This window comes from Hyphomonas beringensis (genome assembly GCF_000682755.1).
GTDB lineage: Bacteria > Pseudomonadota > Alphaproteobacteria > Caulobacterales > Hyphomonadaceae > Hyphomonas > Hyphomonas beringensis.
This window is the reverse complement of record NZ_AWFF01000026.1, coordinates 55,643-110,104: the sequence shown is the minus strand read 5'-3', so window position 1 is coordinate 110,104 and position 54,462 is coordinate 55,643. Positions and strand designations below refer to the sequence as shown.

Sequence of the window (54,462 nt, the reverse complement as noted above, 5' to 3'; positions counted from 1 at the left end):
GGGCGGAGGGTTTGGGGACTGTGCCCTCTCATCTCCCGATCATGCCGCAGATACCTGCGAAGGCAGGTATCCAGAGAGCGGTCCCAAGGCTCATGAGGATCGTGTCCATGATGGAATGCCTGCCTGCGCAGGCATCTACGGGGGGAGAGGGTGGGGCTGTATCCGCCGAAGTTTGTTCCTGCCGCCCTGGACCCCGGCCTGCGCCGGGGTGAGCGGAAGAGTGGGAAGTTTAGTTCGCAGTCATCCCGGAATTTGCGTCAGCAAATATCCGGGACCCAGTTCATGTTTCACAGCCGCGTCTGGGTCCCGGATAAACGCTTGCGCGTTTTCCGGGATGACAAAGCCAGAGATACACATGTAAGGCGCACCTATGACCCGCCACGCTGCGACACTGGGCGCGCGGAAGAGTGGGCAGCCTATGCCACATACTTCAGACCTGTTGGCTTATCCCTAACTCATCCACCGCAGTACGCGTGGTTCGATCGGGTTTGAAAACGCACGGTCTTCGGTTCGGCACTCTGTCCACTCACGTTTCAGGCGTTGGTACCATTTGGCCTGGACGTCGATGTCGTCGATCCAGAGCATGGCTTTCTGGTGGGCCATGCCTTCATTCTGAAGGTCGACCATCTCCCGGTCCTGCGACAGGAATTTACGGGCCATGGGCTTGGCAATCGGCACGGCGAGGTGCAGCAGCGGCGCGCCGGTCCACCAGGTGAACTGGGTGATCCGTGTACGTTTCGGAGCCTCTGGCGTAAGGCAGGTGAGCGTCAGCAGGCGCGCGGTATCATTGGAAATGATTTCCCAGCGATAGCCGGGCAGCTGGAACCGGATTTCGGTTTCCACCTTGCCGCCGAACACCCAGCGATAAAGCTTTGAATTCGAACTTGGCTGGTGGCGGTCAATCGCCCAGCCGCGATCCGTCGGTCCGAAGGGCTTTTCCTTCAGCTTCAGCCCGGCCGATGGCGGGCGCCACCACCATTGATTGTGCACGAACGGCACGTGCGCCGGGTCCATCAGGCCAACGACCGCATCATCCATATGCGCATTGAACACGTCATGGATGACAAAGCCCGGCTTTTCCGGCAGCGGGCCGAATTCTGGTGGCGGCACGGCGGGGGGCGCGTCGCTGCGCGGATTGTGCGCGACATAGAGATAGACCGCGCCGCTCGCCTCATGCACCGGATAGCGGCGCACTTTGACGCGGGAGGGATCATACGGGCTGTCATCGGTCAGGCTGGGCATATGCTTGCAGCCGCCATCTGTGCCGAACCGCCAGCCATGATAGGGGCATTGCAGCGTCCACTCACCCTCGGTTTCGATTTGCTGGCCGGCAGACAGCGGCACCAGGCGGTGGGGGCAGATGTCGCGCAGGGCGAACGCCTCCCCTGCCGGGGTGCGGCCGACGACGACCGGCTCACCCAGTACCATGATGCGCTGCTGCTTACCGGCTTTCAACTCATCCGACGGGGCGGCGAGATACCAGCAATCCGTCAGAAAGCCATCATCATTGATGCCGGTTTTATCTGTCGATGCGGAAGCCGCCTGTTGCGGCGCAGAGGAAGAGGAGTCAGCCATGCGCCCTGCTTACACCCGGGCCGGGCATAGGAAAACCCGGTCTGACACGTAGGCCAGACCGGGTTCCCCACTTCGATTCACCGGCCTGCCTTCCGGAGAACCGCACTCTGGTCACGCGGCTTATGCGGCCACGCGGTTGATTCCCCCTTCGGCGAGCTGGGACATTTCCCGGTCACCCGAATAGGTATTGTCGAGGCAGACCTGCAGCTTCTTCGCGTCGTCTTCCAGGCCGAGACGGCGGGCATAGGCCACAACCGTGCCGTAACCGGCGAGCGCGTAGTGCGTCATGCGCTGATATTGCGAGATGATGGACGCGTCGCGAACGTCCGAATCGGCAATATCGGCGTCGATGGCGTGGGCTTTAGCCTCTTTCACCAGGCCTTCCATGCCCTGACAGAACTCTCCCTTTGGGTCTGCCTTGTGCTGGCGAAGCAGGCCTTCGACGGCCTCGATGCCATCATCAATGCCAGTCACACCGCGCTTCAGCGCGTCTTGCAGATCATTATTATGGGCCTTTTGCTGCAGCCGTTCCGTCACCTTCTTTGATTGACGGTTAGCGCTGTAAAGGTCCTGAAGTTGGTCGATATACAGATCTTGGAGTGTCTGAATGCTCATGGGGCGTCTCCTTCTTGATTGCGTACACATTAACAATGGGGGAGACCGGCCATCGTTCCGAGAATTGCCGGATATTAATGGAAATCCGCATGAATTCGCGCTTTCGGGGCATTTCCCCGCCCTGCGCATGAAGGAGAGTGCTTCCCGCAGGCCCAAAGCGCGGCTATATCCCGCCCATGACACCACGTGACAAAATCCGGAATTTTTCCATCATCGCCCATATCGACCACGGCAAGTCGACGCTGGCGGATCGCCTGATCCAGACCTGCGGCGGCCTGACTGTCCGCGAGATGAAGGAACAGGTGCTCGACTCGATGGACATCGAGAAAGAGCGCGGCATCACCATCAAGGCACAGACCGTGCGCCTGAACTATACGGCCGCAGACGGCGAGACCTATGTGCTGAACCTGATGGATACGCCGGGGCATGTGGACTTCTCCTATGAGGTCAGCCGCTGCCTGGCGGCGTGTGAGGGCTCTCTGCTGGTGGTCGACGCCTCTCAGGGCGTGGAAGCGCAGACGCTGGCGAACGTCTATCAGGCGATCGATCAGGACCATGAAATCTTGCCCGTGCTCAACAAGGTTGACCTGCCAGCCGCAGATGTGGGCCGGGTGAAAGAACAGATCGAGGATGTCATCGGGCTGGATGCGTCCGACGCGCTGGAAATCTCCGCCAAGACCGGCCTCGGCGTGCCGGACGTGCTGGAAGCCATCGTGAAGCGCCTGCCCCCGCCCCCGACGGGCGACGCGGACAAGCCGCTGAAGGCCGCACTGGTGGATGCCTATTACGACCCGTATCTGGGCGTCGTCGTCATCGTGCGCGTGCATGATGGCGTGCTGAAGAAGAAACAAAAGGTCCGCATGATGCGCACCGGCGCGACCTATGAGGTCGACAAGGTGGGTGTGTTCGGCCCGAAACCGGTTGATGTGGACGAGCTGGGGCCCGGCGAAGTCGGCTTCCTCGTCGCCTCGATCAAGGAAGTGGCCGACACGGCGGTCGGTGATACGATCACGGAAGAAAAGCGCCAGACCGACACGCCCCTGCCCGGCTATAAGGAAGTGGTGCCGGTCGTGTTCTGCGGCCTGTTCCCGGTTGATGCGGCAGACTTTGACGATCTGCGCGCGGCCATGGGCAAGCTGCGCCTCAATGATGCGAGCTTTACGTGGGAGATGGAAACCTCTGCCGCGCTGGGCATGGGCTTTCGCTGCGGCTTCCTGGGCCTGCTGCACCTGGAAATCATTCAGGAGCGCCTCAGCCGCGAATTTGATCTGGACCTGATCGCCACCGCACCGAGCGTTGTCTATGAAATGACGATGACGGACGGTGAAGAGATCGAGCTGCACAATCCGGCAGACATGCCGGAAGTGACCAAGATCAAGGAAATCCGCGAACCGTGGATCGACGCAACCATCTACACGCCGGATGAATATCTGGGCGCCATTCTGAAGCTGTGCCAGGACCGGCGCGGCGTTCAGAAAGAGCTGTCCTATGTCGGCGGGCGCGCCATGGTGAAATACGAATTGCCGCTGAACGAAGTGGTGTTCGACTTCTACGACCGCCTGAAATCCATCAGCCGTGGCTATGCGAGCTTTGATTATGAGATCATCGGCCACCGTGCCGAGAACCTCGTGAAGCTGCAGATCCTGGTGAATGATGACCCGGTGGACGCGCTGGCCATGCTGGTGCACCGCGACCGCGCGGAAAGCCGTGGCCGCCAGATGTGCGAGCGCCTGAAGGATCTGATCCCGCGCCAGATGTTCAAGATCCCGATCCAGGCCGCCATTGGCGGCAAGGTGATCGCGCGCGAGACGCTCAGCGCCCTGAGAAAAGACGTAACGGCGAAATGCTATGGCGGTGACGCCAGCCGGAAGCGGAAACTGCTGGACAAGCAGGCCGCGGGCAAGAAGCGCATGCGCCAGTTCGGTAAGGTGGAAATCCCGCAGGAAGCCTTCGTCGCAGCCCTGCGGATGGATGGGGATTAGGGCGTAGCTTCCCGGTCCTGTTCCTATCGATCACGGTCATAGGTAATGATGGGCTCTATCGAGAACTGGGTAGAGCACTGCGTTTGCACGCCATCATCTGTGACAGTGCGCAGCGTCCTCTGCAAGGCACCACCGGTTTTGGTGACATAGGAGTTATCCTCACCCGGAGTTTTATCCAGCCCAAATCCGCGCGTTTCAAAGTACACTGTGCCGTCGACTCGCCTGATTTCGTTTTTACGGCTGCACCCCATATTTGGCCCTCTGTCTCCGGCGCCGGCCTTTACCCCCTGGGCCGCCAGCACTTTTTCTCGCAAGTCCCCTGCAGCGATCGCATCAAACGTGCCGGGGACAAGCAGATCAAAATAGGAATATGTGCAACCCCCTGTCCCGGGGCTGTGCGTGACCTGCACAAGACGTTCGTCAACTCCATCCGCATTCACATCAATATCGATGTAAGGCCCGATATAATGGTCTCCCGGATGCGCACGCGTTCCTTCTCTTCGGTCGACGTCCAGAAGGTCTTCATTCTCTCGCAGAGCCGATGCTGCCTCTTGCGACATCTTTTCTTCGCCCGTCACAATATTGGCCTCATCGCGAATGATGGAAGCACACATCCTATCTCCGCGAGCACTACGAGGGTCTGATATGTATCGTTCACGCACGCGATTATCAAAGGCGCACACCATGGAGTCCTGATCGGTAATGGACTTCAAAAACAAGCCCGTTGCCCGGGAATGTATTGTGCCCGGAGAACCATATTCAACAGCAGCCTCAACTTTTGCGAGACCGCCCTCCAGCGGCAAGAGACCTACAGGCTCATCATATTGAGGAGGTTCAGGAAAAATCTCCGGATGGCTTTCTCTGGCTGCTTGCGTGCTGCCAACAGGAAATATGAACGTGCTGTATGCATTGAAGCAGCGCTCTAACTCTGTGTGCGTCTCATCTGTGTAGCATTCCGGGTAACTGCCCATGCGCCGATACCCTTTCCCATCCTCACGTGGCATCAGTACAGACCGAACGGTCCACTTCCTTATGAACGGCGCTGCGGCGCGGCCAGACATGCCAGTCGACAGGAATTTGTGCTCCTCTGCCGCAATCTCCGCGATGCGCTCACAGAAAGTCGCAGGTAATGTCGGTGTCTCTTCTGCTGGCGCCAAACCAGCAATGCCCAAGGCGATGCCGCCTGTAATCAACCCACGCAGCATGACACCTCCATAAGCAACGAAAAATTCTACTTCATGGAGACTATCACAGTACCCTTTCATGGAAAGGGGGTAATCCGACAGTATTGCACTCTATTCGCGATCAGCCTTCAGCGGCCTTATCCAGTTCGGCAAGGTGGAAATCCCGCAGGAGGCCTTCGTGGCCGCGCTGCGGATGGATGGGGATTAAAACCCCATCCGTTCTGCCTATGGCAGTTCGCAGGTCTGGCCGACCTGTTCATAGGGGCGGTTGCACGTCCAGCCGTCGCCGCCATAATTGACATGCGCGTTTTCAGGCACCTGGACGGCAACGCATTGGTCGCCTTCCTTGGTATAGCCACGATCACAATCCCATCTATAGCCATAGGAACTGCTGGTGAGAAAGCCATTGGCAGGCACGATTATCTCGTCACAACGATCATGATTGGCGACATAGCCATGGGCGCATTCCCACCCAACGCCATATTCCGTATCCGTCAGATAGGCATTGTCCGGCACCTGAATCTTCAGGCAATCGGTCCCGTCCGAGGAATAGCCGCGATCACATGACCAGCTGGTGCCGAAGGAATCGAGATAGCCATGCTGAGGCACAGCGATCAACTGGCACTTCATCCCCTTACGGACGTACCCATAGTCACATTCCCAACCCCGGCCATAGGCCGTGTCAGTGGCATAGCCATGTTGCGGAACGACCACTTTCTCACACTCAGTTGTTGTGGCGCGATACCCCATGTCGCACGCCCAGCCAGAGCCATAGGACTTGGACGAGGAATTCGCAGGAAGCGCTTCTTCTGCGCGGGCGGGCATTGCGAACGCAATCACCATCAACGTCAGAAAGCCAAGAATGCAGGCAAGTTGCAGCGTTACCCAGCGGGGCCAGTGCGGCCTCCCCCCGGCGCGATCATGGAGAGGAAGGGTCAGCTGAGACAGCTGTCTTGAAATGCCAGTGGCCATAGGGGCTCGTCCCGTTTCGGGGCACAAGAAAGATGCCCGGCGCAGCGCAGCCCTGACGGGCCCACAATGTGCAAATATTATGTGGCAGGCAGTCTGATGCCTTCTCAGCGCTTCCAGCCGGAACAGTGCGGCCAGGAACAGAATGAGCTTCGCTTCCACTCTGATGGATTAGACGTCTGATATGGGGCGCCGCGCGGCAATTACATCGCCTTCACGAAAATAAAGCCGCGTGCAAGGTCGCGATCAGCCCTCAGCGGCCTTATCCAGTTCGGCGATTTCGGCATCCAGCTGTCTGACCGAGCGATTGTTCAGCCAGATGATGCCATAGGCAACGCCGCCCATAATGGCGAGACTGAACAGGAAGCCCGGAAGTGCCAGAAGGAAGGGCAGACCCGTATCCGGCGCAAAAGATACACCGGCCACGAACAACAGGGCCCCGGGCAGGAAGGGCAGCAGATACCAGCGCCACACATTGGCAAGGGCGGCGCGCTGGCGCACCAGTTCCCTGCGGTGATAGCGGATCAGGCTGTCGGCCGCGTCGCCCCCCTGCCCCAGGCCGGACCCGGAATAGGTGTGCAGCTTCCAACTGACATAGAGTGCACCGATGATGGTGAGGACTGCGCCCAGCTTCACCACAGGCACGGGGATCAGGATCGCCATCCAGCCGAAAATGCCGATAACCACAAGCGCGGCCAGGTATTCCGTCATGTTGCGCATACGAAGGCTGGACTGGAATTTGCGCGCACGATTGCGCAGCTCATCCGGAGAAAGGCTGAAGGGCTCCACCGGCTGGGCGGCCCAGAGTTTTTGCAGGCTGTCGCGATCAGGCATTGTCTGCCTCCTGAAAATCCTTGGTGAGGTGTGTCTTGAGACGCGAAATACGGGTGGCGATGGCGCCAGGCGTCAGGCCGGTAATCTCGGCAATCTCTGCGGCGCTGAGGTCTTCAAGATAAAGTGTCATGATCTGGCGGTCTGGCGATTTTAGCCGCCGGATCCAGGCCATGAGGCGCTCCAGAGCGTCGGCCTGTTCAAGGTCTGCCGAGAGGCTGCCCCCGTCCGGCATCTGATCAATGGCATCGAGCGTGACCGCCCCTCGGTTACGCCGCGTTTCGCGGTCCACATGGCTGGCGGCGACATTATGGGTGACGCGGTAGACCCATGTGCTGAGGCTGCACCGGCCATCGAACTGCGCAAAACTGCGCCAGATCGCAACGTGCATATCCTGAACAAGGTCTCTCTGGCGCTCGGCATTTGCCTCGGTTGCCCGCGCCAGACGCTGCATGGCCGGCCCGAAGGCATCCACCGCTTCGCGATAGAGCGTATCCTGATCCTGAGCGTGTTTCATATCCGGATAGTCCCCTGCCCGGCCTCTTTCTTACACATTCTGCGCAAAAAAATGCAGATCAAGGCGCGATCTTTCGCGTGCAGGCCGCGTCAGGCCGCCTGCGGGGAAGGCTTTCCAAACCGGGCCGGGGCGCTTACATGCCCGGCATGAGCAAGGCGCTGACCATATTGGGCATCGAGACAAGCTGCGATGAAACCGCGGCGGCCGTTCTGCGCCTGCAGGATGGGCAGGCAGAGCTGGTCTCCGATGTGATCCGCACGCAGCTGGAAGAACATGCGCCCTATCTGGGCGTGGTGCCAGAGATTGCCGCGCGGGCGCATGCGGAACTGGCGGACCTGACGGTCAAGGCGGCGATGCATGAGGCCGGGCTTTCCTATGCGGACCTGGACGGTGTGGCGGCAACCTCCGGCCCCGGCCTGATTGGCGGCGTGCTGGTCGGCATGATGACCGGCAAGGCGATCGCGCAGGCGGCCGGCAAACCCTTCGTCGCGGTGAACCATCTGGAAGGGCATGCGCTGAGCCCCCGCCTCGGCAATGACTGCCCCTTCCCTTATTTATTGCTGCTGGTTTCCGGCGGGCACTGCCAGTTTCTGGAGGTGCGCGGCCTGGGAGACTATCGCCGACTTGGCTCCACGATTGATGATGCCGTGGGCGAGGCCTTTGACAAGACCGCGAAGACGCTGGGGCTCGGCTTTCCGGGCGGTCCGGCGGTGGAGCGCCTTGCCGAAGGGGGCAATGCCGACGCATTTGACCTGCCCCGCCCCCTGCTGAACCGGCCCGGCCTGGACATGAGCTTTGCCGGCCTGAAGACCGCCGTCGCGCGCGCTGCAGAAGACGCGCCGCAAACGGAAGACCGCATGCGCGATCTCTGCGCGAGCTTTCAGAAGGCGGTGACGGATGTGCTGGCGGTGAAGGCTTCGCGCGCGCTGGAGGCGTTTGAGCCGGGCAAAGGCCAGGAGAAAAGATTCGTCGTTGCGGGCGGCGTCGCGGCCAACAAGGCCATCCGCGCGGCCCTGGAAACAGTTGCCGCCGAGGCCGGGGCGCGGCTGATTGCGCCGCCGCTGAGACATTGTACGGATAATGCCGCCATGATTGCGCTTGCGGGCGCGGAAAGACTGGCAGCGGGCCTCATCTCAGGAGAGGCCGGGGACCTTGGCGCCGGGGCGAGGCCGCGCTGGCCGCTGGATGAAGCGGCGGCGAACACCTCTCCCGTCTATGGAACGGGACGTCGGGGCGCCAAGGCCTGATAAGGCATCACGGGGCTTAAACCGTGTATTCTGCGAGCGCCACGACGGCTGCCAGCATGGCGATTGCCATGGGGAGGGCAGCGGCAAACGAGAACAGGGCCTGACGGGTTTCGGTTTTAGACAGGGTCATTTTTCAAGTCACTTTCAAGCAGGTGAACGGCAGACAGCACCGTCCATGCCCAGCATATAGCAAGCACCTGAATAAAAATCAATGAACGATTTCTATTTTATTCAGTCGTCATTTCATGTGCCGCTCCGGCACGGTCGCGCCCGTCGACAGCCCCGCCAGCAGCAAATTCATGACACCGGCCAGTTCCCGCTGCAGTTTCGGCAGGGTGAGATGGGAAAACATCTGCGGAAAACGGAATTTCATCAGGGATGCCTGGATCATCTCCGCAGTTTCTTCCTTATGCCCGATCGGGCGGAATTCGCCTGACTCTACGCCTTCTTCAAGGATCTGCACCAGATAGACCCGCTCCTGCGCGTATTGCTCATTCATGAAGAGCGGCCGCTCATCGCCCAGCGTCTGGGCCAGTTCGATCAGCTTGTCCTTTTCCTCCAGCGCCTCATAGGTGCGTGCCAGGCCAAACTCGAAAAAGCGCCGCAGCCGGTCAGCTGCGCTCGCCTTTTCACGACAAATACCTGCATAGGATTGATAGAGGTCGGCGTTGAACTTGCGGGCGATTGCCTCGGCGATGTCGAGCTTGGAAGCGAAGAAACGATAAATGTTGCCGGCGGACATATTACAGTCCTTGGCAATCTCGGACATCGTTGTCTTGGCATAGCCATAGTGCACGATGCGCTGCATGGCCGCCTCGACGATCTGCTGGCGGGTATCTGTTGTGTCACTCATTGCGCAAGCATACTCTCAGTTTCTGAAGGATCAATGATTCATTCAGTCCATTTTTTCCGTTCAGCAGATTGGATTGGATAGATCATTTGTGCCATAGCTTCGTTCGGTCTGATTTAGCCATGGAGACGATGACCTGATGCCCCTTTACTGCTTCAACTGCCGCGATGATGAAACCCATGGCGAAGCGCGCCGCACGGCCAACCGCCCCGCCCATCTGGAGTGGGCTGGCGCGCTGGGAGACCGCGTTCGCATGGCCGGCCCGCTGATGTCAGAGGATGGCCGCATGATCGGATCGCTTTGCCTGATTGAAGCCGAAAACCTGGCAGCGGCCAAAGAGCTGGGCCAACAGGACCCGTATGCCAAAGCAGGCGTGTTTGCAGATGTGCAAATCACGGAAGTGAAATGGGTGCTCGGAGCTGGAAAGCCCGCATGAGACAGCTGGTCCTCGGCAATCTGAACTATTCCAGCTGGTCGATCCGTCCCATGATGGTTGCCCGCAAGGTGGGCCTGCCCGTTGAGGAAGTGATCGTGCCGCTGGATTTCCCGGACACGTCCGCAAAGCTGAAAGAGATCAGCCCGACGGCGAAGGTGCCCCTGCTGATCTGGGATGATGTGACCGTGTGGGAGAGCCTGGCGATCACGGAGTGGATTGCCGAATGGGCCCCGGCTGGCGACGTGTGGCCGGAAGATAGCACGAAGCGCGCGATTGGCCGCGCCGTGGCCGGAGAGATGCATGCCGGTTTCCCTGCCCTGCGCAAGGCGTGCCCGATGGACATTCGCGGCCGTGAGGAAACCCCGCACATGACCGAAGCGTTGGAGTCCGATATTGCGCGCATACAGAGCATGTTCAGCAATCTTCGCGCGCAATATGGCGACGGAGGTGACTTTCTGTTCGGAAAATGGAGCGCGGCTGATGCGTTTTACCTGCCCGTGGTAACACGCTTTCGCACTTATGGGCTGGAGCTGACCGGTGCGGCGAAAGACTATTCTGACGCCGTTCTGGACGACCCGGATTTCAAGACATTGGAAAAACAGGCCGAAGCGGAACCCTGGTGGATCAAATACACAGCAGACGGACGCTCAAGCGGTTATCTCAAGACGGAAAGCTGAGCAGATCATACCCTAGATCATGCCGGAACAATGTCTGGACATGATCTGAATAGATCTCCATCGCCTCCCCCGTGAACAGCTCCGCCAATTGGGTTTTCCGGTTTTGCAGAACATTGGGCTCTGCCTCAGGGTCCACCTTTTTTGCCATGGCCTCTTTTGTGCCCGCAGCCAGAGCGGCCTCAATCGCGGCGGGGGTAAGATCAAGGCCCCATTGGCAAGATACAGCTTCAAGAATGGCGCGTGGGTTCTTCTGGGTCTGCTCATAATGGACCAGCAGGATCGAGTCGGGATGCCGCGCATAAACATCCCCCCAGCGGTTCCAAAAACGGGCGAGCCAGTAGAGGTCGCAGCGATATTTTGATCCGCCGGGATCCCCCTTCAGATAGGTGATCCAGTCAACCTGGATGTCATATTCCCATTTGGCGTAATGGCTGGCCAGAATGGACATGGGATGGCGCACCGCCAGCACATAAGGCGGCAACCCGGCCAGGCTGCGTGCCCAGCCCATGTCTGCCAGATGGTGCGGAATTGTATGACTGAATGCCAGACGCGGCAGCTCAGGATATGTGACATCATCCTTGGGCCAACCAATGTAAGGTCGAACCGCATTCTCCGAAAAATAGTACGGACACGGAATTCCATACGTTTCCGCCAGAGCGACAGCCAGCATGTATTTCAGCCAATGCGTGCCGGAATTCTTGGACGTCACCAGTATCCCGTCGAAACGACCATGGCGCAAAATGGAAAAATTTGTCCACGCCTCATTCAAGGCCTTGGCGCGATATTCGGTTGGGAGACGATTTGGCATCACGTCTGACATATTATTCCTTGATCGCCGTGGCAACTCGTCACGACACGAAATAGTCTCAGGTCTTCAGCCCTGCCCTATCTCTGAACACCTGCAGCATGGCCAGCTGCTCGCGCGTTGGGACACCCTCCGCCTCTGATACGGCAACCAGCATGGCATCCAGATCAATCACTTCCTTGGGGCCAAGTTGTGGTGCACTGACGATCAGCTGGCTCAGCTTGCGCATGGTCTGGCGAGGATCCGGCGCTGTATTGGTCACCCAGGCAGCATGGGCAGACAGCTCCTCAGCCTCAGTCAGGGTAAAGTTGAAATGCTGCATGATCTCTTCATTCAGAACGCGCGCCTGGGCCTCGGTCAGTGGCCCGCCGCGGGCCCGCGCCACTTCCATCATCATGATGGCGGCGGCCTCTCTCGGGTCACTAATCAGGCTGATGCCGTTCTGACTGGCCTTGTAGCGAAAGGCAAAGCGGCGCGGCGCATTGGCAACTGTTCGGGCGGCGTCCATCGACATCCTGGCCCCCTGGCGCGCCATATGAATGCGCCAGGACCACGCCCCGATGGCGGTCAGAATACCCAGGATGAGGATCAGGAACTGCATCCGGCATGTGTAGCGCGGCCTTGATAGCCGCGCCACATCAAAGTCAAACGCCCTTATTCTTCCGCGGGCTGCGTCTCAGCCGGTTGGGCGGCATAGGCCTGGGCCAGGATATAGGCGCGGACGGTCTCAACCTCTTCCGGGGTCAACTCGTCTGCAAATGAGACCATGCCATTGGCGGCCAGGGTTCCGTCAATGACAACGCCCTTGAAGGCATCCTGATTGCCGGTAATCGCCGACCAGCGCAGATCCGGCAGCACACCGGAGCTGACCGCCAGAGGGCCATGGCAGACCGCGCAATTGCGGGCGTAATGGATCGAGCCCTCGGCAATCATGGTTTCATCACCGAACGCCTCCCCTTTCGGCGTCTTGTCGATCATCGGGAAGTCAGGATCGGCAATCTCGGCCGTTCCACCCAGCTTGAAGGTGACGACCTTGCCGACGGTGGACGGCACAGCCTCGTCATACCCAAAGCCTGCTGCCAGCGCGAAGGCACTGCCCCAGCCGGTGGTGATGGTGACGTATTGCTCGCCATCAATCATGTATGTGCCCGGCCCGGATGCGCCGCCTGCTTTCAGATCATGGCTCCACAATTTGTCACCGGTGGCCGCATCATAGGCTGCAAACTCCCCGGTCAGCTTGCCCTGGAAGACCAGGCCGCCAGCCGTGGAGAGGACGCCGCCATTCCAGGCATTCTCATGCTCAACCGTCCAACGCGGAGCACGCGCAACCGGATCCCACGCAATGAGCCGGCCTTTCAGGGTGGCGCGCAGCATCTTGGCGACTTCCGGCGGTGCAATCGGTGGCACGCCCGCGGAGAAGTCCGCGCCGGTATTCCAGCCGACAGGATCAGACTCAAAGCGGCTATCGCGCGCATAGGCCTGCGGAATTTCCTGCGCCGGAATGTAGGCAAGGTTCAGATCCGGATCGAACGCCATCGGGTGCCAGTTATGGCCGCCCAGCGGGCCTGGCGTCTGCAAATAGGGCGTATCACCATAACGCGCGTCTGCGATTTCGACCGGCCGGCCATTCTCGTCGAGGCCGGTGGCCCAGTTTACGGGCACATAGGCATCGCCGGAAATAAACTCACCCGTCTCGGCATCAATCACATAGAAAAAGCCATTCTTCGGGGCCTGCATGGCGACGCGCCGGGTCTCCCCGTCTTCGCCAACCGGAAGATCCGCCAGAATGATGCTCTGCGTGGCGGTATAGTCCCAATTGTCGCCCGGAGTGGTCTGGAAGTGCCATTTGTATTCGCCGGTCGCGGCATCGACCGCGACAATGGAAGACAGGAACAGATTGTCCCCGCCGGACGGGTCGCGATAGGTGCGGTTCCAGGGCGAGCCATTGCCGACGCCGAAGATGATCTGATCATTCACATCATCATAGACAATGGAATCCCAGACCGTGCCGCCACCCCCATCGGTAACCCATGCGCCATCATCGCCCCAGGTGACATTGCCGACCTGTTCAAAGGCAGAGTCTGACGCTTCGCCATCCGGCTGCTTTTCAGGATTGGGGACGGTGTAAAACCGCCAGACTTGGTCGCCGGTCTCGGCATCATAGGCGGACAGATAACCGCGTACGCCGAGTTCCGCTCCGCCATTACCGATCAGAACCTTGCCATTCGCAACGCGCGGCGCGCCGGTGATGGTGTAAGGCTTGGACTGGTCGACCGTGACCGTGCTCCAGACGCGTTCACCCGTCTTGGCGTCCAGCGCTTCCAGACGGCCATCGATGACGCCGACATAGATCTTGCCATCATAGACGGCGACCCCGCGGTTCACGACATCGCAGCAGGCATTCACGCCGACAGACTTGTCCACTTCAGGATCATAGACCCATAGCTCTTCCCCCGTCTGGGCGTCCAGCGCGTAGACGATGGACCAGGCGGAGGTGACATACATGACGCCATCGACGACAATCGGTGTCGATTCCACGCCGCGATTTGTGGCGAGGTCATATGTCCACGCCACGCCGAGATCGCCGACTGTTTCCTTGCTGACCTGGGTCAGTGTAGAATGGCGCTGCTCATCATATGTGCCGCCATAGGTCAGCCACTCATCGCCGCCACTGGCATCTTTGATGCGCGCCGTGTGGACGGACGCGAAGGCCTCCGTCTCGGCTGGTGCCTCTGGTGTTTGATTTGTTTCGGTTTTTGCCTGCCCGCAGGCGGCTAGGATTGCGAGCGATGCCCCCGCAATCAAGGTAGACTGCCAAGTCCTCATGGCCGTTTCTCTCCCCGTTGATTTTCATATAGGGCGGTCTGATGCCGCCTTTACAGAAGATGCTAGAGGATGGCCGCAGATTGTCGAGACCTGTCTTTAGGTCAGCCAGAGGTGACCGCCGTATTGCCGGCATGGCGGGAGAGGTCGGCCTGCGCGTCATCAATCGCTGCTTCAATCAGCTGGCGCCAGTCTGCCTTGGTGGCCGCGGTGTCGCTGCCCGACGGGAAAGTGACCGAACGGGACGCGTTGACCGTGCCGCCTTCGAGGCGATTGCCGATGCGGGTAAAGCCTGCCAGCGCGTCGGATGCGCCGCCGCCCTGCGCGCCATAGCCTGGCACAAGGAACAGGGCCTGCGGCGCGAGGCTGCGCAGATGACGCGCCTCGTCCGGCCCGGTCGCGCCTGCCACCAGCATCAGGCTGGACCAGCCTTCCGCGCCCTTCAGCCGGTCAATCGCCGGGGCGAGCGCCTCTACAACGCGGGCATAGAGCGGCGCGCCTTCCAGATCCCTAGCCTGAAAGTCCGCAGAGCCGGGATTCGACGTGCGCGCCAGCACGACAACGCCCTTCCCTGTCTCTTCGGCCAAGTCGAGAAAAGGCTCCAGCGTATCGAGCCCCATATAGGGGTTCACGGTGACCGCATCAGAACGGAACGGTGCGTTCCGAGAAAGATAGGCCGCTGCATAGCCCTTGGCGGTGGTGCCGATGTCTCCACGCTTGGCATCCGCGATGACCAGCAAGCCAGCCTCCTGAGAAGCGTCGCAAACCCGCTGCAAAGCGCGCATGCCGTCCGGGCCGTGACGCTCAAACAGGCCAACTTGCGGCTTCACCACGGCGACGCGGCCCGCAGCCGACGCCACAATCGCTTCGCCCCAGGCGGCCAGCCCCTCTGGCGTGTCGCCACCGAAAAGATCTGGAATGCGGCCGGGGTGCGGATCGATGCCGACACAGAGCGGACCGAGAGACCGCGTGCCCTGAATCAGACGGCTGGCAAAATCGCTCATGGGCTCACCCGGCAGGCGACTTTCACAACCTGCAGGCGGCGGCGCGCATTGTCTGACATGGGACCGTAGGTCTCCTCTTCGAATATCTCTGTCGGGCCGTCTTCACGGTCCACGCTCAAACTGGTCAGGAAGGCATCAATGGAGGTGGGCGCAGCCGTATAGATGCGGCCCCGGCGCGGGCTTTCGGCCACGATCACGCCGCGCACTTCGCCCTTATTGTCAAAGACAGGGCCACCGGAAATGCCGCCCAGAGACCCGGTTAGCCCCCGCGTGCGGCCAATCTCTGCCCAGGCGAGAATGGGCTCAGCCCCTTCCCGGCGCCCGCGCGTGATCAGCTTGGAACGTGACATCAGCTTTGTCGCGACCTCTCCCGGCCGTCCCTGCGGATAGCCGACATGATAGCCATGCGCGCCAATGCGCAGCGGAGAGTCGAGATCGAATTTCACCGGGTTCGGACTGCGCCCCGTGGAAAGCAGCGCGAGGTCATGATCCGGGTCCACGACAATGCTCTCAACCGGAACATACTGGCCCGGTGCCACCAGAAGGCCGACGGAGTTGCACCCATCAACAACGTGCCGCGCCGTGATCCACTGGCCCGTCTTGTTGACGGCGAAGGCCGTGCCGATACCGTCCTTGGGTTCATTGACCTGAACCAGAACCTGTTCGTCCAACGGAGATGGCGGCGGAAGGGTTGGCCCATCGGCCTCGACCATGGCTGGCGCAGGTTCCGGCGCATCCGCTTTCGGGTCCTGCGCGAACATCGTCCAGACGAAGACCGCCAGAACCGCCACATAGATCACCCAGTCAAACGAACGCAAAGCCAGGCCCCCTTCTCAAAACCGTTGCAGGGCCGGATCCCAGAGACCGGCTGCAAGTATAAGAGCTGAGGATAATTTTGCGGCAATCAAGACAATGGCTGCGCCGGCCTCTTCCTGTTCGATTCGCTTCGGAATGTCCGTCAGGATGACGTCTACAAGGCGGTACACAATGAGTTGAATGAGCAGCGACACGATGCCCCAAATCACCAGATCAATCAGCGTGACACTGGAGGCAAGGCAGGATGCAATCGGAATGGCAAGCCCGGCAATGGCCCCTGCCAGCGCGAGCCCGGCAGCAGAATTTCCTTGTTTTACAAGGGCAAGTTCTTTCCATGGGGTGAGCAGCACATAAATCGTGCTGGCAATGACCAGCATGACGCCAGCCGCACCGGTCCACAAAAGGAAGCGCGGAAACGCCTCGACAAATGCCAGAGTTTCACCACCCATACGGAGCTCGCTCTTTCCTGTACGACATGTCAGCCCCATTTGAGCCTGACACATCCCTAGCCATAGCTTGGCGCAGCCTCAAGGAGACATCTCATGCTTAAAGGTAAAACCGCACTCGTTACCGGATCAACAAGCGGGATCGGAAAAGCGATCGCCGAGCGTCTCGCGCGAGAGGGATGTGATGTCGTTCTGAACGGCTTCGGCGACCAGGACGCCATCGAGGCCCAGCGCGCCAGCATGGAAAAAGAGCACGGCGTGAAGGTCGGCTATGCAAATGCAGACCTGACCGACCCGGACGCGATTGAAGGCATGATGGGCTATGTCATGCGCGATTTCGGCGGAGCGGACATTCTGGTCAACAATGCCGGCGTACAGCATGTTGCGCCGCTGGAAGACTTTCCGGTTTCCAAATGGGACCTGATCATCGCGCTGAACCTCAGCGCGGCGTTCCACACGATCCGCATGGCCATCGGGCCGATGAAGGAAAAGGGCTGGGGCCGGATCATCAATACCGGCAGCGCCCATGCCAAGGTCGCCTCCCCTTTCAAATCCGCCTATGTCACGGCGAAGCATGGCCTCGCTGGCCTGACCAAGGTGACGGCGCTTGAAGGCGCAGAGCATGGCGTGCGCTGTAACCTTATCTGCCCCGGGTACGTCCACACACCGCTGGTTGACGGCCAGATCGACGATACCGCCAAGGCACGGGGGATGACCCGCGATCAGGTGGTGAAGGACGTTATCCTGGACGCCCAGCCGACCAAGGAATTCGTCACGGTGGAACAGATTGCCGGCTTTGCAGCCTTCCTCTGCTCACCCGACGCAGATCAGATCAATGGCGCGGACCTGTCCATTGATGGCGGCTGGGTCGCGCAATAGCGCCTAGTCCTGCAGCACTTTTCCGAGGCACGCCGCGATGGTTTCCGGCGTGTCCTCATGGGTGAAGAAGGTTTTCAGCTGCCAGTCCTTGTCCATCAGATACAACAGGGACGTATGGTCCATCGTGTATTCTGAGGCGCTCTCTGGCTGTTCCACACGGGAATAGTCCGCCACAAATTCATCTGCGGCCTTACGAATCTGTTCCGGTGTACCCGTCAGGCCGACAAGGTTTTTCGGAAAACGCGGCGCCTTCACATAGGACGCCAGCACCTCCGGCGTATCCCGTTCGGGATCTACCGAAATCAGCAGGGTCTGCGGCGGCTCTACACCGTCCGGCAGCTGCTCATAGGCGCGCTCCACATTCACCAGGGTCATCGGGCAGACATCCGGGCAATAGGTGAAGCCGAAATAGACGAGCGAGAACTCGCCTTTGTAATCATCCTGCGTGACGGCCTTGCCGGTGTCATCCGTCAGAGAGATTGGCCCGCCGATCTCCGGATAGGCCCGGCTGAGGCAGTCCGCCGTCTCGCCGCTGGAGACAGCGACGTCGGTTGTCGCCTCTCCATTCGCCGCGTCGGGAGACGGGCTGCAAGCCGAAAGAACGGCGATAAGGGCGGAGGCGCCAAGCAGCGCTGGAATATGTCTGGTCATGGCAGCGATATGGAACGCAACGGGCGCTTGGCGCAAGCGTCACGCTGACGCATAAGGCGCAGATGGATGATTTGTCCCGCGAAGCCCAGTTCGATCTTGATGATGCGATCTTCACCCTGCCCCCGGAAGGGCTGGGATCTGCCCAGTCTGCGCTGGGCCGCACGCGCCTGCGCACCTTCATCACGCTGCGCTGGCTGGCGGTGGCGGGTCAGACGGCAGCAGTGCTGTTCGTGGCCTTTGGGCTTGGCTTCACGCTTCCGCTGGCGCTGTGCCTGGCGATCATCGCTGCCTCCGCCTGGCTGAACGTCTTCCTGTCCTTTGCCTTTCAGAGCCAGCGCCTGACGCGCGGATGGGAGGCGACACTGCAACTCTTCTTCGACACGATGCAGCTGGCCGCGCTCATTGCGGCAACGGGGGGGCTGTCGAACCCGTTCCTGTTGCTGCTGGTGGCGCCTGTTACGGTGGCGGCGCTCAGCCTCAGCCCCTTCCGGGCAACCCTGGTGGCGTTGCTGGCGCTGCTACTGGCTGCGTTGATGCCGGTGTTGCATATGCCCCTGCCCTGGGGCGTCGCGAATGCGATCTCCCTGCCGCCCCTGTTCCAGCTGGGCCAGTTCTCGGCGCTGGCCGTGGGTGTGGTCTTTTTCTCGCTGTCTGCCGCTCGGGTCAGCCAGGATGAGGCGCGCCTTGTGCGGGCGCTGGACGCTGCGAGCGTGGTGATGGCACGCGAACAGCGGCTGTCTGCGCTTGGCGCAATGTCTGCGATGACAACGCATGAACTTGGCACACCGCTGGCCACGATCCACCTGGTTGCCAAGGAATTGCAGGCTGAACTCGATCAAGATGACCCGCGCGCAGAAGACATTACCCTGATTGCCGAACAGGCAGACCGCTGTCGCAATATCCTCGCCACGATCCGCGAAGCGCGCGAGGCGACGGACATTGTCCATGCGCAGATCCCCCTGGACGCGCTGGTGACGGAGGCGGCCGCGCCGTTCAAGGGCCTCGGCGTGGATTTGAGCGTGAGGGCCGAACCCGGCGAAGGCGGCAGCGCCAAGCCGCCTGTGCTGAAGCGCAGCCCGGAAATTCTGCATGCCCTCGGCGCCTTTATCGAAAACGCCGTCAGCTTTGCCGATACGCGGGTAAATGTCGTCGCGACCTGGACCGAAGAGCAGATGACGGTCACGATCAGCGACGATGGCCCCGGTTTTGCCGCCGAAGTGCTGCCAAAACTGGGGGAACCCTATGTCTCGCAACGCGGCGAAGCCCATCTGGGTGGCGGCGATATGGGGCTCGGCTTCTTCATTGCAAAAACGCTGATCGAACGGACGGGCGGGCGTATTGCAACCCGTAACAGAACGCCCCCTAAGAAGGGCGCTGTCGTCCAGACTCTCTGGCCTCTGCGCCTTTTGCAGGTCCCTCACTTGGAATAGTAGGTGCAACAGGCCTATATGTTCGGGATTAGTTCAGGGGTTTTGGCGATGGAACGGCCAGTAAATGTAAACCTGCATGAGAGTCTCAAGGATATTGAGGATCGCTCGTGCCTTGTCATGGATGATGACGGCCCGTTCGTGCAAAGGCTTGCACGCGCACTGGCGCAGAGAGGCTTTGTGGTTTCCGCTGTCTCCAGCGTCAGCGAGGGCAAGGATATTGCCCGCATGAATCCGCCCGCCTTTGCGGTGCTGGACCTGCGCCTGGAAGATGGCAGCGGCCTGGATGTGGTGGAAGTGCTGCACAAGCACCGCTCGGATGCCCGCGCTGTGATCCTGACTGGCTATGGCGCAATCGCAACGGCTGTGGCCGCCGTGAAGGCTGGCGCCGTGGATTACCTGTCCAAGCCTGCAGATGTGGAAGACATCATCCGCGCGCTGGTCGCCTCTACGGATGAAAAGCCTGCGCCGCCGGAAAACCCGATGTCGGCTGACCGGGTCCGCTGGGAACACATTCAGCGCGTGTATGAGCTGTGTAATCACAATGTGTCTGAAACGGCCCGCCGCCTGAACATGCACCGCCGCACATTGCAGCGTATTCTGGCCAAGCGCGCGCCAAGATAGGCCCGGCAAGGCGGCCACCTCCGCAGGACCTCACCTCTGACGCATGGCTTCCATGCATCGATAAAGCGTTGCAAGCGATTCTCAGAGACTGGTAAGCGCGGCGGATGAAAACTTTCCACTGCCTCACCACACCGCTGATCCTGGCCACCATCGGCGTGCCGGCTTTCGCACAGACTGAAGACGCCCTGACCCGGCTGGACCCGGTCGTCACCACGGCGACCGCCAGCGAGACGCCGCTGAGCGACATTCCCATGTCTGTCAGCGTCATCAGCGCGGGCGACCTATCGCTGACAGATGCCTATGTCGGCGCAGAGGATGTAACCGACCTGCTGACCGGTGTGGAAGCGGCCGTGGCCAATGGCACGCAAGTGGCCTTCCAGATCCGCGGCATTGGTGCGGTGGACCATCAGGCGCTGACGCCGACAGCGGCCTCCGTCTATTCCGATGGCGTCTATCTGGCGACCAATGTGCAAACTGGCATGATGCTGTACGATCTGGAACGGATCGAAGTGCTGAAAGGCCCGCAAGGCACGCTCTATGGCCGCAATGCCTCGGGTGGCGCGATCAATTTCATTTCCGTGCGCCCCGGAGAAAACCAACGCCGCTATGTGCGCGCGGGCTATGGTAATTTCAATCGCGTCGATCTCGACGGCGCCTATGGCAACAGCTTTGACAATGGCTTCAGCTATCGCCTGGCCGGGCGGTATCTGAGCCGGGACGCTGTGCTGGACAATGTCGACGGGCCGGAAGATGCTGGCGGTGTGCGCGACGAGTTCGGCCTGCGCCTGGGCCTGAACTGGGACCGCGCGCTGGGTGGCAGCCTGCTGATCCGCACGCATTACGAAGAAGACAATGGCGTCAACGCGACCCCGCGTAATGATACGCTGAACCTGAGCGATCATGAGATCTCTTCTTCCGGGGATGGCCTGCAGGATACGGACAATGAGTTCTACGGCATCTCTGCCGAGTATGAGCGCGCGCTGGGACGCTGGACGCTGACATCCCTGACATCCTTTGAAGGCTATAATCAGGATTACGGGTTCGACTTTGATGGCGCGGCCGCCCTCTATGGAGATCCGACGCTGAGCGCGAACCTCTCCTATATCCGGGATTTCCGTCAGTATTCGCAGGAAGTGCGCCTGAAGACCGATTGGGATAAAGGCAGCACCCTGTTTGGCATTCATGCCTCTCAGGAAGATTTCAGCCAGACTTACACGATCTGGTGCGGGGAGCTGGACCCAAATACGCTGATCGGCAGCTGCGCCTATGTGGGCGCGGGCAGCCGCGCGGGCCCTGATCCCGTCTCTGACGGCACAGCCATGACGCTGGTGACGGACATTCGCCAGGAACGCACGAGCCTTGCGGCGTTCACCTATAATGAATTTGATCTGTCAGACCGCCTGACCGCCACGCTGGGCGCGCGTCTAACGCATGAAAAGATTGAGGGCATTGGCAGTGGACGGCACATTTTTGATGACGGCACGATTGGCTATAACAATGTCAATGGACTGGGCCTGGCAGCGGGCAACAACAAGATTGATGACACCCAACTGACAGGCAATCTGGCACTGTCCTATAAAATGACGGGAGGCACGGCCTATGCCTCCATCGCCAACAGCTACAAGTCTGGTGGCTTCAATGGCGAAGTGCAGAACAATGCAACCCATTTCGCCGATGACGGACTGTTTGATGCCGAAACCGTCACTGCCTATGAGATAGGCTATAAGGGCCAGCCAAGCGCAAATCTGGCCTATAGTATTGCCGCCTTCTATCAGGACTATGACGACCCGCAGGCGCGTATCTTTGTCGACTTTCAATTGCCAGATGGTGGCAGCATTACCTCCAACTCGCTGTCCAATCTTGATGCGGCGACCTCTTACGGGCTGGAGGCCGATCTGACCTGGCAGACCACAGAAGCATTCATGCTGGAAGCCGGCCTGACCCTTCTGGAGACGGAAATTGACCAGTCCTCTGACACTGGCGGAAATGCCGCGACCTTTGACGGCAATCCGCTGCCCTTTGCGCCGGATGTCTCCGCCACGCTCGGTGGGCGCTATGCCTACGCAGTGTCGCAAGGCGTCGAAGGCACGCTGTCGGCGCATCTGAAATATCGCGGCGACTATTATCTTGACCCGGAAGGTCTGGATACGCGCATGCAAGAGGGCTTCACGACACTGCAGGCGGAAGCAGGCTTCCGCTTTGTCGAGACCGGCATGACGCTGACCGTATGGGGGCGAAACCTGACTGATGAAGACTATGCCGTCTCCGGCTATGGCTTTATCGGCTACAACACGTTCCGCTCCGACCCGCGCACCTATGGCGTGCGGATCGGCTATGATTTCTAGGGCCTAGCCTTCCGGACAGCCGCCACGATCAAATCGGTAGGCCCGGAAATTCACCGGGTCTCCATTTGAGTAATTCAGCGCGTAATAGGACTCGGTCTCCGTCACGCACAGATTCATTTGCTCGGCCTGCTTGCGTAGATGCGCGACTTCTTCCGTAATCGGAGGCTCTGCCTTGCGATCCTCGAAATTGATCAGATAGACGACCGGATAGGCGGACGTGTCAGACGGCAAGTCCAGCGGTGTTTCCGGCGGATGCAAATTCTGTGTGCCAAGGGTCAGCACATAGGAGGGTTCCGCATAGCCGAGCGCCAGGATGCGCTCAGGCGCCTGCCATTTACACTCTTCTCCCGGCACGCCGCAGACATCTTCCAGCGCCAGACGTGCGGTTTCTGTCGGCTGCACCCAGACCTGACTGGGCAGCATATAGATGCGCACATGCCAACCGATCAGAACGCTGGCCAGAATGGAAAACAGCGCCGCATTGCATTCATGACGTCGGGAGAATTCGATAATGGCCACACCGCAGAGGAAAAAGCCGGACCACCAGAGCCAGAGTGGGAACTCCCGATACTGCGTCCAGGAGGCAAGCACTTCATCGGCTGACGCCGTGGTGAAGTCCCCTGCTGTCTCGGCCATGAGATAGGTCGTTACGCCCGGAAAGGATGCCGCCAGCAGAAGAATCGCGCCCAGACTGAACAGAGCAATCGAGACCCAGCGGGTCACGGGCCATTTCGCACCATCGATCAGCTTGGTCGCCGCATAGCCGCCAAGCAACCCAAAGGCGGGGTAAGCAGGCAGGATATAGTGGCTGAGCAGGGTCGGCATCAGCTCGAAGAAGGCATAGGTGAGAATTGCCCAGGCGACGATCAAACGCAAACCGCGCATCTCGTCGGTCGCGACCCCCTCTCCAATCGGCCAGCGGTCCTGCCATTTCGGCTGACCCGCCAGCCATCCGACCGTGACCAGCAGTAAAGCGGGCCAGACCGGCAGCGGCTTCAGAGTGGCAACCGTATTGACCGCTTGTGCAACCATTCCGGTGCCCGAAGGACGCGGCAGAAGCGGCAAAAGATAGCTGAGCGCGAGCAGGCCCGCGAAAAGCGCAACACAGATCAAGAAGATGTGCTGCATCCATTTCCAGCCAGCCGCACCGCCGGGCTTCAGCGTTTTCCAGGCGGCCACAAAGCCGGGCACCAGGAACAGGCTGGCCGGGAAATACCAGATCGGCAAATGCGTCAGATGGTAGAATGGCCAGCCGCCATGGCCCTCAGAGGCTCCGGTGAACTTGTCTTTGAGATCCTTGCCAACAGCGCCCTTGATATACTGGCCATCGGTCGCCGCCTGAATCCAGAGGAACCATGGCAGCACCATCGCCACAAAGATCGCAGGCCCCGGCCACCAGAGCAGGACGCGCCACCAGTCGCCGCCCTTCCCGTCTGCCGCCTTGGTCCAAACCCAGGCGCCGATCCCGGCATAGGCAGCGACCATGGGCGTCACCGGCCCCTTGATCAGGAAACTGGCTCCCATGCAGAACCAGAACAACAGCGCCATCTTCTTGGACTGATCCTTGTTCATGTAGAGCCGCGCAAGCGCGCCAATACTGAGTGTGGTCAGGAAAACCAGAACGCCATCGGTCTTGGAGATGTGCGCTTCGGAGGTCAGCAGCAGGGTCGCCCCAAAGGTCGCGGCGCCAATGAAGCTCGCCCGCCTGCCGATCAAAGGCAGCCCGGCCCAGAAACAGGCGAGTGTCGCAAAGGCCGCGCCCAGCCAGCTGGGGACACGATAAGTCCAGATCTGCTTGGCTTCCGGCCCGGTGAGGACAGCGGTTGCCCCCGCCTGCAGCCAGTGAATGCCGGCCGGCTTCTTGTTTCTCAACTCATCCTGATACTGGATGCGGATATAGTCATGCTCTTCCAGCATCTCTTTGGAGGCCTGGGCGAAACGGCTCTCATCCCGGTCCAGCGCAGGCAGGTTGAACACGCCCGGCGCGGCGGCGCCAAAGGTCAGCACGAACAGGATCACCCATGGCTTCCAGCCAGTGGAAAGTCGGTCTAGCAAAGTCATGGCAGCCATTTACCGTGTTCGGGCGCATTCGTCTTGCAATTTTGCCCGTAATTTGCATCGCAGCCGGAAATGTGTGCCGGGTCTCGCCTTGAGAGCCGACCCTTTGTATGAGCGTGCAAAACAAGCCCCCTGACATCAGGGGCATACAGTCTGAAAGGTGCCGCCCGTGGCCCAGTCACTTGAATTTTCCGTCGTTGTCCCAGTCCATAATGAGGCCGGCAATGTCGAAACCCTGATCACCGAGATCGCCAGAGCGCTGGATGGCCGGGCGTTCGAGATGGTGTTCGTGGACGATGCCTCAACGGATGATACGCGCGCAAAACTCGCTGAGCTGAAAGGGAAATTCCCCATGCTGCGCGTTCTGGGCCACCGCAAGAATGCTGGTCAGAGCCGCGCGATCCGCTCTGGTATCCTGGCAGCCCGTGCGCCCGTGATCGGCACGCTGGACGGGGATGGACAGAATGATCCGGCGGACCTGCCAGACCTTTACCGCCAGCTGACCCGCGCCGATGCGCCCGACAGTCTGAAAATGGTGATGGGCCGCCGTGCCAAGCGCAAGGACACGGCCTGGAAGCGCTTTGGCAGCCGCTTTGCCAACAATATCCGCAAGCGCATGCTGAACGATGATTGTGACGATTCCGGCTGCGGCATCAAAGCGATCAAGCGCGAGGCCTATCTCCAGCTGCCCTATTTCGATCACATGCACCGCTACATGCCGGCGCTGATGCGGGCCGAGGGCTTTGATGTGGAATATCGGGACGTGAACCACCGCGAGCGCGGCACCGGCACGTCCAACTACACCAATTTCGGACGCCTGAACGATGCGTTCTCGGATCTGCGCGGTGTGACCTGGCTGATCCGCCGCCGGCGCAATCCGGGTGGGGCAGACGAGATCTAGCCCCCCTGCCCGGCTTAGGGGGCGGCTTCAGCGATAGGCTGCAATGGCGATGGAGATTTCGCCATCCTCATCAAACACAAAGGTCTCGGCAGCCTTCTGGCCGCGATGGTTTGTGTAGAGCACGGTGATGGCATCCGATCCGGTCAGTACATCATCCAGCTCAAAGAACAGGCCACTCGCCATGGCGAGGGCCTTCTCCCAATATTTCCGCAGGTCTGGCTTGCCCGTGATGCTGTCCGCGCCAGTCTCCATGACTTGCGCAATACGCGGTGAGTGGAACACGATCCCGTCTGCATAGTGCGACAGCACCGCATCGAGATCGTGATCATTCCACGCCGCCACCCAGTCTCGGGCGAAGCTTTCAGGGTCCGGACGCGCCATGGCTACGGACCTGTCAGCCCTGACCGCTAAGGGCCAGAACGTCTTCCACCGTGCGCAAGCCCGGCTTTGGCGACGTGACCAACACGGCCATGTTGCCCGGCAAGTGCTTGTTATCCAGCATCTTGTCGTGCGCGGCCGGAATGTCTGCCCACGGGAAGACTTCCGACATGCCCGGATCAATCCGGCGGTTGATCACCAGATCGTTCGCCGCAGAGGCCTGTTTCAGGTTTGCGAAGTGGCTGCCCTGAACGCGTTTCTGGCGCATCCACAGGAAGCGCGCATCCATAGTCAGGTTGAAGCCGGTCGTGCCAGCACAGATGACCACCATGCCACCACGCTTCACGACAAAGACAGACACCGGGAAGGTCGACTCGCCGGGGTGTTCGAACACGATGTCGACATCCTTGTTGCCGGTGACTTCCCAGATGGCTTTGCCGAATTTACGGCTCTCGCGCATGTAATCCTTGAATTCCGGACCATTCACCGTGGGCAGCTGGCCCCAGCAATTGAAATCCTTGCGATTCAGCACGCCTTTGGCGCCAAGGCTGAGCACGTGATCCTTCTTGTCGTCGCTTGAGACGACACCAATCGCGTTCGCGCCGGTGACTGCGCACAGCTGGACACCGAAACTGCCGAGGCCGCCGGAGGCGCCCCAAACGAGTACATTGTCAGCAGGCTTCACGATGTGTGGGCGGTGGCCGAACAGCATGCGGTAGGCGGTGGCGAGCGTCAGCGTGTAGCAGGCGCTTTCTTCCCAGGTCAGGTGTTTCGGGCGCGGCATGCACTGGCGAGCCTGAACTCGGCAGAACTGCGCGAAGGAGCCGTCAGGCGTCTCATAACCCCAAATGCGCTGGCTGGGCGAGAACATCGGATCGCCGCCATTGCATTCCTCGTCGTCGCCATCATCCTGATTACAGTGGATGACCACTTCATCGCCCGGCTTCACGCGGGTCACCTTGCGGCCAACGGCCCAGACAATGCCTGCAGCGTCAGACCCGGCAACGTGGAAATCCTGTTTGTGAACATCGAAGACCGACACAGGCTCGCCCAAGGCAGCCCAGATGCCGTTATAGTTCACGCCTGCCGCCATCACGAGCACCAGCACTTCGTCGGAATCGATCTCCGGAACCGGAACCTGCTCCATCTGCATCGCCGTTGACGGGCGGCCATGCCGCTCGCGGCGAATTGCCCAGGCATGCATGAATTTGGGTACGTGAAACTCCGGTGGAATCTCACCTACCTCATAAATATCCTTAACTTCCCTCGCCATAGTGGGGGTGCCCTCCTCCAATTGTATTTGCCAAATTGCTGTGAGCGCACTTATCGGAGTGGCTTCACAAATTTCTCGGCTCGCGCCACCTTGGCCGCTTGGTTGTAAGCTTGCAAGATGTTTGTTGCGCTGCACAATTCTTTACAGGGAGGCATGGCAAATATGCCAATAGGCGACCAGGTGCATCTAAACGGCCGGCTCGTGCCGTTTTCCGAGGCCCATATATCTCCGCTCGACAGAGGCTTTCTGTTCGCCCACGCCGCCTATGAAGTGACCGCTGTTTACAATGGCAAATTCATTGATCTGGACGGCCATTTACTGCGACTGGCGCGCACTCTGGAAGGCATCGCCCTGCCCAATCCGCACAGCGATGCAGAGTGGGCCCGCATCCATCAGGAACTGATCGACGCAAATGGTATCCGCGAGGGGCTTGTCTACTTGCAGGTCACCGGCGGCGCCTATGAAGCCCGCGACTTTGCCGGGCCGGAAACATTCGAGCCGACCGTGTTCCTCTATGCGGATGCCAAGCCGCTGATCGGCCAGGCCGCGGAACACGGCATCGCCGCGATCTTCATGCACGATACACGCTGGGCTCGCCGCGACATGAAAACCGTCCAATTGCTGTCGCAGGCCCTCGCCTATCGCGCAGCCAAGCAGGCCGGCGCAGACACAGCCTTTCTGGTGCAGGACGGCCATGTCACTGAAGCCGCCTCAGCCAATGCCTGGATCGTCAATGACAGTGGGCGCCTGATCACGCGTAATCTTTCCACAGATATCCTGCCCGGCATTACCCGCTCGGGCGTGCTGCGCCTGATCGACAAGACCGGACTGGAAATAGAAGAGCGCGCCTTCACCCCGGACGAGGCCCTGAACGCGACCGAAGCGTTCACGACGTCTGCCGGAGCAATGATCGCGCCCGTCATCATGATGGAGGGGCAACCCGTCGGCGCGGGCAAGCCAGGGCCCGTCACCCGCAAGGTGCAGAAGGCCTATTACGAAGCGATTGGCGCAGATGTGGCCTCTGTTGCGCCCTGGGTTCTGGCCTGAAGCGAGTGCCAGATCTTCAGGCCGAGAATGACCATGGCCAGTAACAGGGTGACAGAATTGGCCAGGATCATCGGCAGGGATTGCTCCATGATGCCATAGACTAGCCACGCCGCGACGCCGGTCGTGAACATGATATACATGATCAGCGAAATGCCATTGGTTTGGCGTGTGCGGATCACAAGCAGGGCCTGCGGCAGGAAAGATAATGTTGTCAGCGCCGCAGCCGCAAGGCCGATGAATTCAGACATGTCCTGTATCTCCGGAAGTTCGGATCAGACCTAGCTGATTTGTGGTAGCGGTAAAATCCGGCAATTCAATCGCGGTCGATGACTTCGCCTTCGATGATGTCACCGTTTCCAGGCTGGCCGCGGCCGGAATTATCGTTCGCACCACTGGTACCAAACGCCGCATTCACCTGCGCCAGAGCGCCCTCCATTTCGCGCCCGGCAATGGACGCACTGACACGATTTGCGACCAGCGCAATACCTGCCACAGCAAGCAACAGGACCAGATCCGTCAGGCCCAATCCGCGCGCCAGCGACACATCCCGGAACAGGGCGAGGATACCAAGACTGAGAATGAAGACGCCCGCAAGAAGGCCTATGCGCCAGGCAAGCCCGGGCAAAAGTCCTGATAAATCAGGCCGGTCATCACTTCCCGCGAGGCGGAGGAGACGCAGTCTTTCCACCCAGCTGACACCCAGCATGCCGAGGGCCAGCACCCCGACCATCAGCGCGCTGCGCTCCAGTATGGCTGCCAGAATGACGCCCGCTGGAAAGGCCAGCAAAGAAACGAGCCGCAAGATCAGAACGGTCTTGAGGGGAGAAGAAGACTGTATCAAATTCATTTCCTGTTTCAGGTCATGTGGTTGTTCGTGCAGGCAACAACAAGCATGGAATGCTTGCCTTGTTACGTCTCACGCGGCATGTTGCGCCGCAACATAATAAGGGGAGAATTCCGTGGCAGACATGGATAAATCATATCAGCACAAGCCAGACCGGCCTTGGATTTTCCGCACCTATGCCGGGCATTCCACAGCCGAGAAATCGAACGCGCTGTATCGCGGCAATCTGGCAAAGGGCCAGACCGGCCTGTCGATCGCTTTCGATCTGCCAACCCAGACGGCCTATGACGCCGATCATGTGCTGTCGCGCGGCGAAGTCGGTAAGGTTGGCGTGCCGGTAAAACATCTCGGCGACATGCGCGCTCTGATGGCTGACCTGCCGCTGGAGGAAATGAACACCTCCATGACGATCAACGCCCCGGCGGCCTGGATGCTGGCGCTGTATGTCGCCCTGGCTGACGAACGCGGCGATGACCGCAAGAAGCTGCGCGGCACAACACAGAACGACATCGTGAAGGAATACCTCTCCCGCGGCACCTATGTCTTCCCGCCGGAGCCGAGCCTGCGCCTGATCTCTGACATGGTGAGCTGGTGCTACACGGAAGTCCCCAAATGGAATCCGATGAATGTCTGCTCCTACCATTTGCAGGAAGCCGGCGCGACACCGGAACAGGAACTCGCCTACGCCCTGGCGACCGCGATTTCCGTGCTGGATACCGTTAAAGCTGGCGGACAAGTTCCAGAATCAGACTTTGAAACTGTCTTCGGGCGGATTTCCTTCTTCGTGAACGCAGGCGTGCGTTTCGTTACGGAACTCTGCAAGATGCGTGCTTTTGTGGAACTCTGGGAGGAGATCGGCCGCGAACGCTATGGCGTGACCAGCCCCAAGGCGCTGCTGTTCCGCTATGGTGTTCAGGTGAACTCGCTGGGCCTGACCGAGCCTCAGCCGGAAAACAATGTCTATCGCATCCTGATCGAATCTCTGGCCGTGACCCTGTCCAAGAAGGCTCGCTGCCGCGCGCTACAGCTGCCTGCCTGGAACGAAGCACTCGGCCTGCCCCGGCCTTGGGACCAGCAATGGTCGCTTCGCCTGCAGCAGATCCTGGCCTATGAGACAGACCTCCTGGAATATGAAGACATCTTCGATGGCAGCCATGTCATCGAGTCCAAGACGGATGAATTGAAACAGCTGGCCCGCAAGACGCTGGCGGACATTGATGCGCGCGGCGGCGCGACACAGTCCATCGACTATATGAAGGAAAGCCTTGTCGGCGCGCATATCGACCGCATCAAGGCGATCGAGAGCGGTGACCTGACGGTTGTGGGCGTAAACCGCTACACCGAATCCGAGGTCAGCCCGCTGGCCGCTGGCGAAGGCTCGATCCAGACAGTCGACCCGGCCGAAGAGGCCGCCCAGGTGCGGGGCCTGAAAGAATGGCGCAAATCGCGCGACCAAGCGGCCGTGGATGCGGCCCTTGATGGGCTGCGACAGGCCGCCAGCGAAGGCACCAACATCATGGAGCCCTCCATCGCCTGCGCCAAAGCCGGAGTCACGACCGGCGAATGGGGCACTGTGATGCGCGAAGTGTTCGGTGAGTATCGTGCCCCGACGGGCGTCGCCACGATTGCACGCGGTGATGTCGGCGAAGACATTGATGCCGTCCGCAAGGAAGTCGACCGGGTCTCCGAGGCACTCGGACGCCGCCTGACCTATGTCGTCGGCAAGCCAGGCCTTGATGGTCACTCCAATGGCTCAGAGCAGATCGCTGCACGCGGCCGCGAAGTGGGCATGGATGTCGTCTATGAGGGCATCCGCTTCACACCGGCAGAGATTGCCGAACAGGCCAAAGAAGCCAAGGCTCATGTCGTCGGCCTGTCGGTTCTCTCGGGCAGCCACCTCGATCTCGCGCGTGAGACGCTGGCAGAGCTTCGCAAGCTGGGCCTCGGTGATGTTCCGGTCATCATTGGCGGCATCATCCCGCCGGAAGATGCCATGGCGCTGAAACAGATGGGCATTGCCCGTGTCTACACACCCAAGGACTTCAAGATCACTGAGATCATGGGGGATGTCGTGAAGATCGCGGAAAACGCCTGGCTGATGCCTGCCTGACACATTCTGCTGCGCTGTCATGATTGAATGCTAACCTGTTCGCCTCTATCGGGCGCAAACTGGCAAAAAGGCTTTGGCTCATGACGCATGCAGAACCGTTTGAACTCGGATGGGAAGAGTGGCTGTCACTGCCGGATCTCGGGCTACCCGCGATCAAGGCAAAGGTGGACACCGGCGCGCGAACCTCTGCGCTACATGCCAGCGTCATTGAGACGTTCGGCCCCCCTGATGCGCCGCAAGTCCGTTTCCTGATCCAGCCAGACCCGTCCGATCCGGGACTGGAGATCACCTGCTCTGCACCTGTCGTCGACCGGCGGGAAGTCACCAGCTCCAATGGCGATACAGAGCTGCGCTATGTGATCCAGACCGATGTACAGATGGGCGAGCGGCGCTGGCCGATCCAGCTGACGCTGACCAATCGCGAGACAATGAGCTATCGCATGCTGTTCGGACGCGGCGCGATCCAGCCAGACATGATCGTCGACGCGAACGCCTCCTTCAGGCAGCCGGAGCTGGGTTTCGGGGCCTATGCCGGCCTGCCAAAGAAGAAACCGGTCAAACGCCCCCTGCGCATTGCCCTGCTGACGCGGGAGCCAAACAATTATTCCAGCCGCCGCCTGATCGAAGCCGCTGAAGCGCGCGGTCATGTGATTGAGGCCATCGATACGGCGCGCTGCTACATGCAGATCGGCACGCTGGACCCGGAAGTCCATTATGATGGCAAGGCCCTGCCCCGCTATGATGCGGTCATCCCGCGTATCGGCGCTGGGATTACAGATTATGGTCTGGCCGTTCTGCGGCAATTCTCAAATACGGGGGCCTTCTGCCTGAATGGAGCAGGCTCCATTGGCCGCTCACGGGACAAATTGCTGGCCCACCAGATGCTGGCCCGTGCCAAGATTGGAATGCCCATCACGGCCTTTGCCCATAGCCCGAAGGACACCAAGGGCCTGATTTCGCTGGCGGGCGGCGCGCCGGTTGTCGTGAAGCTGCTCTCTTCCACGCAGGGCAAAGGCGTTGTGCTGGCCGAGACCCGCAAGGCGGCAGAAAGCCTGGTCGATGCGTTCCGGGGGCTGGAGGCAAACTTCCTCGTGCAGGAATTCGTCGAGGAAGCCGCCGGGGCCGATGTGCGCGCTTTCGTCGTCGGCAACAAGATTGTCGGCTCCATGAAGCGTCAGGCGCAAAAGGGCGAGTTCCGCTCCAACCTCCACCGCGGCGGCACGGCCTCTTCTGTCAAACTGACCAAAGCAGAACGCGATACCGCGCGCGAAGCCGCCCGCGTGCTGGGCCTGAGAGTGGCAGGTGTGGACCTGTTGCAGACCAAGGACGGGCCGAAGGTTCTGGAAGTGAACTCCTCACCCGGTCTGGAAGGCATCGAGACGGCCACAGGCAAGGATATTGCCGGACTGATCATCTCTCATCTGGAAAGTCAGGTGCGTCCACTATCGCGCGTGCGGGAACCTGCCGCGAAAACGCGTCGGCGCGCCCGGCAGCTTAGCGCGAACTGAAGAGCTTTCCCTTTTCCGTCACCAGGACAATGATGAGGGACACGATGCCGAGACACGCAAAGCCAATGATCAGCGGCAGGGTGGAGCCATTATAAAAGCGGCCAATCGTGATGCCGATCAGGCTGGAGACTGTTGTCGTGGCAAAGCCATAGGCTGCCGAAGCGGTACCCGCGATCTTTCCTAGGGGCTCCATCGCCAAAGCTGAGAAGTTCGCGCCCATCAGGCCAAAACAGGCGAACGTCATCGCAAACATGGGGAAGAACCACAGCAGGCTCTCGCCGAACAAGTAGGTAACGAGCGCCAGTGAAACAGACATCAGCGTGAAGAAGATCATCGCAACATGGCTGATCCGGCGCATGCCAATCTTCTCCACCATGCGTGAGTTGAAAAAATTGGCACATGCCAGCGCGCTCGCGACGCCGGCGAACCAGAAGGCGAAGGTTTCTTCCTGCTTGAAAACATCCCGAAAGACCTGCTCGGAAGAGCCGATGAAGGAAAACAGCGCGCCGAAGATCACGCCAGACGCACACATATACCCAAAGGTCGTGCGGTTGCGGATCACCGCCATATAGCTACGCGCAGCGCCGCCCAGATTGAGGGGATTGCGGTTCTCCGGCGCCAGGGTTTCCGGCAGGCGCAGCCATGTCCAAACCAACAAGGCCGAACCGAACACGGCGAGCACGGCAAAAATCCACTCCCAGGGCGCAACGAACAGGATCAGCTGGCCCATGGCAGGCGCGATCATCGGCACGACCATAAAGATCGTCATCACCAGAGACATGAACCCTGCCATGCGGCGGCCAGCATAGAGATCACGCACAACAGAAACAGCCACCAGGCGTGCGCCGGAGGCAAAGACGCCCTGCATGAAACGCACAGCCAGAAGGGCATGGAATTCCCGTATGGTAATGCAAAGCAACGCCATCAGGACATAGCCGATCAGGCCAACAAAGAGCGGGCCGCGCCGACCGAACCGGTCCGAGATCGGGCCCCAGACCAGTTGGGGCGCCCCAAAACCGAGGACATAGGAAAAGACAATCAGCTGCTGACGGTTGGCATCTTCCGGAGAGGTTCCGGTCAAGCCAATGGACTCTGCAATCTGGCTCAGGGCCGGAAGCATGATGTCGATGGCCAGCGCATTGAGCGCCATCAGCCCGGCCACCATGATCACCATTTCCGTACGCCCGGGTACAGGGCGCCCATGGGCCCCGACAATCTTAACGGGCTCTATCGGAACTGGCTCAGTATCTGGCATGCGCCCTGACGACTCTCTTCTATAATCGAACTGAGGAGCCTATCTGGGGCACCCGCCATCAAATGACCAGCCTTGCGCACATAAAAAGCCCCGCCCTTGCGGACGGGGCTGATATGTCATTTTGCAGGTGCTTACTTAGGTTCTGGGCGAAGGATGTTGTTGCCAAGATTGAACAGCACCTGTTCGGCGTCGAAAAACGCTGCATCATCAGGCTTCTCGCCCTTACCCATCAGTATCTCTGCGGACGCCTCATAACTGGTGCGCTCGCGATATTCTGCCGGCCCGCCCCAGTAGGGATCATAATAGCCGAACGGTGAGACATTCCATGAATAGGGATACCGGGACCGCAGGAAGGGGTCACGATAATACGGCGCGTGCGGGCCGTAATAGATATAGTCCAGATAGAAATGGTCGTAGAAAGGCGAGTACGGTCTGCCGCCAACCGGAACCAAGCGGCTCTCGGCATCTGTATCCCGGCGCACGACTCGGAAATAGTCAAAGCCATGCTCGCGCGTCAGTTCGGCGGCGCGATAAAGCAAATAGGTCTCGACCGTCTTGCGGTCAGTCAGGGTGTTACCGGAAAACTGGACCTGGAAGCGGTTTGCCTCGATCTGTTGTTCCGAATAGCCACGATTGGAGTCAGTTGCCGCCTGATAAGGCGTTGCGGTGGCACAAGCCGCCAGAATGGCAAGCGCAGCTGCCCCGGCAAGAGTCTTGAGATTGGGCATGAATCATTACCCTCCGAATATGAGTTCTCTTGTAATGTATGGATGAAGCCACCTGAACACCAGTTGAATTCGCTTCACGATTTGGCGAGCTGACCCATGCAGATTACAGGATACAAAAAGGGCGACCCAACAGGCCGCCCTTTTCAAAGCACTTATTTCGCGGTGGATCAGGCCGCTTTGTACCCGATGACAGCTTTGACTTCGAGGAACTCCTCAAAGCCGTGCTCGCCCCACTCGCGGCCATTGCCGGACTGGCCATAGCCACCGAATGGCGCGGTAAAGTCTGGGCGCGCACCGTTTACCTGGATCTGACCGGCACGAATGCGGTTCGCCACTTTGCGGGCCTCGTCTTCCGGCCCCTGCACATAGCCAGCAAGGCCGTAAACAGTGTCATTGGCCATCTCGACCGCATCATCAATGTCCTCATAGGGGATCATGACAAGCACAGGACCGAAGATTTCTTCCCGCGCGATGGTCATGTCATTGGTGACATTCGCAAACACGGTCGGGCGGGCGAAATAGCCTTTATTGAAACCTTCCGGACGGCCAGGACCGCCAGCAACGAGGGTTGCGCCCTCTTCAATACCCTTCTGGATCAGGTCCTGAACCTTCTGGTACTGATTGGCATTCGAGATCGGGCCAATGGCGCCCGGCTCGGCTTCTGTCGGCATCATGACCTTGATGGATTCTGCCGTGGCCTTTGCGATGGCGATGGCTTCTTCCTGCTGGTCCTTCTGCACGAACATGCGGGACGGCGCGTTACAGGACTGACCGGAATTGGTCATCATCTGCATGACGCCGCCACCGACAGCCTTTTTCAGGTCAGCGGAAGGCAGAACGATGTTCGGGCTCTTGCCGCCAAGCTCCTGGGCCACACGTTTGACCGTAGGGGCCGCGGCCTGGGCCACAAGAACACCGGCGCGCGTGGAGCCTGTGAAGCTCATCATGTCGACATCAGGATGCGCGGACAGGGATGCACCCACGCCCGGGCCGTCACCATTTACAAGGTTGAACACGCCTTTCGGCACGCCAGCCTCATGCATGATCTCGGTCAGGATCATGGCGTCGAGGGGAGCAATTTCGGAAGGCTTCAGAACCATGGTGCAACCCGCGGCAATCGCCGGGGCGACTTTGCAGGCAATCTGGTTGATCGGCCAGTTCCAGGGCGTGATGAAACCGCAAACACCGATGGCTTCTTTACGCAGAAGCGTCGTGCCTTTCAGCTCTTCAAACTCGTATTCCCGCAGGATTGCAGCCGTCGTACCGAAATGGCCCATGCCAGCCGGCACCTGCGCCGCATTGGCGAGCCACATTGGCGCGCCCATTTCATTGGAAACTGCCTCTGCAAGCTCTGGCAGGCGCTTCTTCATGCCTTCCGCGATTTTCTCGAGCAGTTCAGCGCGATATTCCACGCTGGTCTGGGAGAAGGCCGGGAAAGCCGCCTTGGCCGCCGCAACCGCTTTATCAACATCAGCTTGTGAGCCGATTGAGATGACCGCAAAGTTTTCTTCGGTTGCCGGATTCTCGACTTCAAGCGTACGCGGCTCAACAGGGTCTACCCATTCGCCGTTGATATAAAATTTGAGATACTCTTTCATGCTGTTCGGGCCTCCCTATGGTCCATAGTCACTATAGACTATAGGGGCGGCACCGTTCAGCGGCGAGTCCTGACGCAAGGGAATTTCACCTCGCGCCGAAACTCGCCCTATGTTCAACTCGTATGAACATCATCCACGTCAAAGGCAGCAATGGTCGCCAGATTGACGATATCGCCCACAGTCGCGCCGAGAGAAGCGATCTGCACAGGCTTCTCAAGGCCCAGCAGCATCGGGCCGATAACCGTCGCACGGCTCATCGATTCCAGCAGCTTGGTCGAGATCGACGCGGCATGAATGGCCGGCATGACAAGCACGTTTGCCGGGCCTGTCAGGCGGGAGAACGGATAGAGCAGCTTATGACCGGTATTCAGGGCCACATCGGCGTTCATGTCGCCCTCATACTCGAAATCGATATCCTTCATGCCGTCGAGGATCGCGACCGCCTCGCGGACTTTCTCGCCACGCTCGCCCATTGGGTTGCCGAAGGTCGAGTAGGACAGGAAGGCCACACGCGGCGTGAAGCCGAGCGCACGCACGCCGCGCGCTGCTTCGATGGCGATGTTTGCCAGATCCTGGCCCTGGGGCAGCTCCGTCACGCTGGTATCGGCGATGAAGACCGTGCGCCCGCGGTTGATAACCATGGACATACCGATGATTGCCTGACCCGGGATCGGGTCCAGAACCAGAAGCGCGTCATTCAATGCCACGTCATAATTCCGCGTCACGCCGGTGACCATGCCATCGGCATCGCCATTCTTCAGCATGCAGCAGCCGAACACGTTGCGGTCCTGATTGACGAGACGCTGGGCGTCACGCTTCAGATAGCCATCCCGCTGGAGACGGGAATACAACATGTCCGTATAGAGCGGATTGTTGTCTGACAGCCGGGCATTGAGGATTTCAAGCGAGCCAGGCTGAATGCCCATCTGCTCCATGGCGCGCTGCACCTGGGCTTCGCGGCCGATCAGGATCGGATGGCCAAGCCCCTGGTTCTTGAAGCTGAATGCGGCACGCACAACGGCTGGCTCTTCGCCTTCTGCAAACACGATGCGGCGCTGGTTTTCCTTGCAGTGCGCCTGCACGCCCTGAATGAACGCCGCAGCCGGATCAGCCCGGCGGGCCAGCGAGTGGCGATAGGATTCCATGTCCTTGATCGGCTTGCGGGCCACGCCGGTATCCATGGCGGCCTGCGCGACGAAAGGCGGAATAAAACTGATCAGCCGCGGATCAAACGGTGTCGGAATGATATATTCGCGGCCAAAGCTGGGGCGCGCGCCATGATAAGCGGCAGCCACTTCATCCGGCACGTCTTCACGGGCGAGTTCGGCAATGGCGTGGGCCGCCGCAACCTTCATCTCTTCATTGATACTCCGCGCACGGACATCGAGCGCGCCGCGAAAAATGTACGGAAAGCCCAGAACATTGTTGACCTGGTTCGGATAATCCGAGCGGCCTGTCGCGATGATGGCATCATCCCGAACGGATTTGATATCTTCCGGTGTGATCTCAGGATCAGGGTTAGCCATGGCGAAAATGATCGGATCCTTGGCCATGGATTTCACCATATCCTTGGTCACCGCACCTTTGGCTGACAGGCCAAGCAGACAGTCAGCGCCTTCGCAGGCTTCCGCCAGCGTGCGCTTCGATGTCTTTATCGCAAAAGCGGACTTGAACTGGTCCATCTTCTCGGTGCGGCCTTCATAGACCACGCCGGAGGAGTCGCACATCACAATGTTCTCGGCCTTGACGCCGAGGTGCCGGATCAGACCTGCAACCGACAGGCCCGCCGCGCCGGCGCCGGAAACGGCAACCTTCAGGTCTTCCATATTGCGACCTGTGATGTGGCAGGCATTGATCAGGCCTGCAGCGGCAATGATTGCCGTACCATGCTGGTCGTCATGGAAGACGGGGATATCCAGCTCTTCGCGCAGGCGGCTCTCGATAATGAAACAGTCAGGTGAGGAAATATCCTCAAGGTTGATGCCGCCCCAAGTGGAGCCGATATTACGAACCGTGGAAATGAACTCTTCCACATCGGTGGTGTCGACCTCGATGTCGAAGCTATCGATATCAGCAAAGCGCTTGAAGAGAACGGACTTGCCTTCCATCACCGGCTTGGACGCCATCGGCCCAAGGTTCCCAAGACCGAGAATGGCGGTGCCGTTGGAAATCACCGCAACGAGATTGCCTTTCGACGTGTAATCGTAGGCTTTGTCTTCGTCTTCGGAGATCGCCAGAACAGGAATGGCAACACCCGGACTATATGCCAGCGACAGATCCCTCTGGGTGCCCATGGGCTTGGTTGGCGCCATGGAAATTTTGCCCGGGCTGGGCTGAGAGTGAAAATCCAGAGCTTCTTCATCCGTGAAGCTGGGCCGTTTGCTAGTCATATCGCGGGACATCCGTCTGCAAAATTTTGAATTGGCGGGCAAACTAGGCCGGTGCGTACAGCCTGCCAACCGCAAAAGGGGACGAATCTTGCGTATTCCGCAGTTTGTCACGTTATAGCTGGTCTGAGACTTTGCGAATCTCACACACAATCGCTAGCGTCCGGCGTCATGGCCGATACTGCACCCTCTCAGAAACCTGCGTCCGCACCTACCCCCTTCATGGCGCAATACCTGTCCATCAAGGCCAGGCATGAGGACGCCTTGCTGTTTTTCCGCATGGGCGACTTCTACGAGCTGTTCTTTCAGGACGCCGTTCAGGCCGCTGACATCCTTGACATAACCCTCACCGCGCGCGGCGAATATGATGGTAAACCCATCCCTATGGCGGGGGTGCCCTATCATGCCGCGGAAGGCTATCTGGCGCGCCTTATCAAGGCTGGCTGCCGGGTTGCCGTATGCGAACAAACCGAGAGCCCGGCCGAAGCGAAAAAGCGCGGATCAAAGGCCATCGTTAACCGTGACATCGTGCGCATCGTCACCCCCGGCACGCTGACGGAAGACGCCCTGCTGCCTGCCCGTCAGGGCCAGGCCCTGTGCGCCGTCAGCCTGGGCGCAGGCGGCACGGAAGCGGCGATTGCCGTCTGTGATGTTTCAACCGGACGGTTCGATGTCTCTGCCCTGGCCGCAGACGCGCTGGCCGACACGTTGATGGCCTACCCTCTCTCGGAGCTGCTCGTCTCGGAAGGCGACCTCGACAAGCCCGCCGTGGCGAATGCCGTCGCCGCCTCTGCCGCGCCCGTGACATTCCGACCAGCCCGCGCCGCGTCTCACACGTCAGGCCAGACCCTGATGAAGGAAACGTTCGGCGTATCCGCATTGGAAGCATTTGGAGATTTCACCCGCACCGAACTCGCCGCTGTCGGCCTGTTGCTGGACTATGTGAAGCTGACCCAAGCTGGCTCAGACATACGGCTGGACCCGCCCATCCGCGCGCAAGAAAACGGACATCTGGCCATTGATCCGGCAACCCGGACGAGTCTGGAGATTGACCGCTCCATGCGCGGCGAGCGGGATGGGTCTCTACTGGGCACAATCGACAGGACGGTGACCGCGCCGGGCGCGCGGCTGCTATCTGCGCGTCTTTCCCGCCCCTCAGTTGAGCGCGCTGAAATCGAAGCGCGCCTCGATGCAGCGTCCTGGTTTGCTGATGACCGGGACATGGTGGATGCGGTGCGCACCAGCCTGAAGGCAGCACCAGACATTGAGCGCGCACGTACGCGTCTGCGGCTGGGCCGTGGGGGCCCAAGAGATCTGGCCGCCATATCCCGCGCACTCATCGCGTCAGATGAGGCTGCTGCCCTGCTGGGCGGAGATGTCTCGGCCCTACCGCAAAAGATCGCCTTGGCAGCAGAAGCCCTGAACCTTTCCAACAGCCCGGATCTTCGTCAGCTGGCAGATGATCTGGAAACCGCCATTACGGAAAACCCACCCACACTGGCGCGCGAAGGTGGCTTTATCAGCAAGGGCTGGGACAGCGCACTGGATGAAGCGCGCGGACTGCGTGATGATAGCCGCCAGATCATTGCCGGACTGCAAGCGAAATACGCAGAGTTGACCGGCATCAACGCCCTGAAGATCAAGTTCAACAACGTGCTGGGCTATTTTGTGGATGTGCCGGCCCGCCATGGCGACCCTATGATGAAGGCGCCGCTATCGGAGACGTTCATCCATCGCCAGACCCTGGCCAGCAATGTGCGGTTTTCCACACAGGAACTGTCCGAACTGGCTGGCCGCATCTCCCGCGCAGAAGATGAATCGCGGTCTCGTGAAATTGCGATTTTCGATCAATTCTGTGAACGGATAGAAACACTCAGCAGCACACTTGCCCGTACAGCGAACGCGATCGCCGAACTGGATGTGGCCGCCGCCACGGCAGAGTGGGCCTTTGCGGCCGACGCGGTGCGCCCGGTTCTGTCAGATAGCATCGTGTTCGAAGCCGATGGCCTGCGCCACCCGGTTGTTGAGGCGGCGCTCAAGAAAGATGGACAAGGGTTCACTGCCAACAATCTCAGCCTGTCTGCGAACGAAGAGGCCGCCACATGCCTCTTGCTTGTCACCGGCCCGAACATGGCGGGTAAATCGACCTATCTGCGCCAAGCAGCTCTGGCTGTCATTATGGCACAGGCCGGCCTCTTCGTGCCCGCAAGGTCCCTGACCCTTGGCCTGACAGACCGTGTTTTCTCCCGGGTCGGAGCATCGGATGATCTGGCACGGGGCCGCTCGACCTTCATGGTGGAGATGGTGGAAACTGCCGCCATCCTGAATCAGGCCACGGAGCGTAGCTTTGTCATCATGGATGAAGTGGGACGCGGCACCTCCACCTGGGACGGCCTTGCCATTGCCTGGGCTGCGGTGGAGCATTTGCACTCAGTGAACAAGGCGCGCGCCCTGTTCGCCACCCACTATCACGAGCTGACCAAGCTGGTGGATGACTTGCCCGGCGCGGCGAATGCTTCCCTGCGGGCAAAGGAATGGAAAGACGATCTGGTCTTCCTGCATGAAGTACAGTCAGGCCCGGCCGACAAATCCTATGGCGTGCAGGTGGCCCGGCTGGCTGGCCTGCCCAAGAAAGCAGTCAAACGGGCCGCGCAAATCCTCAAACAGCTGGAAGCCGAGCCAAGCGCGCCGGAAAGCCTGCCCCTGTTTGCCGCTGCCGGATTTGCTCCGGCAACTGAAGAAGACGAGACCGACTTCACGCCCTCACCTTCCGAGGCGGACAAATTGCTGCAGCAGGTCGATCCTGACGCCCTGACACCGCGTGAGGCGCTGGACATGCTCTATCGCTTGAAGGCGCTGTCGCAGGATTGATCGCCAGGTTTCAGCCCGAGCTTTTTCAGGGGGCGCCCGATTGCGCCTGATACCATTCCCGCGAGCATCTGCGGCGCCGGGGGAACTCGGCTGAGCGGAGCAGCGAGCCAGTCTCTCAACCAGGCCAACACGACAGATTCTGACTGATAGACAGGCGTGAACATCCAGCTCATGGCCTGAAACAAACGAACATGTCCCCGGCGCATTTTCACATAGGCTGTCAAAGCTGCGCCTGTATCCGAATGGGTCCGCAAGGCGCGCGCCAAGGCATAGGCATCCAGCAAGGCCAGATTGGCCCCCTGCCCCAGCTGCGGACTGGCAGCGTGCCAACTGTCACCAATATGGACGAGACGCTCCCGCACCACAGGCACATGGGTGCGGTGATCATATCGCGCAAAGGTCAGTTGATCATGATAGGTAATCTGCGCCAGCAGACCTTCCGTGTCTGGCCAAAGCGCAGTCGCTTCCTTTTTCCAGTCATCCAGCGGCGCCTTCTTCCAGTCAAGATAAGCATCAGCACGAATGGACCAGAAAAATGTCAGCGTCTGTTTTCCATCCGACGTCAATTGGCCGGAGGGCATGACACCTGCCATCTGCCGTGCCCGCCGATATCTCTGCTCAAGCGCGGCCGCGTCAAACAGGCTCTCATCCGGCCACTCCAGCGTGGCCCACAGGGCACCGAAAGTAAGAGGGCGCCGCGAACGAGAAGACAGAGGGGAGCGCACGCCAAGCGCATCAATCAACAGGTCATATGGCCCTACCGTCTGCCCGGTTCCAATTGTGAGATGTCCCGTTGTAGGAATCGCCGTGATGATGCGCGCGGAGGATACAATCTCAACACCCTCTGCCAAAGCCGTTTCGTACAGCAGGTCAAACAAGGCACAGCGCTGCAGTGATACTCCGCAAAGCCCGTTGCGCAGAGCGGCGTAGCGAACATCCAGAACGGTCCGCTGATTGTCCGCAGAAATACCATGCAGCCTGGTTAGCCGGGATCCGAGAGCCTCGACCCGGTCGCGCAGCCCCATCTCGCCCAAAATGGTCAGACCGGTTTCCTGCAGGATAAACCCGGCCCCAACCGGACGCGGCGTATCGAACTGGTCATAGACGCTAACACTATGCCCATCCCGTGACAGCAGAATGGCCGCCGCCAATCCGCCGATACCGGCCCCGGATATGGCAATATTCAGGGACATGGGAAATCCATCCTGCCCGCAATCAGCCTGCGACTTTCACAGGGTTCCTGTTGCAGACCAGCTGTTTCACGAACTCGACATGGCTGCGCAGGCGGTAAAGATCATCTGTGTAGGACAGTGGAACCTCCACTTGCCCGATCTCGGCCTGCAAACGCTCAAGGTCCTCTAGCACCTTGCCGCGCACGTCCTCCTCTTCGGCAGACCGGCCGCGCCTTTCAAGGTCCCGCAAATCATCATACCAGACATAAATCTTGCGGCGCACACGCCAGCGATAAATCGGCGGGGCCGCGCGAACGAGCGGGAACAACAGGGTCAGAAGCGGAATTGCCAGCACCCAGGCCCGCTCAAGAAAGTTCGCGACATCAAAGGAAAAATATCGGCGCAGGAAGGACGGCCCGTCCTGATAATACCTTCGGGCCTGCTCCGACACGGGAAGGTCTGTGACGTCCGGGTTGGGATAAGCCCCGGCTGGCGCCAGCAACGTTCCTTCGGAGTGAATTTGCGAGGCCGCATCAATCAGAAGGGCTTCGATCGCCGGATGCAGCTTCTTGTTCACGACCAGCTGCGCCACCGGCGCGACAAGTGGAACATCTGTGGACGGGACATCCTCTCCCAAATTCACCACGCCGCGCAGCAACGTGACCGCAGACAGGGCCTGCATGCGCCGGGACAGTGCGGGCGCCCGCTCAAAGGGCAGCAAGCGCACATCCGGGATATCGAGCAGTTTTTCGATATAGGACGCCTGAATAGAGGCGGTAAAAATAGCCGCGTCGAGATCTCCATTAATCAGAGCATCGGCCGCTTCATTGCCGGAAAGGTCCAGAAGAGTCGTTTCCAGCCAATCACCGCCATATTCCGTCTGCAGCTCGGTTGCCAGAATACGGCTGCCGGAGCCCGATCCGCCGATTGAGACACGGCTGCTGCGCAAGGCGCCGAAATTAGTCGCCGGCACATCCTGCCCGACGAAAACCCAGAAAGGTTCAGGAAACAGGCCGCCCAGAGAGCGCAGCTCATCTGCATCTGCCGGCCTTGCCAGGCCGCCCTGAACGAGGCCGACATCCACATCATCGTCTTCAAGCATACGAAGATTGTCGATCGAGCCGGCCGTCTCAACCAGAATGACTTCGACCCCCTGCTCTCCCAGAAGCCTTTGGTAGCGCTCTGCAAATGCATGATACGCCCCGCCCACGGGCCCTGCCGCGAAACGGATTTTCTTGGGCGGTGCCGGATCCATCAGGATCAGCGCAAGCACAACGCCCCCAAGCGCGATCACGACCAGCGGCCAGTAGACTTTCAGGAAATCCCGCAAGCTTGCCATAGATAGCGCCTCCACCCTGCGCGATGCATCTGACGTTCAGCTGTAGGCCGGGTTCGGATCGGGATCAACAAAGTCTCGGGCTTGCCTTGGAATGACCTCATACGGAGCGGGCATGGAACCTATTCCGGCGAAGATAGTTCATCTGTCATCATCGGCACTCAATATAGAGGGCCACATCACGGCAAGGAGACCCTCATGAACACCCCAATCACGATCAGCCGATGCGTGTCTGTCGCGGTGATGGGTCTTCTGGCCGCAGCCGTGTTTGCCATGGTCCTGGCGCCCCAGCCGTCCCTCTACGCAGGCTAAACGCCCCTACGCTTTGTGATAGGGCGTGCCAGCCAGAATGGATACAGCCCTGTAAACCTGTTCTGCCAGCATCGCGCGCACCAGACGGTGAGGCCAGGTCTGTGGGCCAAAAGCCATCGTATCCGGCACCTGTGACCGCACAGCCTCCCCATAGCCTTCCGCGCCGCCAATAAGCATAACCAGATCCGGAATGCCCTGATCGCGCCAAGTGCCGAGCCGGTCTGCAAACTCAGTGGATTTCAGCGAACGGCCAAACTCATCGAGCCGCAGACATTTCGCGCCTGAAGGAATCTTCGCCTGAATGCGTTCCGCCTCAGCATCAAGGCCGCCACCGCTGGCGACTTCGATTTCTTCAATGCCACGAAAGCCGAGCGAGCGGGCAATCGGCGTTGACCGCTTGATATATTCATCCACCAATTCGCGTTCCGGGCCAGACTTCAGCCTGCCCACAACAAGGAAAATCAGGCGCATAGCCTGTTAATTGACGGATGGGGACGTGGAAGGAGTCTGGGAAGCCCAGATCTTTTCCAGATTGTAGAACTCTCGAACTTCCGGGCGGAACAGGTGGATGATCACATCCCCTGTATCGATGAGCACCCAGTCTGCATTCGGCATACCTTCGACGCTGGCCGGTCTGCCGGTCAGGTTTTTCACATCCTGTGAAATATGATCTGCAAGAGCCGCAACATGACGGCCCGAACGGCCGGAAGCGATGATCATGAAATCGGCAAGGGAAGACTTGCCTTCCAGGTCGATGAACAGAATGTCCTCGGCCTTGTCATCCTCAAGTGCCTGGGCGAGTGATTCAGCCACGGCACGGATTTCTTCGAGAGTGGCCGGCTTTGCGGACTGGAGCCGCGGGGCGCTGGAAGTCAGGGTTTCAATTCCTTCTATGGCTTGCCAAGACAAGATAATGGAATCCGAAGCCCCAAACAACCAGCCAATTGCGGGCAAACCCGCAAGTTGCGCATGTTTAAAAGCTTGGCTGGCCTGCCAAGAACGCCCTGTTTGCCAGAATTTCGCCGTATCCTGCTGGCACACAGGCAGATCAAATCACGCTGATGGAGTATAGTTTCATGCAAAAGCGTCTCGCGATTGCCGCCCTTCTTCTGTCCCTGCCCCTGACGGGATGCGCTGTCGCCGCCATTGGAACGGCTGGTGCAGTCGGGCTAACCGCCGCTCAGGAAAAGACCATGGGCGAAGCCGTTGACGACGCCACGGCCTCCAACGAGATCAAGAGCAAGCTGCTGTCTGAAAGCGCCAACAGCTTTGGCGAGGTGGACGTTGAGGTCACTGGCGGCCTCGTATTGCTGTCAGGCCGCGTGAATACGCCCGAAGAGCGCGTAAAGGCCGAAGGCATCGCATGGACGTCCACTCGCACACAGGATGTCGCCAACGAGATCCGCATCGAGCCACCAGGCGGTTTTCTGGCCAATGTCTCCGATGAGATCATCACGGGACGGGTACGTGCCCGCCTGATCGGATCCAGCACCGTCAAAAGCCTGAACTTCAATGTCGAGACCTATGATGGCGTCGTCTATCTGATGGGGATCGCACGCTCTGCAGAAGAGCTGAAACGTGCCGCAGAAGAGGCCAGCGTCGTCGGCGGCGTCAAGCAGGTCGTCTCCTATGTGCGCATTCGCGGAGACAATGTGCGACGTGCTGCACCAACAACACAGATGTCCCCCTCTACCCAAACCACACCTGATGCCTCATATGACACTGGGGCCGATGCTGAACTCATCGGCGCAAGTTATTAAGAGGATCGGGGCCAGCAGCGCAGCGATCCCGCAACAGGAGCGCATGGCATGAGTCTTCGCGTCGCGATCCAGATGGATCCGCTGGAATCTGTGAACATTGACGGCGATACCAGTTTCGCCCTGGCTGAGACAGCTCAGGCACGAGGCATGGAATTGTTCGTCTATGGCCCGCAGGACATGAGCTATGAGGCAGGCAAGGTTACGGCCCGCCTCCGCCCGGCCAAGGTTCAGCGCGTCAAGGATACGCCAGGCCTCTTCGAAGAGGCCGTCACACTGGATCTGGCAAAGGATGTCGATGTCATTCTGATGCGTCAGGATCCGCCTTTCGACATGAGCTACATCACCGCGTGTCACCTGCTAGAGGAAATTTCCGGTGAGACGCTGGTGCTGAATGACCCTGCTGGTGTGCGCTCCAGCCCTGAGAAGATCTTTCCGCTCATGTTTCCAGAGCTGATGCCCCCTACTTTGGTCTCGCGAGACATGGCAGCTATTGAGGCCTTCCGTGCAAAGCACAAGGACATCATCATCAAGCCGCTTTACGGACATGGTGGCGCGGGCGTCTTCCGCCTGAAAGAAGATGATTCCAATTTCGACTCGCTGACAGAGATCTTCCTCACCCGCTCCCGCGAACCTGTCATGGTTCAGGCCTTCCTGCCTGCCGTAAGCGAAGGCGATAAACGAATCATCCTCATTGACGGAGTGGCTGCTGGCGCGCTGAACCGCCGCCCGAAAGATGGACAGATCCGCTCCAACATGGTGGTCGGTGGCACAGCTGAAGCGACAGAGCTCAGCGAGGCTGACAAGAAAATCTGCGAAACCATTGGCCCGGAATTGCGCCGGCGTGGCCTGATGCTGACCGGCATCGACGTGATTGGCGGTCGTCTGACGGAGATCAACGTCACATCCCCCACAGGTGTACAGGCCATCAAAAAATTAAGCGGCATTGATATCACGGAAATTTTCTGGGACGGTGTGCAAGAGAAACTTGCGAGCCGTTAAAGCACGCTGCAAGATCAGGGGATGAATATGAAACTGACGACTGCGCTGGCCCTGATGTCCCTGACTGTTGCAGGGGTTGCCTGTTCAGAGCCGAATCCTCAAAACACTGCCTCCACTACGGCGACTGCCCAGACAGAGGCCGTGCAGGATGAATATACTGGTACGCTGAATTTGAACCTGCCAAGCACGTCAGCTTCTGATCAGGCAGGCGCTGGCACGCTCAATCTGCGGATTGGCCAAAGTGATGACAGCGACCTCATGGTGGGCCGGTCTGGTTTTGGCGGCGGTAACTTTCAGGATGCTCCCCAATTGCAGCTGAACCTGAATGACTCAGCCTCGACGTCAGAGTCGCAAGACCAGGATGATATCATCCGTCTGGACCCCAAGAAGTAACAAACCTCTTCTGTCATTCAGCGCAGACGCACCTCATTAGCTGGCGCGGGTTGTAAGCTTGCACGTCGAAATACCACCAATAGTTGCGCTCGGCCCAAGCTTGAGCCTATAAAGCACGCAAGGGTAGAGGGCTGGGCCCGACTGCACAGCCTGCCTATAGTCTCAGCCCGTGGACACGCCATGGCAAAAAGAAATGAGTCTTCGAGCAGCGAGGCGCGCAAGCCCGGCAGCGCGGATCTTTATACCGGGCGCCAGGTGCGCACAGCGCGTAAACAGAGAGGCCTGACCCAGGAAGGCCTCGCAAGCCAACTCGGCCTCACATTCCAGCAGATCCAGAAATATGAAGCGGGGCATAGCCGCCTTACGGCCGGACGCTTGCGTGAAATTGCCATCGTCCTGCACAAATCCATCGACTTCTTCTATGAGCCAATCGATTTGAGAGCCGAAGAGACTGCCGATGCGGAATTGCGCGCCAAGGTGAAGGAGCTTCAGCACAAGGCGCGCAAGCTGATCGCGGACATGGCCGACCCGGAAGACTTGCAGGCAGCCGTTCACCTGCTGAACGCCATGAAACCTCGCCCGGAAAGAGATGCGCAGGCCTAGCGCTGGCAGGTACTACAGTAAAAACTGGAGCGGCCGGACTGGACAAGACGCTTAATGGGCCCGCCGCACTTCCGACACGCCTGCCCTTCCCGGTCATAGACGGCAAAAGAATGCTGGAAATAGCCGAGTTCACCACTCGTGCTGGCAAAATCCGATATGGAAGAGCCACCCGCATCAATCGCTTCGGCAATCACACCATTGATCGCAGGGGCCAGCCGCGCCGCGCGTTGGCCGGGCACACTCGACGCCATCCGCTTGGGCGATATGCCGGAACGCCACAGCGCTTCACAGACATAGATGTTGCCAAGCCCTGCAATGATCGACTGGTCGAGCAGGGCTGCCTTGATCGGCGTCTTGCGTCCCTGCAGGGCCTCATCCAGATATGCGGCCGAAAACCCATTCGATAGTGGCTCCGGCCCCATGCGCATTAATCTTGGATAGGTCTGGAACGTCTCTGTCGGCCAAAGCTCCATGAAGCCAAAGCGACGCGGATCATTGTAGGTAACCGTTGCACCGTTACTGAGATGAAACACGACATGATCATGCCGGGCATCCGTGCCCGTCTCATGATGGAACTCCCCCAGCTGACTGCCGCCCACCGTAAAGCGCCCCGTCATACCAAGATGCATCACCAGCATTTCCCCTGTGGAGAGGGTCAGCGTCAGGAATTTGGCGCGGCGGCCCATATGGTCTATGCAAACCCCTGTCAGCCGCTCAGCGAAGCGATCCGGAAAGGGAAATCGCAGATCGGCGCGATTCTGGACAAGGCGTTCAATACGCTGCCCTTCCATGACGGGGGCCAGTCCGCGGCGAACTGTCTCTACTTCGGGTAATTCAGGCATCGTTATCGCATATAGTCTATGGCTGATCAGGTAACTATGGTGGCGTGCATGTCCAACGGCAGCAATACTACAGAGCGCAAAGTCTCATTCGGCTTTCAGGAAGTGACGGAATCCGAAAAGGTCGCCCGCGTAAAGGGCGTCTTCCGGTCGGTCGCATCGCGCTATGATTTGATGAATGATCTGATGTCCGCAGGTGTGCACCGCCTGTGGAAGCATGATGCCATGAACCAGATAAACCCTCAGCCTGGCGAGAAGCATCTTGATGTGGCTGGCGGGACCGGTGAACTGGCCCGCGCCTTTTTGGAGCTGGCCGACAAAGCCGGCAAGCGGCGGGGCATTGATACACCAGCAACGGCGATTGTCTGCGACATCAATGATGCGATGCTGGAAGCAGGCAAGGCCCGTAGCGACAATGATAAATGGTCAGGGCGCCTGGACTGGGTCTGCGCGGATGGCCAGAAATTGCCCTATCCGGACCGCACCTTTGACGCCGTGACTGTGTCTTTCGGCATTCGCAATTTTGCAGATCGGGTCGCGGGGCTGAAAGAGTTCCGCAGAGTGCTGAAGCCGGGTGGCCGCCTGGGCGTTCTGGAATTCAGCCACATGACGGCCCCAGCCCTTCAGCAAGCCTATGATACCTACAGTTTCAACGTGATTCCGCGCCTCGGCAGCCTCGTTGCCGGGGATCAGGAGAGCTATCAGTATCTGGTCGAATCCATCCGGCAATTCCCGGATCAGGAAACCTTCCGTCAGGAAATCGAAAACGCGGGATTCTCCCGCGTTTCCGTCACCAATTATTCCGGAGGCATCGCCGCCCTGCATTTTGGCTGGGCGGTCTGATGCCTGAGAGACCTAATTGCCATCAATGGCGATGCCGTTCTCGCTTACAGAGATCGTCACATCAGCCCGGTTTGCCGATGAGTGTTCGGCATAGTAATACGCTCCAAAGGCGATCAGGCCGACCAGTAAGCCTCCTGCCAGAAAATACATCAACCCATTGTTTCCAGACGATTTTACATCGGCCATGACAGCCTCCTTTTGTTATATTTCATCAGTGTGGAAACGCCTTAACCGGTTTCGGGTTCCCAGCCACGAAAAGGGGCAGATATGGGCGTGATTTCCGACTATCGCCGCCTGATGCGGGCTGGCATTGCCCTCGCGCGTCATGATGTGATCCTGCCGGGCGCCTATCAGAGCCGCCTGCCGCTGCCGGCACGCATAGCCGGACGCACGCTGCGCATCTTTGGCGGCGGCGCGAAAGGCCGGCCGGGCGAACGTCTGGCAATTGCCCTGGAAAGGCTCGGGCCCGCTTACATCAAGCTCGGCCAGTTCCTGGCGACGCGGCCAGATGTATTTGGCGCTGAGGTGACAGGGGATCTTGGCCGCCTGAAGGACAAACTCCCCCCCTTCTCCATGAAGGCCGCGCGCGCCTCACTGGTAGAGGAGTTCGGCGCGGAAGACGCTGAGCGGCTGTTCAATCAATTGTCGGACCCGATCGCCGCCGCCTCCATTGCACAGGTCCACCGCATGAGCCTGCCGGATGGCGACCGCGCGGTGAAAATCCTGCGCCCGGGCATCGAAAAACGCCTCAGTGCAGAATTGTCGGCCATGAAGCGCGCTGCCCGCACGATTGAAGGCATCTCCGCCGAGAGCCAGCGCCTGAAGCCTGTTGCCTTCACCGAAACCATCGCCGCGGCCATGATGCGCGAGACCGACCTGCGCCTTGAGGCTGGCGGCGCGGACGAAATGCGCGAGATCAGCCAGAAATCCGGCCATTTCATCGTTCCAAAGGTCGATTGGGACCGGACGGGACGCCGCGTGCTGACCATAGACTGGATCGACGGAACGCCGCTGACAGATCCGGCTGCACTGGACCGGCCCGGCATTGACCGCAAGAAGCTGGCCAATGACATCACGCAAGGCTTCCTGACCCACGCCATTGAGCACGGCGTCTTTCATGCGGACATGCATGAAGGCAACATCATCATCACGCCTGAAAACAAGATTGCACTGGTCGATTTCGGCATCATTGGCCGTATTGGCCTGGTAGAGCGCCGCTTCCTGGCAGAAATCCTGTGGGGCTTCCTGAAGCGCGACTATCGGCGCATCGCCGAAGTACACTTCGAGGCGGGCTATGTGCCTGCGCATCAGTCTGTTGGCGATTTCGCCCAGGCCTTGCGCTCCATTGGGGAACCTGTGCACGGCAAACCGGCCGAAGACGTTTCCATGGGGCGCATCCTGCTGCAGCTGTTCGACTATACGCACACATTTGGCATGTCTCTGCGGCCGGAACTCGTTCTGCTTCAGAAAACCATGGTGCAGGTGGAAGGCGTCGCGCGGGCGATTGACCCGTCCCACAATATCTGGACTGCTTCAGAGCCTGTCGTGGGTGGCTGGATCCGCAAGAGCTTTGGCCCCGAAGGCGCGGCCAAGCTGATATCCGGCAATCTGCGGGAGGTAACAAACCGCCTGAAACGCCTGCCGGAAGTGATGGACCGGTTCGAAGCGTCGCTTGAGCCACCGCCGCCGCCTCCCCCGCCGCCGCGCCGGTTTGCACCTTGGTGGGGCTGGTTCGGCCTGATTGCCATTCTTTCTGGCCTGGCCGTCTGGGCCTTCAAATAAGCCCCATCAGGCCCCAAATCCTGCTGTAAGCCTTGCATTCCTTAACGCAGTGCCGACAATCACAGGGTTTTCATGGGGTAACGGCAAGAAATTTGCGATAAAACAAGCTCAGACCTAGAGCGCGGAAGATGACACAGAAACGTATCCTCCTGATCATATCTGGCGGAATTGCCGCCTATAAGAGCCTGGAGCTGATCCGCGAGCTGGGCCGGCGGGATATTGCCTGCCGGTGTATCCTGACCAAGGCCGGCCAGGAATTCGTGACGCCGCTGTCTGTCTCCGCCTTGTCGGGTGACAAGGTCTACACAGAACTTTTTGACCTGAATGAAGAAGCCGAGATGGGCCATATCGAGCTGTCGCGCTCGGCTGACCTTGTGGTCGTCTGCCCGGCCACAGCTGATTTGATGGGCAAGGCAGCAGCAGGCCTCGCCAATGATCTCGCCTCGACAACCCTGCTGGCAACGGACAAACCGGTTCTGATCGTGCCGGCGATGAATGTCCGCATGTGGCAACATCCCGCCACCCAGCGCAACATCGAGACCCTGCGGGCAGACGGCGTGACCGTGATGGAGCCAGATGAAGGCGCCATGGCCTGCGGCGAGTTCGGCCCAGGCCGGCTGCCTGAGATTCCTGCCATCGTGTCTGAGATCGAGCGTGCCCTGCAGGGTAACAATGCAGGCGCTTTGAAGGGTGTACACGCCCTCGTTACGGCGGGCCCGACCCGTGAGCCTCTGGACCCCGTCCGCTTCCTCTCAAATCATTCCTCCGGCCGTCAGGGCTATGCTATCGCCGACGCGCTGATCAAGCTTGGCGCGAGCGTTACCCTTGTCTCCGGCCCGGTCGCCTTGACGCCTCCAGCGGGCGCCGACTTCGTGCCCGTCGAGACCGCGCGGCAAATGCTGAAGGCCTGCGAAGAGGCTCTGCCGGCGGATGTTTTCATTTCGGTGGCCGCCGTCGCAGACTGGCGTCCGGCGCGCGCAGCAACGAAAAAACTGAAGATCAAGGGCGCAGGCAGCGAACATCCCGCAATGGAGCTGATCGAGAATCCGGACATTCTCAAAACAATTGCCCACAAGCGCAAGAACCGCCCGGATCTGGTGATCGGGTTTGCCGCTGAGACGCATGATGTCGAAGAGCATGCCGAAGCAAAACTCGCCCGCAAGAATTGCGACTGGATCGTCGCCAATGATGTGTCCGGAGATGTCATGGGCGGCGCTGAGAACGAGATCGTCCTGATAATGCGGGACAGGTCTGAACGCTGGCCGCGCATGGGCAAGGAAGATGTCGCCCGCCAGCTGGCCACTCGTATCGCCGTAACCCTTGGCGATGGCGGCGCGGGCGCAAAACTCGCCGCAGAGTAACGACTAGACCGGTGGCTCGCCATTGCGGGCCAGTACCTCACCGGCCAAATAAAGCGACCCGCAAATCAGAATACGGTCCGCGCCTGAGGCGATGGCGGCTTTCATCGCCTCTTCCAGACTGTCACAGCCTGTCGCCTCCAATCCCGCAGTGGTTGCTGCCTCGGCCAGATCCTGTGGTTCTGCACCCTGATGCCCCGGCGCATTTGGCAGGGTGAATACTTGAGGGCGCACCTGACGAAACGGCATGAAAAAGCCGGTCGCATCCTTGGACGCGAGCATGGCAGAGACCAAAGCGGTCTTACCTGGCAGTTTCTGCAAATGCCGGGCAATCGCACGGGCCGCATGCGGATTATGTCCGCCATCCAGCCAGACCTCCCGTCCCTCGGCCAGTGAGGTCACCGGTCCCGGGTTCAGCATCTGCATCCGGGCAGGCCAGGTCGCATTGCGCGCACCCGCAAATATCTCTTCCTGACTGATGCGGATCGAATTGCCGAAAAGCTGCACAGCCATTCCTGCAAGCGCGGCATTCGCCCGCTGATGCTCTCCGATAAGGCCCAATTCCGCGGGCATGGCGTCAATAAAATGCGCCTTCATGCGATAAAGTGGCGCGCCCAATTCTTCTGCCCGCGCCGTGATGACTTCGTCGCATACCTTGCGCTGGATCGCCGTCAGCGCCGGACAGCCTGCCTTGATAATCCCGGCCTTTTCCCGCGCAATCTTGCGCAGGTCTGACCCCAGAAAGGCCTTGTGGTCAAAATCTACGGGTGTGATCACGCTGAGCGCAGGCGCATCTATGACATTGGTCGCGTCATAACTGCCGCCAAGCCCGACTTCGAGGATCAGCACATCAGCGGCAACTTCAGAGAAGGCCAGCAAAGCGGTCGCTGTTGTGGCTTCAAAATGGGTGATTTCGAGGCCCTTGATTGCCTCATACGTCCGTTCAAGCCAGGCAATCAGGCGCTCATCATCAACAATCTCTCCTGCCAGCCGGATACGCTCATTGAAACGCACCAGATGCGGACTGCTGAAGACATGTACTTTGAGGCCTGCCGCCTCCATCATCGCACGCATGAAGGCGCAGGTAGAGCCTTTGCCATTTGTCCCGGCAACATGGATGACAGGCGACAATCTGTCTTGAGGCCGCCCCATCGCCTCAAGCGCGTTCAGGACGCGGTCGAGCGAGAGATGGATCGTTTCAGGATAGAGCCCTTCGAACCGCCCCAACGCCTCCGCCAGGGCTGGACTGTTCCCAATCAAGCAGTGCTGCCCTTCCCTTTCGCCGCCTGCGTCTCATGCGTTTTTGGCGGGGTCAGCGAGGCCGGAATGCGATCTTCGCGCCGCCGGGTGCTCGGCAGAAGCAGGCTCAGGACGCGCGCTACGGTCTCTTTCAGCTTGCGCCGA

At 59.7% G+C, this 54,462-nt stretch carries 51 protein-coding genes (1 of these 51 running past the window's edge); 20 read left to right on the top strand and 31 right to left on the bottom strand.

Annotation, left to right across the window (positions count from 1 at the left end):
- Positions 1 to 450 precede the first annotated feature (450 nt).
- Together HY29_RS04225 and HY29_RS04220 are read right to left on the bottom strand one after the other, a co-directional pair.
- The gene (locus HY29_RS04225) at positions 451 to 1,575 is read right to left on the bottom strand and encodes an aromatic ring-hydroxylating oxygenase subunit alpha (protein WP_034792833.1); all 1,125 of its coding nucleotides are present in this window, start codon (positions 1,573 to 1,575) and stop codon (positions 451 to 453) included.
- 120 nt (positions 1,576 to 1,695) lie between these two features.
- A complete protein-coding gene (locus tag HY29_RS04220) occupies positions 1,696 to 2,190 on the bottom strand; it encodes a YciE/YciF ferroxidase family protein (protein ID WP_034792831.1) in 495 nt (164 codons plus the stop codon).
- Between the two features lie 176 nt (positions 2,191 to 2,366).
- Between HY29_RS04220 and lepA the strand changes: the two genes are divergently transcribed.
- Positions 2,367 to 4,172, top strand: a complete 1,806-nt coding sequence (gene lepA / locus HY29_RS04215) for a translation elongation factor 4 (RefSeq protein WP_034792911.1) — start codon at positions 2,367 to 2,369, stop codon at positions 4,170 to 4,172.
- 23 nt (positions 4,173 to 4,195) lie between these two features.
- Here lepA and HY29_RS04210 read toward each other — a convergent pair whose 3' ends face one another.
- The 4 genes from HY29_RS04210 to HY29_RS04195 all read right to left on the bottom strand — a co-directional run bounded on the left by HY29_RS04210 (position 4,196) and on the right by HY29_RS04195 (position 7,673).
- The gene (locus HY29_RS04210) at positions 4,196 to 5,377 is read right to left on the bottom strand and encodes a hypothetical protein (protein ID WP_034792829.1); all 1,182 of its coding nucleotides are present in this window, start codon (positions 5,375 to 5,377) and stop codon (positions 4,196 to 4,198) included.
- Between the two features lie 204 nt (positions 5,378 to 5,581).
- Entirely contained in the window at positions 5,582 to 6,328 is a 747-nt protein-coding gene (locus HY29_RS04205; protein ID WP_051601120.1) for a hypothetical protein, read from the bottom strand.
- Positions 6,329 to 6,571: 243 nt separating this feature from the next.
- Positions 6,572 to 7,159 (bottom strand): hypothetical protein, encoded by a 588-nt coding sequence (locus HY29_RS04200; protein ID WP_034792827.1) that lies wholly within the window; start codon positions 7,157 to 7,159, stop codon positions 6,572 to 6,574.
- On the bottom strand, positions 7,152 to 7,673 hold the full coding sequence (locus HY29_RS04195; RefSeq protein WP_034792825.1) for an RNA polymerase sigma factor: 522 nt from the start codon (positions 7,671 to 7,673) through the stop codon (positions 7,152 to 7,154). The genes HY29_RS04200 and HY29_RS04195 overlap by 8 nt, the downstream gene beginning before the upstream one ends.
- Before the next feature lie 137 nt (positions 7,674 to 7,810).
- Here HY29_RS04195 and tsaD point away from each other — a divergent pair, with 137 nt between their 5' ends.
- Positions 7,811 to 8,920, top strand: coding sequence for a tRNA (adenosine(37)-N6)-threonylcarbamoyltransferase complex transferase subunit TsaD (gene tsaD / locus HY29_RS04190; protein ID WP_034792823.1), 1,110 nt, complete (start codon positions 7,811 to 7,813; stop codon positions 8,918 to 8,920).
- A gap of 238 nt (positions 8,921 to 9,158) precedes the next feature.
- Here tsaD and HY29_RS04185 read toward each other — a convergent pair whose 3' ends face one another.
- On the bottom strand, positions 9,159 to 9,773 hold the full coding sequence (locus HY29_RS04185) for a TetR/AcrR family transcriptional regulator (protein ID WP_034792820.1): 615 nt from the start codon (positions 9,771 to 9,773) through the stop codon (positions 9,159 to 9,161).
- A 136-nt stretch (positions 9,774 to 9,909) separates the two neighbouring features.
- On the opposite strand from HY29_RS04185, the gene HY29_RS04180 reads away from it, so the two are divergent.
- Positions 9,910 to 10,206, top strand: a complete 297-nt coding sequence (locus tag HY29_RS04180; RefSeq protein WP_034792817.1) for a YciI family protein — start codon at positions 9,910 to 9,912, stop codon at positions 10,204 to 10,206.
- Positions 10,203 to 10,883: a glutathione S-transferase family protein gene (locus HY29_RS04175; RefSeq protein ID WP_051601119.1), complete on the top strand. Its 681-nt coding sequence runs from the start codon at positions 10,203 to 10,205 to the stop codon at positions 10,881 to 10,883. The genes HY29_RS04180 and HY29_RS04175 overlap by 4 nt, the downstream gene beginning before the upstream one ends.
- Here HY29_RS04175 and HY29_RS04170 read toward each other — a convergent pair.
- From HY29_RS04170 to HY29_RS04145, 6 genes are all read right to left on the bottom strand, one after another.
- Positions 10,867 to 11,691 carry a sulfotransferase family protein gene (locus HY29_RS04170; protein ID WP_034792895.1) on the bottom strand — a complete coding sequence of 275 codons (825 nt, stop codon included), beginning with the start codon at positions 11,689 to 11,691 and terminating at the stop codon, positions 10,867 to 10,869. The two genes, HY29_RS04175 and HY29_RS04170, sit on opposite strands and share 17 nt — an antisense overlap.
- Before the next feature lie 58 nt (positions 11,692 to 11,749).
- On the bottom strand, positions 11,750 to 12,289 hold the full coding sequence (locus HY29_RS04165) for a tellurite resistance TerB family protein (RefSeq protein WP_034792814.1): 540 nt from the start codon (positions 12,287 to 12,289) through the stop codon (positions 11,750 to 11,752).
- Between the two features lie 53 nt (positions 12,290 to 12,342).
- On the bottom strand, positions 12,343 to 14,514 hold the full coding sequence (locus HY29_RS04160) for a PQQ-dependent dehydrogenase, methanol/ethanol family (protein ID WP_034792812.1): 2,172 nt from the start codon (positions 14,512 to 14,514) through the stop codon (positions 12,343 to 12,345).
- Between the two features lie 101 nt (positions 14,515 to 14,615).
- Complete coding sequence (gene pyrF, locus HY29_RS04155; protein ID WP_034792810.1) at positions 14,616 to 15,515, bottom strand: orotidine-5'-phosphate decarboxylase; 900 nt, start codon at positions 15,513 to 15,515, stop codon at positions 14,616 to 14,618.
- Complete coding sequence (locus HY29_RS04150) at positions 15,512 to 16,333, bottom strand: S1 family peptidase (protein ID WP_034792808.1); 822 nt, start codon at positions 16,331 to 16,333, stop codon at positions 15,512 to 15,514. Before HY29_RS04150 ends, pyrF begins: the two co-directional genes overlap by 4 nt.
- A gap of 15 nt (positions 16,334 to 16,348) precedes the next feature.
- Entirely contained in the window at positions 16,349 to 16,780 is a 432-nt protein-coding gene (locus tag HY29_RS04145) for a DUF350 domain-containing protein (RefSeq protein ID WP_034792805.1), read from the bottom strand.
- Between the two features lie 93 nt (positions 16,781 to 16,873).
- On the opposite strand from HY29_RS04145, the gene HY29_RS04140 reads away from it, so the two are divergent.
- A complete protein-coding gene (locus HY29_RS04140) occupies positions 16,874 to 17,656 on the top strand; it encodes a 3-hydroxybutyrate dehydrogenase (RefSeq protein WP_034792804.1) in 783 nt (260 codons plus the stop codon).
- 3 nt (positions 17,657 to 17,659) lie between these two features.
- Here the strand turns inward: HY29_RS04140 and HY29_RS04135 are convergent, their stop codons facing one another.
- Positions 17,660 to 18,307 carry an SCO family protein gene (locus HY29_RS04135; protein ID WP_034792893.1) on the bottom strand — a complete coding sequence of 216 codons (648 nt, stop codon included), beginning with the start codon at positions 18,305 to 18,307 and terminating at the stop codon, positions 17,660 to 17,662.
- A gap of 62 nt (positions 18,308 to 18,369) precedes the next feature.
- Between HY29_RS04135 and HY29_RS04130 the strand changes: the two genes are divergently transcribed.
- The 3 genes from HY29_RS04130 to HY29_RS04120 all read left to right on the top strand — a co-directional run bounded on the left by HY29_RS04130 (position 18,370) and on the right by HY29_RS04120 (position 22,703).
- The gene (locus HY29_RS04130) at positions 18,370 to 19,737 is read left to right on the top strand and encodes an ActS/PrrB/RegB family redox-sensitive histidine kinase (protein WP_034792801.1); all 1,368 of its coding nucleotides are present in this window, start codon (positions 18,370 to 18,372) and stop codon (positions 19,735 to 19,737) included.
- A gap of 48 nt (positions 19,738 to 19,785) precedes the next feature.
- Positions 19,786 to 20,358, top strand: coding sequence for an ActR/PrrA/RegA family redox response regulator transcription factor (locus HY29_RS04125; protein WP_051601118.1), 573 nt, complete (start codon positions 19,786 to 19,788; stop codon positions 20,356 to 20,358).
- Positions 20,359 to 20,462: 104 nt separating this feature from the next.
- Entirely contained in the window at positions 20,463 to 22,703 is a 2,241-nt protein-coding gene (locus HY29_RS04120; RefSeq protein ID WP_034792798.1) for a TonB-dependent receptor, read from the top strand.
- Between the two features lie 3 nt (positions 22,704 to 22,706).
- On the opposite strand, the gene HY29_RS19515 is transcribed toward HY29_RS04120, so the two are convergent.
- Positions 22,707 to 24,764: an ArnT family glycosyltransferase gene (locus tag HY29_RS19515; protein WP_199285818.1), complete on the bottom strand. Its 2,058-nt coding sequence runs from the start codon at positions 24,762 to 24,764 to the stop codon at positions 22,707 to 22,709.
- A gap of 166 nt (positions 24,765 to 24,930) precedes the next feature.
- On the opposite strand from HY29_RS19515, the gene HY29_RS04105 reads away from it, so the two are divergent.
- Positions 24,931 to 25,662 carry a glycosyltransferase family 2 protein gene (locus HY29_RS04105; protein ID WP_051601123.1) on the top strand — a complete coding sequence of 244 codons (732 nt, stop codon included), beginning with the start codon at positions 24,931 to 24,933 and terminating at the stop codon, positions 25,660 to 25,662.
- Between the two features lie 27 nt (positions 25,663 to 25,689).
- Here the strand turns inward: HY29_RS04105 and HY29_RS04100 are convergent, their stop codons facing one another.
- Together HY29_RS04100 and ccrA are read right to left on the bottom strand one after the other, a co-directional pair.
- Positions 25,690 to 26,043, bottom strand: a complete 354-nt coding sequence (locus HY29_RS04100; RefSeq protein ID WP_034792779.1) for a nuclear transport factor 2 family protein — start codon at positions 26,041 to 26,043, stop codon at positions 25,690 to 25,692.
- 13 nt (positions 26,044 to 26,056) lie between these two features.
- On the bottom strand, positions 26,057 to 27,313 hold the full coding sequence (ccrA, locus tag HY29_RS04095) for a crotonyl-CoA carboxylase/reductase (RefSeq protein ID WP_034792777.1): 1,257 nt from the start codon (positions 27,311 to 27,313) through the stop codon (positions 26,057 to 26,059).
- 153 nt (positions 27,314 to 27,466) lie between these two features.
- On the opposite strand from ccrA, the gene HY29_RS04090 reads away from it, so the two are divergent.
- Positions 27,467 to 28,360: an aminotransferase class IV gene (locus HY29_RS04090; RefSeq protein WP_241765129.1), complete on the top strand. Its 894-nt coding sequence runs from the start codon at positions 27,467 to 27,469 to the stop codon at positions 28,358 to 28,360.
- On the opposite strand, the gene HY29_RS04085 is transcribed toward HY29_RS04090, so the two are convergent.
- Complete coding sequence (locus HY29_RS04085; protein ID WP_034792775.1) at positions 28,306 to 28,608, bottom strand: SemiSWEET transporter; 303 nt, start codon at positions 28,606 to 28,608, stop codon at positions 28,306 to 28,308. The two genes, HY29_RS04090 and HY29_RS04085, sit on opposite strands and share 55 nt — an antisense overlap.
- 65 nt (positions 28,609 to 28,673) lie before the next feature.
- The gene (locus HY29_RS04080; RefSeq protein WP_155838200.1) at positions 28,674 to 29,201 is read right to left on the bottom strand and encodes a hypothetical protein; all 528 of its coding nucleotides are present in this window, start codon (positions 29,199 to 29,201) and stop codon (positions 28,674 to 28,676) included.
- A 127-nt stretch (positions 29,202 to 29,328) separates the two neighbouring features.
- Between HY29_RS04080 and HY29_RS04075 the strand changes: the two genes are divergently transcribed.
- Complete coding sequence (locus tag HY29_RS04075) at positions 29,329 to 31,314, top strand: protein meaA (protein WP_034792768.1); 1,986 nt, start codon at positions 29,329 to 29,331, stop codon at positions 31,312 to 31,314.
- An 80-nt stretch (positions 31,315 to 31,394) separates the two neighbouring features.
- The gene (rimK, locus tag HY29_RS04070) at positions 31,395 to 32,822 is read left to right on the top strand and encodes a 30S ribosomal protein S6--L-glutamate ligase (RefSeq protein WP_034792730.1); all 1,428 of its coding nucleotides are present in this window, start codon (positions 31,395 to 31,397) and stop codon (positions 32,820 to 32,822) included.
- Here rimK and HY29_RS04065 read toward each other — a convergent pair.
- The 4 genes from HY29_RS04065 to HY29_RS04050 form a co-directional block, all read right to left on the bottom strand.
- Entirely contained in the window at positions 32,809 to 34,077 is a 1,269-nt protein-coding gene (locus HY29_RS04065; protein WP_081811216.1) for a multidrug effflux MFS transporter, read from the bottom strand. The two genes, rimK and HY29_RS04065, sit on opposite strands and share 14 nt — an antisense overlap.
- 131 nt (positions 34,078 to 34,208) lie before the next feature.
- Positions 34,209 to 34,805 (bottom strand): CC0125/CC1285 family lipoprotein, encoded by a 597-nt coding sequence (locus tag HY29_RS04060; RefSeq protein ID WP_034792727.1) that lies wholly within the window; start codon positions 34,803 to 34,805, stop codon positions 34,209 to 34,211.
- A 167-nt stretch (positions 34,806 to 34,972) separates the two neighbouring features.
- Positions 34,973 to 36,403, bottom strand: a complete 1,431-nt coding sequence (locus tag HY29_RS04055; RefSeq protein ID WP_034792724.1) for an aldehyde dehydrogenase family protein — start codon at positions 36,401 to 36,403, stop codon at positions 34,973 to 34,975.
- A gap of 113 nt (positions 36,404 to 36,516) precedes the next feature.
- Positions 36,517 to 38,793, bottom strand: a complete 2,277-nt coding sequence (locus HY29_RS04050) for an NADP-dependent malic enzyme (protein ID WP_034792879.1) — start codon at positions 38,791 to 38,793, stop codon at positions 36,517 to 36,519.
- A gap of 168 nt (positions 38,794 to 38,961) precedes the next feature.
- Between HY29_RS04050 and mutS the strand changes: the two genes are divergently transcribed.
- Positions 38,962 to 41,661: a DNA mismatch repair protein MutS gene (mutS, locus tag HY29_RS04045; RefSeq protein WP_034792720.1), complete on the top strand. Its 2,700-nt coding sequence runs from the start codon at positions 38,962 to 38,964 to the stop codon at positions 41,659 to 41,661.
- Here mutS and HY29_RS04040 read toward each other — a convergent pair.
- The 4 genes from HY29_RS04040 to rsfS form a co-directional block, all read right to left on the bottom strand.
- A complete protein-coding gene (locus HY29_RS04040; RefSeq protein WP_034792717.1) occupies positions 41,631 to 42,854 on the bottom strand; it encodes an FAD-dependent oxidoreductase in 1,224 nt (407 codons plus the stop codon). The two genes, mutS and HY29_RS04040, sit on opposite strands and share 31 nt — an antisense overlap.
- 22 nt (positions 42,855 to 42,876) lie before the next feature.
- Positions 42,877 to 44,172 (bottom strand): TAXI family TRAP transporter solute-binding subunit, encoded by a 1,296-nt coding sequence (locus HY29_RS04035; protein ID WP_034792714.1) that lies wholly within the window; start codon positions 44,170 to 44,172, stop codon positions 42,877 to 42,879.
- Positions 44,173 to 44,487: 315 nt separating this feature from the next.
- Positions 44,488 to 44,952 carry a 23S rRNA (pseudouridine(1915)-N(3))-methyltransferase RlmH gene (locus HY29_RS04030; protein WP_034792711.1) on the bottom strand — a complete coding sequence of 155 codons (465 nt, stop codon included), beginning with the start codon at positions 44,950 to 44,952 and terminating at the stop codon, positions 44,488 to 44,490.
- Positions 44,953 to 44,958: 6 nt separating this feature from the next.
- Positions 44,959 to 45,303, bottom strand: a complete 345-nt coding sequence (rsfS, locus tag HY29_RS04025; RefSeq protein WP_422119918.1) for a ribosome silencing factor — start codon at positions 45,301 to 45,303, stop codon at positions 44,959 to 44,961.
- 254 nt (positions 45,304 to 45,557) lie between these two features.
- On the opposite strand from rsfS, the gene HY29_RS04020 reads away from it, so the two are divergent.
- From HY29_RS04020 to HY29_RS04005, 4 genes are all read left to right on the top strand, one after another.
- Positions 45,558 to 46,241 (top strand): BON domain-containing protein, encoded by a 684-nt coding sequence (locus HY29_RS04020; RefSeq protein ID WP_034792708.1) that lies wholly within the window; start codon positions 45,558 to 45,560, stop codon positions 46,239 to 46,241.
- A 48-nt stretch (positions 46,242 to 46,289) separates the two neighbouring features.
- Positions 46,290 to 47,240, top strand: a complete 951-nt coding sequence (gene gshB / locus HY29_RS04015; RefSeq protein ID WP_034792705.1) for a glutathione synthase — start codon at positions 46,290 to 46,292, stop codon at positions 47,238 to 47,240.
- A gap of 27 nt (positions 47,241 to 47,267) precedes the next feature.
- Positions 47,268 to 47,633, top strand: coding sequence for a hypothetical protein (locus tag HY29_RS04010; protein WP_155838199.1), 366 nt, complete (start codon positions 47,268 to 47,270; stop codon positions 47,631 to 47,633).
- Positions 47,634 to 47,813: 180 nt separating this feature from the next.
- The gene (locus tag HY29_RS04005; protein ID WP_051601115.1) at positions 47,814 to 48,236 is read left to right on the top strand and encodes a helix-turn-helix domain-containing protein; all 423 of its coding nucleotides are present in this window, start codon (positions 47,814 to 47,816) and stop codon (positions 48,234 to 48,236) included.
- Here the strand turns inward: HY29_RS04005 and mutM are convergent.
- Complete coding sequence (mutM, locus tag HY29_RS04000; protein WP_034792700.1) at positions 48,233 to 49,078, bottom strand: bifunctional DNA-formamidopyrimidine glycosylase/DNA-(apurinic or apyrimidinic site) lyase; 846 nt, start codon at positions 49,076 to 49,078, stop codon at positions 48,233 to 48,235. The genes HY29_RS04005 and mutM overlap by 4 nt on opposite strands.
- Positions 49,079 to 49,126: 48 nt before the next feature.
- Between mutM and ubiE the strand changes: the two genes are divergently transcribed.
- A complete protein-coding gene (gene ubiE / locus HY29_RS03995; protein WP_034792870.1) occupies positions 49,127 to 49,918 on the top strand; it encodes a bifunctional demethylmenaquinone methyltransferase/2-methoxy-6-polyprenyl-1,4-benzoquinol methylase UbiE in 792 nt (263 codons plus the stop codon).
- A gap of 12 nt (positions 49,919 to 49,930) precedes the next feature.
- Here the strand turns inward: ubiE and HY29_RS19135 are convergent, their stop codons facing one another.
- The gene (locus tag HY29_RS19135; protein WP_155838198.1) at positions 49,931 to 50,104 is read right to left on the bottom strand and encodes a hypothetical protein; all 174 of its coding nucleotides are present in this window, start codon (positions 50,102 to 50,104) and stop codon (positions 49,931 to 49,933) included.
- Between the two features lie 81 nt (positions 50,105 to 50,185).
- On the opposite strand from HY29_RS19135, the gene ubiB reads away from it, so the two are divergent.
- The gene (gene ubiB, locus HY29_RS03990) at positions 50,186 to 51,700 is read left to right on the top strand and encodes a 2-polyprenylphenol 6-hydroxylase (RefSeq protein WP_034792698.1); all 1,515 of its coding nucleotides are present in this window, start codon (positions 50,186 to 50,188) and stop codon (positions 51,698 to 51,700) included.
- Positions 51,701 to 51,828: 128 nt separating this feature from the next.
- The gene (coaBC, locus tag HY29_RS03985) at positions 51,829 to 53,061 is read left to right on the top strand and encodes a bifunctional phosphopantothenoylcysteine decarboxylase/phosphopantothenate--cysteine ligase CoaBC (protein ID WP_034792695.1); all 1,233 of its coding nucleotides are present in this window, start codon (positions 51,829 to 51,831) and stop codon (positions 53,059 to 53,061) included.
- 3 nt (positions 53,062 to 53,064) lie between these two features.
- Here coaBC and HY29_RS03980 read toward each other — a convergent pair whose 3' ends face one another.
- Positions 53,065 to 54,318 (bottom strand): bifunctional folylpolyglutamate synthase/dihydrofolate synthase, encoded by a 1,254-nt coding sequence (locus HY29_RS03980; protein WP_034792692.1) that lies wholly within the window; start codon positions 54,316 to 54,318, stop codon positions 53,065 to 53,067.
- On the bottom strand, positions 54,315 to 54,462 hold the final stretch of the coding sequence (locus HY29_RS03975; RefSeq protein ID WP_051601114.1) for an acetyl-CoA carboxylase carboxyltransferase subunit beta. 833 nt of this gene lie beyond the right edge of the window; 148 of the gene's 981 nt are visible here — the last part of the coding sequence; its start codon lies off the right edge, out of view — the gene reads right to left on this strand; it ends in the stop codon at positions 54,315 to 54,317. The genes HY29_RS03980 and HY29_RS03975 overlap by 4 nt, the downstream gene beginning before the upstream one ends.

What these genes read in the sequence shown, in the direction of transcription:
- HY29_RS04200 (WP_034792827.1), bottom strand. Translation starts at nt 7,159, where the DNA reads ATGCCTGATCGCGACAGCCTGCAAAAACTCTGGGCCGCCCAGCCGGTG.
- HY29_RS04170 (WP_034792895.1), bottom strand. Translation starts at nt 11,691, where the DNA reads ATGCCAAATCGTCTCCCAACCGAATATCGCGCCAAGGCCTTGAATGAG.
- HY29_RS04065 (WP_081811216.1), bottom strand. Translation starts at nt 34,077, where the DNA reads ATGCCAGATACTGAGCCAGTTCCGATAGAGCCCGTTAAGATTGTCGGG.
- HY29_RS04050 (WP_034792879.1), bottom strand. Translation starts at nt 38,793, where the DNA reads ATGACTAGCAAACGGCCCAGCTTCACGGATGAAGAAGCTCTGGATTTT.
- mutM (WP_034792700.1), bottom strand. Translation starts at nt 49,078, where the DNA reads ATGCCTGAATTACCCGAAGTAGAGACAGTTCGCCGCGGACTGGCCCCC.
- HY29_RS04010 (WP_155838199.1), top strand. Translation starts at nt 47,268, where the DNA reads ATGAAACTGACGACTGCGCTGGCCCTGATGTCCCTGACTGTTGCAGGG.
- HY29_RS04210 (WP_034792829.1), bottom strand. Translation starts at nt 5,377, where the DNA reads ATGCTGCGTGGGTTGATTACAGGCGGCATCGCCTTGGGCATTGCTGGT.
- HY29_RS04005 (WP_051601115.1), top strand. Translation starts at nt 47,814, where the DNA reads ATGGCAAAAAGAAATGAGTCTTCGAGCAGCGAGGCGCGCAAGCCCGGC.
- HY29_RS19135 (WP_155838198.1), bottom strand. Translation starts at nt 50,104, where the DNA reads ATGGCCGATGTAAAATCGTCTGGAAACAATGGGTTGATGTATTTTCTG.
- HY29_RS04225 (WP_034792833.1), bottom strand. Translation starts at nt 1,575, where the DNA reads ATGGCTGACTCCTCTTCCTCTGCGCCGCAACAGGCGGCTTCCGCATCG.
- ubiB (WP_034792698.1), top strand. Translation starts at nt 50,186, where the DNA reads ATGGGCGTGATTTCCGACTATCGCCGCCTGATGCGGGCTGGCATTGCC.
- ubiE (WP_034792870.1), top strand. Translation starts at nt 49,127, where the DNA reads ATGTCCAACGGCAGCAATACTACAGAGCGCAAAGTCTCATTCGGCTTT.
- HY29_RS04130 (WP_034792801.1), top strand. Translation starts at nt 18,370, where the DNA reads ATGGATGATTTGTCCCGCGAAGCCCAGTTCGATCTTGATGATGCGATC.
- HY29_RS04160 (WP_034792812.1), bottom strand. Translation starts at nt 14,514, where the DNA reads ATGAGGACTTGGCAGTCTACCTTGATTGCGGGGGCATCGCTCGCAATC.
- HY29_RS04085 (WP_034792775.1), bottom strand. Translation starts at nt 28,608, where the DNA reads ATGTCTGAATTCATCGGCCTTGCGGCTGCGGCGCTGACAACATTATCT.
- HY29_RS04075 (WP_034792768.1), top strand. Translation starts at nt 29,329, where the DNA reads ATGGATAAATCATATCAGCACAAGCCAGACCGGCCTTGGATTTTCCGC.
- HY29_RS04180 (WP_034792817.1), top strand. Translation starts at nt 9,910, where the DNA reads ATGCCCCTTTACTGCTTCAACTGCCGCGATGATGAAACCCATGGCGAA.
- HY29_RS04120 (WP_034792798.1), top strand. Translation starts at nt 20,463, where the DNA reads ATGAAAACTTTCCACTGCCTCACCACACCGCTGATCCTGGCCACCATC.
- rimK (WP_034792730.1), top strand. Translation starts at nt 31,395, where the DNA reads ATGACGCATGCAGAACCGTTTGAACTCGGATGGGAAGAGTGGCTGTCA.
- HY29_RS04195 (WP_034792825.1), bottom strand. Translation starts at nt 7,673, where the DNA reads ATGAAACACGCTCAGGATCAGGATACGCTCTATCGCGAAGCGGTGGAT.
- lepA (WP_034792911.1), top strand. Translation starts at nt 2,367, where the DNA reads ATGACACCACGTGACAAAATCCGGAATTTTTCCATCATCGCCCATATC.
- HY29_RS04055 (WP_034792724.1), bottom strand. Translation starts at nt 36,403, where the DNA reads ATGAAAGAGTATCTCAAATTTTATATCAACGGCGAATGGGTAGACCCT.
- HY29_RS04125 (WP_051601118.1), top strand. Translation starts at nt 19,786, where the DNA reads ATGGAACGGCCAGTAAATGTAAACCTGCATGAGAGTCTCAAGGATATT.
- HY29_RS04030 (WP_034792711.1), bottom strand. Translation starts at nt 44,952, where the DNA reads ATGCGCCTGATTTTCCTTGTTGTGGGCAGGCTGAAGTCTGGCCCGGAA.
- pyrF (WP_034792810.1), bottom strand. Translation starts at nt 15,515, where the DNA reads ATGAGCGATTTTGCCAGCCGTCTGATTCAGGGCACGCGGTCTCTCGGT.
- HY29_RS04090 (WP_241765129.1), top strand. Translation starts at nt 27,467, where the DNA reads ATGGCAAATATGCCAATAGGCGACCAGGTGCATCTAAACGGCCGGCTC.
- HY29_RS04140 (WP_034792804.1), top strand. Translation starts at nt 16,874, where the DNA reads ATGCTTAAAGGTAAAACCGCACTCGTTACCGGATCAACAAGCGGGATC.
- HY29_RS04060 (WP_034792727.1), bottom strand. Translation starts at nt 34,805, where the DNA reads ATGCCCAATCTCAAGACTCTTGCCGGGGCAGCTGCGCTTGCCATTCTG.
- HY29_RS04165 (WP_034792814.1), bottom strand. Translation starts at nt 12,289, where the DNA reads ATGCAGTTCCTGATCCTCATCCTGGGTATTCTGACCGCCATCGGGGCG.
- coaBC (WP_034792695.1), top strand. Translation starts at nt 51,829, where the DNA reads ATGACACAGAAACGTATCCTCCTGATCATATCTGGCGGAATTGCCGCC.
- HY29_RS04135 (WP_034792893.1), bottom strand. Translation starts at nt 18,307, where the DNA reads ATGACCAGACATATTCCAGCGCTGCTTGGCGCCTCCGCCCTTATCGCC.
- HY29_RS19515 (WP_199285818.1), bottom strand. Translation starts at nt 24,764, where the DNA reads ATGACTTTGCTAGACCGACTTTCCACTGGCTGGAAGCCATGGGTGATC.
- HY29_RS04185 (WP_034792820.1), bottom strand. Translation starts at nt 9,773, where the DNA reads ATGAGTGACACAACAGATACCCGCCAGCAGATCGTCGAGGCGGCCATG.
- HY29_RS04040 (WP_034792717.1), bottom strand. Translation starts at nt 42,854, where the DNA reads ATGTCCCTGAATATTGCCATATCCGGGGCCGGTATCGGCGGATTGGCG.
- ccrA (WP_034792777.1), bottom strand. Translation starts at nt 27,313, where the DNA reads ATGGCGAGGGAAGTTAAGGATATTTATGAGGTAGGTGAGATTCCACCG.
- mutS (WP_034792720.1), top strand. Translation starts at nt 38,962, where the DNA reads ATGGCCGATACTGCACCCTCTCAGAAACCTGCGTCCGCACCTACCCCC.
- HY29_RS04220 (WP_034792831.1), bottom strand. Translation starts at nt 2,190, where the DNA reads ATGAGCATTCAGACACTCCAAGATCTGTATATCGACCAACTTCAGGAC.
- HY29_RS04035 (WP_034792714.1), bottom strand. Translation starts at nt 44,172, where the DNA reads ATGGCAAGCTTGCGGGATTTCCTGAAAGTCTACTGGCCGCTGGTCGTG.
- HY29_RS04100 (WP_034792779.1), bottom strand. Translation starts at nt 26,043, where the DNA reads ATGGCGCGTCCGGACCCTGAAAGCTTCGCCCGAGACTGGGTGGCGGCG.
- HY29_RS04175 (WP_051601119.1), top strand. Translation starts at nt 10,203, where the DNA reads ATGAGACAGCTGGTCCTCGGCAATCTGAACTATTCCAGCTGGTCGATC.
- gshB (WP_034792705.1), top strand. Translation starts at nt 46,290, where the DNA reads ATGAGTCTTCGCGTCGCGATCCAGATGGATCCGCTGGAATCTGTGAAC.
- tsaD (WP_034792823.1), top strand. Translation starts at nt 7,811, where the DNA reads ATGCCCGGCATGAGCAAGGCGCTGACCATATTGGGCATCGAGACAAGC.
- HY29_RS04205 (WP_051601120.1), bottom strand. Translation starts at nt 6,328, where the DNA reads ATGGCCACTGGCATTTCAAGACAGCTGTCTCAGCTGACCCTTCCTCTC.
- HY29_RS04145 (WP_034792805.1), bottom strand. Translation starts at nt 16,780, where the DNA reads ATGGGTGGTGAAACTCTGGCATTTGTCGAGGCGTTTCCGCGCTTCCTT.
- HY29_RS04020 (WP_034792708.1), top strand. Translation starts at nt 45,558, where the DNA reads ATGCAAAAGCGTCTCGCGATTGCCGCCCTTCTTCTGTCCCTGCCCCTG.